The sequence below is a fragment of the Adlercreutzia sp. genome (assembly GCF_056795635.1).
Genome location: NZ_JBQIIT010000002.1, coordinates 169808 through 226687, shown reverse-complemented (window position 1 = coordinate 226687; position 56880 = coordinate 169808). Strand labels below are relative to the sequence as shown.

The 56880-nt window shown below is 59.5% G+C and carries 50 protein-coding genes and 2 pseudogenes (1 of these 52 running past the window's edge); 32 read left to right on the top strand and 20 right to left on the bottom strand.

Annotated elements, in window-relative coordinates:
• Both ACTOXK_RS02005 and ACTOXK_RS02000 read left to right on the top strand, forming a co-directional pair.
• Positions 1-165: the 3' portion of a Crp/Fnr family transcriptional regulator gene (locus tag ACTOXK_RS02005; RefSeq protein WP_482277894.1), read on the top strand. It extends 513 nt beyond the left edge of the window; only the last 165 of its 678 coding nucleotides appear in the window; the start codon falls outside the window, past its left edge; its stop codon occupies positions 163-165.
• A gap of 189 nt (positions 166-354) precedes the next feature.
• Positions 355-1548: an MFS transporter gene (locus ACTOXK_RS02000; RefSeq protein ID WP_482277893.1), complete on the top strand. Its 1194-nt coding sequence runs from the start codon at positions 355-357 to the stop codon at positions 1546-1548.
• Between the two features lie 117 nt (positions 1549-1665).
• On the opposite strand, the gene ACTOXK_RS01995 is transcribed toward ACTOXK_RS02000, so the two are convergent.
• The 4 genes from ACTOXK_RS01995 to ACTOXK_RS01980 all read right to left on the bottom strand — a co-directional run bounded on the left by ACTOXK_RS01995 (position 1666) and on the right by ACTOXK_RS01980 (position 5878).
• On the bottom strand, positions 1666-2916 hold the full coding sequence (locus ACTOXK_RS01995; RefSeq protein ID WP_482277892.1) for a baeRF8 domain-containing protein: 1251 nt from the start codon (positions 2914-2916) through the stop codon (positions 1666-1668).
• Positions 2917-3102: 186 nt separating this feature from the next.
• Positions 3103-5088 (bottom strand): heavy metal translocating P-type ATPase, encoded by a 1986-nt coding sequence (locus ACTOXK_RS01990; RefSeq protein ID WP_482277891.1) that lies wholly within the window; start codon positions 5086-5088, stop codon positions 3103-3105.
• A 207-nt stretch (positions 5089-5295) separates the two neighbouring features.
• On the bottom strand, positions 5296-5523 hold the full coding sequence (locus ACTOXK_RS01985) for a cation transporter (protein ID WP_482277890.1): 228 nt from the start codon (positions 5521-5523) through the stop codon (positions 5296-5298).
• A gap of 70 nt (positions 5524-5593) precedes the next feature.
• Positions 5594-5878: an ArsR/SmtB family transcription factor gene (locus ACTOXK_RS01980; RefSeq protein ID WP_482277951.1), complete on the bottom strand. Its 285-nt coding sequence runs from the start codon at positions 5876-5878 to the stop codon at positions 5594-5596.
• 626 nt (positions 5879-6504) lie between these two features.
• On the opposite strand from ACTOXK_RS01980, the gene ACTOXK_RS01975 reads away from it, so the two are divergent.
• The 5 genes from ACTOXK_RS01975 to ACTOXK_RS01955 all read left to right on the top strand — a co-directional run bounded on the left by ACTOXK_RS01975 (position 6505) and on the right by ACTOXK_RS01955 (position 12414).
• Positions 6505-6882 (top strand): sulfurtransferase, encoded by a 378-nt coding sequence (locus ACTOXK_RS01975; protein WP_482277889.1) that lies wholly within the window; start codon positions 6505-6507, stop codon positions 6880-6882.
• Positions 6883-6900: 18 nt separating this feature from the next.
• Positions 6901-8247, top strand: coding sequence for a dicarboxylate/amino acid:cation symporter (locus tag ACTOXK_RS01970; protein WP_482277888.1), 1347 nt, complete (start codon positions 6901-6903; stop codon positions 8245-8247).
• Positions 8248-8369: 122 nt separating this feature from the next.
• Positions 8370-9212: a tyrosine-protein phosphatase gene (locus ACTOXK_RS01965; protein WP_482277887.1), complete on the top strand. Its 843-nt coding sequence runs from the start codon at positions 8370-8372 to the stop codon at positions 9210-9212.
• A 110-nt stretch (positions 9213-9322) separates the two neighbouring features.
• The gene (gene guaA, locus ACTOXK_RS01960; protein WP_482277886.1) at positions 9323-10927 is read left to right on the top strand and encodes a glutamine-hydrolyzing GMP synthase; all 1605 of its coding nucleotides are present in this window, start codon (positions 9323-9325) and stop codon (positions 10925-10927) included.
• 53 nt (positions 10928-10980) lie between these two features.
• Positions 10981-12414 carry a hypothetical protein gene (locus ACTOXK_RS01955; protein WP_482279236.1) on the top strand — a complete coding sequence of 478 codons (1434 nt, stop codon included), beginning with the start codon at positions 10981-10983 and terminating at the stop codon, positions 12412-12414.
• Positions 12415-12545: 131 nt separating this feature from the next.
• Here ACTOXK_RS01955 and ACTOXK_RS01950 read toward each other — a convergent pair whose 3' ends face one another.
• Complete coding sequence (locus ACTOXK_RS01950) at positions 12546-13133, bottom strand: HNH endonuclease (RefSeq protein WP_482278339.1); 588 nt, start codon at positions 13131-13133, stop codon at positions 12546-12548.
• Positions 13134-13146: 13 nt separating this feature from the next.
• Positions 13147-14154 (bottom strand): hypothetical protein, encoded by a 1008-nt coding sequence (locus ACTOXK_RS01945; RefSeq protein WP_482278338.1) that lies wholly within the window; start codon positions 14152-14154, stop codon positions 13147-13149.
• Positions 14155-14272: 118 nt separating this feature from the next.
• Between ACTOXK_RS01945 and ACTOXK_RS01940 the strand changes: the two genes are divergently transcribed.
• Complete coding sequence (locus ACTOXK_RS01940; RefSeq protein ID WP_482278343.1) at positions 14273-15574, top strand: HNH endonuclease signature motif containing protein; 1302 nt, start codon at positions 14273-14275, stop codon at positions 15572-15574.
• A gap of 436 nt (positions 15575-16010) precedes the next feature.
• On the opposite strand, the gene ACTOXK_RS01935 is transcribed toward ACTOXK_RS01940, so the two are convergent.
• The 3 genes and pseudogenes from ACTOXK_RS01935 to ACTOXK_RS01925 all read right to left on the bottom strand — a co-directional run bounded on the left by ACTOXK_RS01935 (position 16011) and on the right by ACTOXK_RS01925 (position 17751).
• Positions 16011-16166, bottom strand: a complete 156-nt coding sequence (locus tag ACTOXK_RS01935) for a hypothetical protein (RefSeq protein ID WP_482278344.1) — start codon at positions 16164-16166, stop codon at positions 16011-16013.
• A gap of 53 nt (positions 16167-16219) precedes the next feature.
• Positions 16220-16480 (bottom strand): annotated as a pseudogene (locus ACTOXK_RS01930) (peptide-methionine (S)-S-oxide reductase); the annotation flags it as partial.
• Between the two features lie 308 nt (positions 16481-16788).
• Complete coding sequence (locus tag ACTOXK_RS01925) at positions 16789-17751, bottom strand: DUF5692 family protein (protein WP_482278337.1); 963 nt, start codon at positions 17749-17751, stop codon at positions 16789-16791.
• A 183-nt stretch (positions 17752-17934) separates the two neighbouring features.
• Here ACTOXK_RS01925 and ACTOXK_RS01920 point away from each other — a divergent pair, with 183 nt between their 5' ends.
• From ACTOXK_RS01920 to ACTOXK_RS01905, 4 genes are all read left to right on the top strand, one after another.
• Complete coding sequence (locus ACTOXK_RS01920; protein ID WP_482279237.1) at positions 17935-18639, top strand: TetR/AcrR family transcriptional regulator; 705 nt, start codon at positions 17935-17937, stop codon at positions 18637-18639.
• A 1113-nt stretch (positions 18640-19752) separates the two neighbouring features.
• On the top strand, positions 19753-20070 hold the full coding sequence (locus ACTOXK_RS01915; RefSeq protein ID WP_482279238.1) for a hypothetical protein: 318 nt from the start codon (positions 19753-19755) through the stop codon (positions 20068-20070).
• Positions 20051-21289, top strand: a complete 1239-nt coding sequence (locus ACTOXK_RS01910) for an McrB family protein (protein WP_482278334.1) — start codon at positions 20051-20053, stop codon at positions 21287-21289. The genes ACTOXK_RS01915 and ACTOXK_RS01910 overlap by 20 nt, the downstream gene beginning before the upstream one ends.
• Positions 21290-21296: 7 nt before the next feature.
• Entirely contained in the window at positions 21297-22637 is a 1341-nt protein-coding gene (locus ACTOXK_RS01905) for a 5-methylcytosine restriction system specificity protein McrC (protein ID WP_482278333.1), read from the top strand.
• On the opposite strand, the gene ACTOXK_RS01900 is transcribed toward ACTOXK_RS01905, so the two are convergent.
• Complete coding sequence (locus tag ACTOXK_RS01900) at positions 22623-23702, bottom strand: DNA-methyltransferase (protein ID WP_482278332.1); 1080 nt, start codon at positions 23700-23702, stop codon at positions 22623-22625. The genes ACTOXK_RS01905 and ACTOXK_RS01900 overlap by 15 nt on opposite strands.
• Positions 23703-23890: 188 nt before the next feature.
• On the opposite strand from ACTOXK_RS01900, the gene ACTOXK_RS01895 reads away from it, so the two are divergent.
• A complete protein-coding gene (locus ACTOXK_RS01895) occupies positions 23891-26806 on the top strand; it encodes a DEAD/DEAH box helicase (protein ID WP_482278331.1) in 2916 nt (971 codons plus the stop codon).
• A gap of 15 nt (positions 26807-26821) precedes the next feature.
• Here ACTOXK_RS01895 and ACTOXK_RS01890 read toward each other — a convergent pair whose 3' ends face one another.
• Positions 26822-27211 (bottom strand): (deoxy)nucleoside triphosphate pyrophosphohydrolase, encoded by a 390-nt coding sequence (locus ACTOXK_RS01890; protein ID WP_482278330.1) that lies wholly within the window; start codon positions 27209-27211, stop codon positions 26822-26824.
• A gap of 176 nt (positions 27212-27387) precedes the next feature.
• Positions 27388-29400 carry a hypothetical protein gene (locus ACTOXK_RS01885; protein WP_482278329.1) on the bottom strand — a complete coding sequence of 671 codons (2013 nt, stop codon included), beginning with the start codon at positions 29398-29400 and terminating at the stop codon, positions 27388-27390.
• Between the two features lie 294 nt (positions 29401-29694).
• On the opposite strand from ACTOXK_RS01885, the gene ACTOXK_RS01880 reads away from it, so the two are divergent.
• The 4 genes from ACTOXK_RS01880 (at position 29695) to ACTOXK_RS01865 (ending at position 33091) form a co-directional block, all read left to right on the top strand.
• Positions 29695-30201 (top strand): hypothetical protein, encoded by a 507-nt coding sequence (locus ACTOXK_RS01880; RefSeq protein ID WP_482278328.1) that lies wholly within the window; start codon positions 29695-29697, stop codon positions 30199-30201.
• Between the two features lie 485 nt (positions 30202-30686).
• A complete protein-coding gene (locus ACTOXK_RS01875; protein WP_482278327.1) occupies positions 30687-31802 on the top strand; it encodes an ATP-binding protein in 1116 nt (371 codons plus the stop codon).
• Positions 31803-31982: 180 nt separating this feature from the next.
• A complete protein-coding gene (locus ACTOXK_RS01870; RefSeq protein WP_482278326.1) occupies positions 31983-32489 on the top strand; it encodes a VanZ family protein in 507 nt (168 codons plus the stop codon).
• Positions 32486-33091 (top strand): hypothetical protein, encoded by a 606-nt coding sequence (locus tag ACTOXK_RS01865; protein WP_482278325.1) that lies wholly within the window; start codon positions 32486-32488, stop codon positions 33089-33091. Before ACTOXK_RS01870 ends, ACTOXK_RS01865 begins: the two co-directional genes overlap by 4 nt.
• On the opposite strand, the gene amrS is transcribed toward ACTOXK_RS01865, so the two are convergent.
• Entirely contained in the window at positions 33088-33957 is an 870-nt protein-coding gene (gene amrS / locus ACTOXK_RS01860) for an AmmeMemoRadiSam system radical SAM enzyme (RefSeq protein ID WP_482278324.1), read from the bottom strand. The genes ACTOXK_RS01865 and amrS overlap by 4 nt on opposite strands.
• A 226-nt stretch (positions 33958-34183) precedes the next feature.
• Here amrS and ACTOXK_RS01855 point away from each other — a divergent pair, with 226 nt between their 5' ends.
• Both ACTOXK_RS01855 and ACTOXK_RS01850 read left to right on the top strand, forming a co-directional pair.
• Positions 34184-34447 carry a DUF4160 domain-containing protein gene (locus tag ACTOXK_RS01855; RefSeq protein WP_338210379.1) on the top strand — a complete coding sequence of 88 codons (264 nt, stop codon included), beginning with the start codon at positions 34184-34186 and terminating at the stop codon, positions 34445-34447.
• 11 nt (positions 34448-34458) lie between these two features.
• Positions 34459-34767: a DUF2442 domain-containing protein gene (locus tag ACTOXK_RS01850; protein WP_482278342.1), complete on the top strand. Its 309-nt coding sequence runs from the start codon at positions 34459-34461 to the stop codon at positions 34765-34767.
• A 164-nt stretch (positions 34768-34931) separates the two neighbouring features.
• Here ACTOXK_RS01850 and ACTOXK_RS01845 read toward each other — a convergent pair whose 3' ends face one another.
• Complete coding sequence (locus ACTOXK_RS01845) at positions 34932-35891, bottom strand: hypothetical protein (RefSeq protein WP_482278323.1); 960 nt, start codon at positions 35889-35891, stop codon at positions 34932-34934.
• Positions 35892-36236: 345 nt separating this feature from the next.
• Between ACTOXK_RS01845 and ACTOXK_RS01840 the strand changes: the two genes are divergently transcribed.
• On the top strand, positions 36237-37937 hold the full coding sequence (locus ACTOXK_RS01840) for a SulP family inorganic anion transporter (RefSeq protein WP_482279831.1): 1701 nt from the start codon (positions 36237-36239) through the stop codon (positions 37935-37937).
• 61 nt (positions 37938-37998) lie between these two features.
• On the opposite strand, the gene ACTOXK_RS01835 is transcribed toward ACTOXK_RS01840, so the two are convergent.
• Together ACTOXK_RS01835 and ACTOXK_RS01830 are read right to left on the bottom strand one after the other, a co-directional pair.
• Positions 37999-38616, bottom strand: coding sequence for a Fic/DOC family protein (locus ACTOXK_RS01835; protein ID WP_482278321.1), 618 nt, complete (start codon positions 38614-38616; stop codon positions 37999-38001).
• Positions 38609-38794 (bottom strand): hypothetical protein, encoded by a 186-nt coding sequence (locus tag ACTOXK_RS01830; RefSeq protein ID WP_482279239.1) that lies wholly within the window; start codon positions 38792-38794, stop codon positions 38609-38611. The genes ACTOXK_RS01835 and ACTOXK_RS01830 overlap by 8 nt, the downstream gene beginning before the upstream one ends.
• 213 nt (positions 38795-39007) lie before the next feature.
• On the opposite strand from ACTOXK_RS01830, the gene ACTOXK_RS01825 reads away from it, so the two are divergent.
• Positions 39008-39697: a hypothetical protein gene (locus ACTOXK_RS01825; protein WP_482278319.1), complete on the top strand. Its 690-nt coding sequence runs from the start codon at positions 39008-39010 to the stop codon at positions 39695-39697.
• Between the two features lie 59 nt (positions 39698-39756).
• Here the strand turns inward: ACTOXK_RS01825 and ACTOXK_RS01820 are convergent, their stop codons facing one another.
• Entirely contained in the window at positions 39757-40689 is a 933-nt protein-coding gene (locus tag ACTOXK_RS01820) for a radical SAM protein (RefSeq protein ID WP_482278318.1), read from the bottom strand.
• 121 nt (positions 40690-40810) lie between these two features.
• Between ACTOXK_RS01820 and ACTOXK_RS01815 the strand changes: the two genes are divergently transcribed.
• The 5 genes from ACTOXK_RS01815 to ACTOXK_RS01795 all read left to right on the top strand — a co-directional run bounded on the left by ACTOXK_RS01815 (position 40811) and on the right by ACTOXK_RS01795 (position 45586).
• Complete coding sequence (locus ACTOXK_RS01815) at positions 40811-41248, top strand: winged helix-turn-helix transcriptional regulator (protein WP_482278317.1); 438 nt, start codon at positions 40811-40813, stop codon at positions 41246-41248.
• The gene (locus ACTOXK_RS01810) at positions 41248-41547 is read left to right on the top strand and encodes a DUF1294 domain-containing protein (protein WP_482278341.1); all 300 of its coding nucleotides are present in this window, start codon (positions 41248-41250) and stop codon (positions 41545-41547) included. The genes ACTOXK_RS01815 and ACTOXK_RS01810 overlap by 1 nt, the downstream gene beginning before the upstream one ends.
• Positions 41548-41769: 222 nt before the next feature.
• On the top strand, positions 41770-41979 hold the full coding sequence (locus ACTOXK_RS01805; protein WP_482278316.1) for a hypothetical protein: 210 nt from the start codon (positions 41770-41772) through the stop codon (positions 41977-41979).
• 297 nt (positions 41980-42276) lie between these two features.
• Positions 42277-43749: a helix-turn-helix transcriptional regulator gene (locus ACTOXK_RS01800; RefSeq protein ID WP_482278315.1), complete on the top strand. Its 1473-nt coding sequence runs from the start codon at positions 42277-42279 to the stop codon at positions 43747-43749.
• A 127-nt stretch (positions 43750-43876) separates the two neighbouring features.
• A complete protein-coding gene (locus ACTOXK_RS01795) occupies positions 43877-45586 on the top strand; it encodes an FAD-dependent oxidoreductase (protein WP_482278314.1) in 1710 nt (569 codons plus the stop codon).
• A 133-nt stretch (positions 45587-45719) separates the two neighbouring features.
• On the opposite strand, the gene ACTOXK_RS01790 is transcribed toward ACTOXK_RS01795, so the two are convergent.
• Positions 45720-46784: a DUF8451 domain-containing protein gene (locus tag ACTOXK_RS01790; RefSeq protein WP_482278313.1), complete on the bottom strand. Its 1065-nt coding sequence runs from the start codon at positions 46782-46784 to the stop codon at positions 45720-45722.
• Between the two features lie 335 nt (positions 46785-47119).
• Here ACTOXK_RS01790 and ACTOXK_RS01785 point away from each other — a divergent pair, with 335 nt between their 5' ends.
• The 5 genes from ACTOXK_RS01785 (at position 47120) to ACTOXK_RS01765 (ending at position 52009) form a co-directional block, all read left to right on the top strand.
• Entirely contained in the window at positions 47120-48538 is a 1419-nt protein-coding gene (locus ACTOXK_RS01785) for an MFS transporter (RefSeq protein ID WP_482278312.1), read from the top strand.
• A gap of 188 nt (positions 48539-48726) precedes the next feature.
• Positions 48727-49401, top strand: a complete 675-nt coding sequence (locus ACTOXK_RS01780) for a GyrI-like domain-containing protein (protein WP_482278311.1) — start codon at positions 48727-48729, stop codon at positions 49399-49401.
• 19 nt (positions 49402-49420) lie between these two features.
• Positions 49421-49741, top strand: coding sequence for a rhodanese-like domain-containing protein (locus tag ACTOXK_RS01775; protein WP_482278310.1), 321 nt, complete (start codon positions 49421-49423; stop codon positions 49739-49741).
• Positions 49742-51430, top strand: coding sequence for an FAD-dependent oxidoreductase (locus ACTOXK_RS01770; protein ID WP_482279322.1), 1689 nt, complete (start codon positions 49742-49744; stop codon positions 51428-51430).
• 138 nt (positions 51431-51568) lie between these two features.
• A complete protein-coding gene (locus ACTOXK_RS01765) occupies positions 51569-52009 on the top strand; it encodes a GNAT family N-acetyltransferase (protein ID WP_482278308.1) in 441 nt (146 codons plus the stop codon).
• On the opposite strand, the gene ACTOXK_RS01760 is transcribed toward ACTOXK_RS01765, so the two are convergent.
• Entirely contained in the window at positions 52006-53748 is a 1743-nt protein-coding gene (locus ACTOXK_RS01760; RefSeq protein WP_482279323.1) for a bifunctional aspartate transaminase/aspartate 4-decarboxylase, read from the bottom strand. The genes ACTOXK_RS01765 and ACTOXK_RS01760 overlap by 4 nt on opposite strands.
• Positions 53749-53951: 203 nt before the next feature.
• On the opposite strand from ACTOXK_RS01760, the pseudogene ACTOXK_RS01755 reads away from it, so the two are divergent.
• Positions 53952-55313 (top strand): annotated as a pseudogene (locus ACTOXK_RS01755) (MFS transporter); the annotation flags it as partial.
• Positions 55314-55399: 86 nt separating this feature from the next.
• Here ACTOXK_RS01755 and ACTOXK_RS01750 read toward each other — a convergent pair.
• Complete coding sequence (locus ACTOXK_RS01750) at positions 55400-56137, bottom strand: helix-turn-helix transcriptional regulator (RefSeq protein WP_482277253.1); 738 nt, start codon at positions 56135-56137, stop codon at positions 55400-55402.
• Positions 56138-56880 lie beyond the last annotated feature (743 nt).

Below are 56880 nucleotides of genomic sequence, written 5' to 3'. Positions count from 1 at the left end.
TACTCCATCGACGAGTTGGCCGAGATCATCGGCTCCCATCGCAACACCGTGAGCAACGCCCTGTCCCACCTGCGCAAACTGGGGCTCGTGGAGAAAGATCCTCGTCCTCTGCGAGTGCGCGACTCGGAAGGGCTGCGGCAGTTCGCCGAGATGGGGGAGGGGTAGGCGACGCGCCGGCCCGAGCAGCGCTCTGCGACCGCACCGTGGGCAATGGGTTGCGAAGGGGAGTGCGGGCGGCGTGGCGGTCTCTTCTATCCTTGAAGTAGGACAATCGAATACCCAATGCTGTGCGGAACCCGACTGGCGGTTTTTGCTAGCATGGGCCCGGTAAACGACGGCCAGAGGGGAGGGGCCATGGGGAAGAGGGGCACGGCGACGCTGGCCCTGCTGTTCGCGGCGGGGTTCTGTGCCTACAGCTGCAATCACGGGAGCATGATCTACGTGCCCCTGGCCGTGGTGGGCTTCGGGGGCGATTTGTTCCAGGCGGGGCTTCAGGCCACGGTGTTTCTGGCGGTGGCGGTTGCCTTGCGTTTTTGGTTCGGCCCCTTGGCCGACCGCCGCGGGCCAAAGCCGCTCATGTTGGCGGGCATGGCCGCCTATACGGTCGCCACGCCGCTTCTGGGTTTGTGCGACACCTTCCCCTTGGTGCTCGCCGTGCGCTGTGTGCAAGCCGTGGGCATGGCGGCGTTCTTTCCGTGTGCCCTGTCTGCCGTGAGCGAGGCGGCCTTCCAGCGAAGCTCGGGCCTGACGCTGGGCCTGTATCGGCTCGTGTCCTCTGTGGCGCTCATGGTGTCGGCTGCGGCGCTGTTTCCCCTGGTGCAGGCCGTGGGCTACAAAGGTACCTTCGCGACCTTGGGGGCAGTGGCGGCCGTGGGCTTCCTCTGCGTGCTGGCGGCTCCCGTGACGCGGCCCCGCACAGAGGCCGAGGGCTCTGCGGCAGAAGGGAAGGCCTCGGGCGCGGGTCTGCTCGCCTCGTTGCGGCGCATGCTGGTGGCGCACTCTCACCTGGCCGTCGGCGTGCTCGGCGCCACGTTTGTGGCGGCCTTGGGCTACGGGCTCATTTCCAGCTTCGCCACGCCCTTTGTGGAGCAGGCCGCTCCCGCGGCCAATGCCGGCCTGCTCATGGCGCTCGTGGGCGCGGGCGGCTTGGCGGCCAATCCCGTGGCCGGCTGGCTCGTGGATCGGTATCCCTCGCTGGGGGTGCTCGTCGGCTTCGGGGTCTGCCTGGGTGTGGGCACCGGGCTGCTGGCCCTCGTTCCCGGCGTGTCGGCGCTTCTTCCCGTGGCCGGTCTCGTGCTCGGCATCGGCTATTTCGGAACGGTGACGAGCGCCGTGGCCCTGATCGCCAAGTCCGTGGCTCCGGCGGGTCGCTCGTCGTTCATCGCCATGCAGCAGAATTGCATCGATGCCGGAGCGGGGCTCTCGGGCGTCTTCTTCGGCGCGTTGTTCTCGCTGATCAATCCTGCCCTGGTGTTCGCCCTGTGGGGTGTGGTCACCACGGGGGCGGCCCTCGGTCTCGCCGTGGGGAACGGGCGACGGCGGGAGTAGCCTCGCGCGGGGAACGGGCGACGGTTCCCTCGGTCTTGCCGTGGGGAACGGGCGACGGTACAGGAAAGGGAGCCCCGCAGGGCTCCCTCCATGGGTAGTGCTTGGGGTTCTTGCGGGCTACTCGGCGTAGCGGAACAGGGCGGCCACCGGAGAGGCGGTGGGCATCTGGTCCTGGTCCACGATGTAGATGTGGGCGTCCTGGGCCAGAGCCGCCTGGGCGAAGGCGTCGGTGATGTCCGGGGCGGCCGGGTCGATGTAGCCGTCGTCGACCGGGTTCGGATTGCCGTCGAAGGTGACGGTGCCGGTGTTGATGTCGAAGCCGCCGGGCAGGATCTTCCCCTTCACCATGAACAGCGCGCCCACGCGGCGCTCGGCCAGGGCCATGCCGATGGCGTCGAAGTCGTCAGAGGCCTTGCCGTGGGCCGCATCGCCGCCGAACTGCTCGGCGGCCTGCTTGAGGTTCGCGTCGCGGATGCCGTCCATCACGGTGAGGGCTGCATCCAGCAGCGCCTTGCCGTCCAGGCCGGCCGGATCCTTCTTGATGCCCTCGGGCAGCAGGTGGCGCAGGGTGCAGATCTTGCGGAAGGCGTGCTCGTACTCCTCGTCGCAGCACAGGATGATGGGCGTGGCATCGTCGCGCACCAGATAGTCGTTCACGGCTTTGTTCACGTAGCGGAACCAGGGCAGGGCGTCGTCTTTCTTCACCTCGTTGCGGGACTGGTGGTCGTGGTACTGGCCCATGTGGCCTTCCAGGGTGATGTAGTCCAGCGCGCCCAGCTCGCCCTTCTTCATGTCGGCGGCGGTGTCGTCGCTGTTGGCGAACAGCTCGCTGAAATAGTCGTGTACTTCCTGGGGCAGCTGCTGGCGCGCCACATGGGTGCGGTCGCCCTTCACCCAGCTGAAGCGGTCGTTGCCCAGCTCCAGGATGTAGTACTCGGTGCCGTACTGGAAGTTGCGCAGCAGCGGCTTCACGAAGTAGGTGTCGCCGGCGGCCACCATGGGATCGGGGGCGAAGAACAGGTTGTACACGTACACGTCGGTGTTGCTCATGAGGAAGCCGAGGCCCTCGCCGGCGTGCAGCCACAGCGGCATATCAGGATGGGCCAGCAGGTAGTCGGCCTTCTCCAGGATGCCCTTATAGGCGTCCTTGTCGTAGGTCTCGGCCAGGGTGCGCTCGGCGTCCTTCATCAGGTCCTTGAACATGTCGCCGTCCCACCGGTCGCGGCGCTCCTCGCGCTCGCTGTGGTGTACCGGAATGTAGAGCGACACGACCGGCGCGGTCACGTTGGCGAGGATGGCGGGATCGAAGCTCTCCATCACGTGAATGCTGTCATCGGTCTTGCGCAGGGTCTCCTTCTCGTCTTTCATGACGAACCTCCATAATAGTCGGGAACTGCTGGGTCGCGCAGCCTTGGGGGCCAGCGTCCCGGAGCGATCCTGCGGGATCGCGCGGAGCGGATGGGAAGGCGTCGCGCAGTGAAAAGCATAGCCCCCGACCGGAGAAATCGGGGGCTATGGGCGGGTCTGTGAACTTCTGGTTGCCGAAATGCTGATTTAGTTTCTCACGTTCATGGCGCGCATGGCGTTCAGGATGGCGATGACGGCCACGCCCACGTCGGCGAAGACGGCCATCCACATGTTGGCGATGCCGAAGGCGGCCAGCACGAGCACGGCGAACTTGATGCCGAGGGCGAACACGATGTTCTGCCACACGATGCGCATGGTGCGGCGGGCCAGGTCGATGGCGCGGGCGATGTCGTCGGGGTTGTCGTTCATGAGCACCACGTCGGCGGCCTCGATGGCGGCGTCCGATCCCATGGCCCCCATGGCGATGCCGATATCGGCGCGGGTGAGTACCGGCGCGTCGTTGATGCCGTCGCCGACGAAGGCGAGCTTGCCCTTGCCGTGGCTTGTGCGCTCGGTCTCGGCCAGTAGGGCCTCCACCTCGGCCACCTTGTCCTGGGGCAGCAGCTCGCTGTGCACCTCGTCGATGCCGAGCCGGGCGGCCACGGAGGCGGCCACATCGGCGCGGTCGCCGGTGAGCATGACGGTCTTCTTCACGCCGGCCGCTCGCAAGTCGGCGATGGCCTGGGCCGCCGTGGGCTTGATGGTGTCGGCGATGACGATGGTGCCGAGGAAGGCGCCGTCGGCGGCCACGTACAGCACCGTGCCGGCGGCATCGGTCGCTTGGAAGGGTACGGCGTGGGCAGCCATGAGCTTGCCGTTGCCCACGAGCACCGCGCGGCCGTCCACGGTGGCCTCCACGCCCTGGCCGCTCACCTCGCGCACATCGCGAACGCGATCGGCCAGCGGGGCGGCGTCGGTGGCGGGCCGTCCCCCGTTCGTTGCGGGGGCGCCACCCGGCCGCTCCCCGTTCGCCATGGCTTCGCCGTAGGCTCGCACCGACTGGGCGATGGGGTGGGTGGAGAAGGCCTCGGCCGCGGCGGCGGTGGCCACGAGCTCGGCCTCGGTCACGCCGGGAGCGCACATCAGCTCGGTCACGGCGAAGGTGCCGTCGGTCAGGGTGCCGGTCTTGTCGAACACGACGGTTTCCGTGGAGCCCAGGGCCTCCAGGTAGTTCGACCCCTTCACCAGAATGCCCAGGCGTGATGCGCCGCCGATGCCGCCGAAGAACGACAGGGGTACCGAGATCACCAGCGCGCAGGGGCACGACACCACGAGGAAGGTGAGGCCGCGCAGGACCCAGTCGGCCCAATCCTGGCCGAACAGCAGCGGGGGCACGATGGCGAGTACGGCCGCCACGCCCACAACGATGGGGGTGTACACCCGGGCGAAGCGGGTGATGAAGTTCTCGGTGCGGGCCTTCTTCTCGGCGGCGTTCTCCACCAGTTCCAGGATGCGGCTCACCGTGGAATCTTCGAAGGGCTTCGTGGCGCGCACCACGAGCTTGCCCGTGAGGTTCACGCAGCCGGATATAACTTCGTCGCCGGGCTGCGCCGTGCGGGGCACCGATTCGCCGGTGAGCGCGGCGGTGTCGATCTGGCTCTCGCCGGTGAGGATGACGCCATCCAGCGGGATACGCTCGCCGGGCATGACGATGAACTCGTCGTCGGGGGCCAGCTCGAAGGGGTCCACCTGCTTGAGCTTCCCCTCTTCCATCACGTTGGCGAATTCCGGGGCGATGTCCATCATATCGGCGATGGATTTTCGCGACTTGTCCACCGCGTAGCTTTGGAACAACTCGCCCACCTGGAAGAACAGCATGACGGCGGCGCCCTCGGCCATATGCGGTTCGGTGTGGGGGAAGGCCACGAGCGAGAACGCGCCGAAGGTGGCCACGGTCATGAGGAAGTCCTCGTCCAGGGCGTGGCCGCGCACGAGGCCGCGGAAGGCGCCAGCGATGACGTCGTAGCCGGCGATGAGGTAGGGGATGAGGAAAAGCGCGAACTCGGCGTACACGTCGCCGGGGCTGCCGAAGGTAGCGCGCAGCACGCCGGTCTCTTCCAGCGCGATGACGGCGAAGAAGATGACGAGGGCAACGACGATGCGGGTGAGGAGGCGTTTTTGCTTGGGGCTCATGGTGGGGTCCTTCTGGTCCGCCTCTGGCCAGGGGGCAATACTCGATGCTCAGACAGTCCTCGCTCGGCGGAAATGTCCACTGGACATTTCCGTTCGCTGCGGAACTGCGCGTCGAGCATCGCCCCCTGGCCAGAGGCTGCTCTTACAGGTTGGGCGGTCGGGCGTTCGTCGTAGGGCAAGGGCCGCGCCCTTGCCGCCCGGGGGCGGTTACCGCTTGATGATGCAGTCTTTCTCGTAGCTGGCGCATACCTGCTGGGCGGCGTCGACGATGGCGGCGAAGGCCTCGGCATCGTCGGTGTCGGCGTCGATCATGAGCTTGCTCGTCATGAAGGAGATGGTGGCTTTGCTCACACCGGGCAATTCGCTGATGCCGGCTTCCATTTTGGCGGCGCAGTTGGCGCAGTCGAGGTTCTCGAGCTTGAAGGACTTGCGCATGGGGGCTCCTTTCGAGAGGGGTTGGCAGGCGGTTGATTGGTGGTCGGTCGATGGGTCGATGGTGCGGTGGTTACTCGCAGATGTGGGTGATGCCCTGGGCGAGGATGGTGTAGACGTGATCGTCGGACAGGGCGTAGATGATGTTCTTGCCGTCGCGGGTGGCGCGCACGAGCCGCGCCTGCTTCAAGTTCCGCAGCTGGTGGCTCACGGCGCTTTGGGTGCAGCCCACGGCTTCGGTGATCTCGGTGACGGACAGGTCGCCGCCCATGAGCGCGAACAGGATCTTGATGCGCGTGGTGTCCGAGAAGGCCTTGAACAGGTCGGCCACATCGAAGAGCAGCTCCTCGTCGGGCATTTCCTCGAAGAGGCAGGCCGTATCGGCTCGGTTGCAGCCACACGAGCAGGGGGCCGTGGTCTCGCGCCCGTCGGCCAGGACCATTACGCCGTACTCGGTTGTTTTCTTGCCCTCTTCCATGGGCGGCTCCTCGCATGCTCGTTCGGACGGTTCTCTCTGCGTTGCTCGTACATTGCGCTTCGTTGCTTGCGCATTGCGCTTTCGTGCTCTGTGCCCTGTGTTCCTACGATTCCCGCCTTCTTCCGTTGCCCTCGCTTCGGCGGCCTAACTCGTAGGTGCATATTCTCGTATTCACATAACAACACATGAACAACTATTCATAAGTATAGCCGCCGTCGCCCATCTGTCAAGGGGTGGTTGGGGAGCGTGCTTCTTCTCGCCCAATGGCAAACAAAGTGTAACGGGGTCGTTGTTGGTCTTCCGGCGGCGCGCGCTACCATAAAAGGCAAGGCGCAGAGGGGCGAACGGCCTTCTGCGGGAGTATTTTCCCAATGAAGGCCATCGATGACCAAACTCGTGACCTGTGGAAAATCCGCAGGTCAGCGGGATGGCATTGATGGTGATAGCCGTTTCGCCCATTCAATATCGGAGCGCCCGGAAGGTGCGGTTAAGCGAAAGGTGATGCTATGAGAGCTTACGAGGTTGTCGATGCCGATTACGTGAAGCGCGAGATTGGACGCATTCCGCTGGTAGACGTGCGGCCGCCGTTGCTTTACGATGCGGGCCACATTCCCACGGCGCTGAACGTGCGCCTCGATGTGGCGGCGGCGTCGGATGACCCGGCCGGCACGCTGGCCGAGATGTTTCAGGCCCAGGGGATATTTCCCGATGACAGCGTCATCGTGTACTGCCAGTCGGGCATCCATGCGAAGATTGCCTGCGACTATCTGGCGAGCGTGGGCTATACCGGGCTGCGGCTGTACGCTGGCAGCATGAATGACTGGACGAGCGATCCGGCGCGCCCGGTGGAGCGTACCGAGGTACCGTTCGCGCGCGCCTCGTAACGGGATAAGGAGAGAGCGATGGAGACGACGAAGCGCGGTGGCGCGGCCATTCTCAAGCAGGTGGTCACGAGCCTGCCGTTCATATTGCTGGTGGCCGTGGCGGCCGGTCTGGGGATCGGCTCGGTGGCTTCCGAGGGCGTTATCGCCGTGGTGGCCACCATCGGCGACGTGCTGCGGCAGGTCATCGTGTTCTGCGTGCCGCTCATCATCGTCGGCTTCATCGCTCCCTCCATCGCCAAGCTGGGCGAGAACGTGTCGCGCATTCTGGGTGTGGCGTTGCTCGTGGCCTATCTGTCCACCCTGGGAGCGGCCCTTCTGTCCATGGGAGCCGGGTTCGGAATCATTCCGCACCTCACCCTGGCCGATGGCGCCGAGGCCCTGCGCGAGATTCCCAGCCTGGAGTTCCCCTTGGAGATTCCCGCGCTCATGCCCGTGACGAGCGCCCTGGCTCTGGCGCTCATGGTGGGCCTGGCGGCGGTGTGGGCGAAGGCATCGCGGTTCACGGCCCTGTTGGTGGAGTTCCAGCGCATGGTGCTGACCATCGTGGTGAAGATCGTCATCCCCATCCTGCCGTTCTTCATCGTGTGCACCTTCGCCGGCCTGGCCTGGGAAGGGGCGCTCACGAGCCAGCTGCCAGTGTTCCTTGTGGTCATCGCCATCGTGCTCGTGGGGCACTTCGTGTGGCTCGGCGTGCTCTACGGCGCGGCCGGGGCCTATTCGCGCACGAATCCCTGGGAAGTGCTGCGCCATTACGGCTCGGCCTACCTGACGGCCGTGGGCACCATGTCGTCGGCGGCCACCCTGGGCGTGGCGCTGGAATGCGCCGGCCAGGCGAAGACCCTGCGGCGCGACATGGTGAGCTTCGGTATTCCGCTGTTCGCCAACATCCACCTGTGCGGCTCGGTGCTCACCGAGGTGTTCTTCTGCATGGTGGTGTCCCAGATTCTCTACGGGGCGCTGCCGAGCCTGCCGACCATGCTTTTGTTCTGCGTGCTGCTGGGCGTGTTCGCCATCGGGGCGCCCGGGGTGCCGGGCGGCACGGTCATGGCCTCGCTCGGCCTGGTCACGGGCCTGCTCGGCTTCGACGGAGCCGGCACGGCCCTCGTGCTCACGGTGTTCGCGTTGCAGGATAGCTTCGGCACCGCCTGCAACGTGACCGGCGACGGCGCGCTCACCCTGATACTGTCCGGCTACGCGAATCGCCACGAGGTGGCCGACGCCATGGCCCCCGCCGACGAGGCCTTCTTCAACGGGGAAGTGGCCGAAGCCGCCGGCGCGGGTCGGGGCAAGCCTGCCGCCGAGGGCGCAACGAGCTTGACGGGCGCCGAGTCTGTTGCGGAAACCATGGAAGGGAAGCGTCTCTAGGGGCGCCTGTCTCTCTTCCGCCCTACGAACCCGTGACAGGTGCGGGATGCCTGCCGCGCTCGGGGCTGCGGTCGCCTACCATGGGGGCAACAATCCCCGCAATGGCGAGAGGCGGTTTCCCCATGGCCAGCACCCTGACGATACCTGAGGCAATCCCCGCGTTTCCCGATTTCGGTCACATTCCCTTTGAGGGACTGCACAATACGCGCGACCTGGGCGGCCTGCCCGCGGCCGATGGGCGCACGGTGAAGCCGGCGCTGCTGCTGCGCTCCGGGGCGCTCCATAAGGCGACCGAGAACGACATCGTGCGACTGCTGGACGACTATCATCTGGAAAGCGTCGTGGATTTCCGCACCGAGGTGGAGCGCGACAAGGAGCCCGATCCCCAGGCGCTGCTGGAAGGGGTCGTGTTCTATGAGTTCCCGGCCCTTAGCGGCGAGACTCTGGGCATTACCCATGGCGGCGGTCTGGCGGCCGACGTGAAGCTCTTGGAGGGCCTGACGGCGAAGGCCCACGAGATGGTGCGGGCTATGTACCCGAAGATCCTGCTGGGCGACGCCGGGGTGGCGGCCTATCGCGGCTTCCTCAACGTGCTGCTGGAATCCGACGGCGGCGCGGTGCTGTGGCATTGCACCGAGGGCAAGGACCGCGCGGGCCTGGCGGCGGTCATCGTGGAGCGGGCCCTCGGTGTGTCTGAGGCCGACACGCGGGCCGATTACCTGGCTACGAACCTGTTCGCCCGCACCCGCGCCGAGGGGCTGCTGGACGCCTTGGCTGAGAAGCTGCCCATGCTGCGTGGGATCGACGCCGATATCGATTCGTTCTTCTACGCCTATCCCGACTACTACGATGCCGCCATGGCCGCCGTGGACAAGCGCTACGGTTCCTTCGACGGCTACCTGACCAAAGCCCTCGATTTCGGCCCCGAGAAGCAAGCGGCCCTGCGCGAGAAGTACCTGCACTGATCTTCCCCGCCCCCATTCCGCAGTTTGTTGATATTTCCCCTACTGGAAATAGAGGGGCGGGCGGCGAGGTGTAAAATCGCCCTCGAACATTTTGCGACCAAGGAGGCACCGTGGCTGAGACCGCAACCCCGAACCAGTTGGTTATCGTCGTCGATTTCGGCGCCCAGTACGGGCAGCTCATCGCCCGCCGGGTGCGCGATCTGCATGTGTATTCCGAGATCGTGCCCTGCGACATCACGGCCGACGAGGTGCGCGCCCTGGCGCCGGCGGCCATCATTCTGTCCGGCGGTCCCGCGTCGGTGTACGCGGAAGATGCCCCCTCCATCGACCCCGAGATTCTGGCCCTTGGCATTCCCGTGCTCGGCTTCTGCTACGGTCAGCAGGCCATGGCTGTGGCTTTGGGCGGCGAAGTGGGCCACACCGAGAAGGGCGAGTACGGGCCGGCGCTCATCACGCGGGCGAGCGAGTCGGCGCTGTTCGAGGGCACGCCCGGCGAGCAGACCGTGTGGATGAGCCACCGCGACGCCGTGAGCCGCGTGCCCGAGGGCTTCACCGTCACGTCGCGCACCGAGGTGTGCCCCGTGGCGTCCATGGAGTACCCCGAGCGCAGCCTGTACGCCACGCAGTTCCACCCGGAGGTGCGCCACACCGAGTTCGGCCAGACCATGTTGCGGAACTTCCTGTTCGGCGTATGCGCGCTTGAGCCGGATTGGACCATGGACTCCATCATCGAGGACTCCGTGGAGGCCATCCGTGCCGAGGTAGGGGAGGACCGCGTGATCCTGGGCCTTTCGGGCGGCGTGGACTCGTCGGTGGTGGCGGCCCTGTGCGCTCGCGCCATCGGCAAGCAGCTGACCTGCGTGTTCGTGAACCACGGGCTGCTGCGCAAGGGCGAGCCCGAGGAAGTGGAAGAGGTGTTCACGAAGCAGTTCGACGTGGACTTCATCCACGTGCACGCCGAGGAGCGCTACCTGGAGCTGCTGGCCGGCGTGACCGATCCGGAGGAGAAGCGCCGCATCATCGGCACCCAGTTCTGGAAGGAGTTCTTCGCTGTGGCGGAGGACCTGGCCCAGGACGGGCGTCCGGTGAAGTACCTGGCCCAGGGCACCATTTACCCGGATATCATCGAGAGCGGCGCCCGCAAGACCGGCGGGAAGGCGAGCACCATCAAGAGCCACCACAACCTTATCCCGTTCCCCGAGGGCGTGCATTTCGACCTGATCGAGCCCTTGGACCACTTCTTCAAGGACGAGGTGCGCGCGCTCGGCACGGCGCTGGGCCTGCCCGATTACATCGTGCATCGCCAGCCCTTCCCGGGCCCGGGCCTGGCCATCCGTATCATCGGCGATGTGGATGCGGAGAAGCTGACGATTTTGAAGAACGCCGATGCCATCGTGCGCGAGGAGCTGGACGCTTACAACGAGCGCCTGTACGCCGAGACGGGCGAGCGTAACAGCGAGCACGCCGTGTGGCAGTACTTCGCCGTGCTGCCCGACATCAAGAGCGTCGGCGTCATGGGCGACGAACGCACCTACGCAAGACCGGTGATTCTGCGAGCCGTAGAGAGCAGCGATGCCATGACCGCCGACTGGGCGCGCCTCCCCTACGACGTCCTGGCCCGCATTTCGGGTCGCATCGTAGCCGAGGTTCCCGGCGTGAACCGAGTGGTCTACGATATCACCAGCAAGCCCCCCGCGACTATCGAGTGGGAATAGGCCTGGACGTATCGTTGTGAGAACGAGGGGTCAAGAAAGAAGATAATCAGTCTGTGGACGGGACTTTTCAAGATTTGCAACCCTATATTGAAAAGGTTGTAGATGTCGTTTTGCCATTGTTGGGCGACGCTTGCAATGGGTTGGCATGGTTTTTCCAAACAGTGTTGTCGCAGGTGACCAATCGTGAGATCGCGACAGTAATTCTGCTCCTGGGCATTCTATTGTTTGCGACCGTTAAGATAGGTGCTGTTAAAACTACAAGAGGTTTGTGGGATGTTATTGTTGCAGCGCTGTCGCCCAAGATACTTATTCCAGGTTTGCTGCTGGTTCTGTATTCGGTGATGATCTTCCTAGGTGCATATCGCATCGGAATTTGGTCATCAAAGATTTTATTAGACACCATATTGGAAATATCTTTCATTGGGCTGCCGTCTTTGGCGATAGCGGTGAAGGCGAATTCGGTTGTATCGATATATCGGCAGTTTGTCATACCCGAAATTGGATTTGGCGCAATTGTCGCTTTTTATATAGGGATAGAGAGTTTCTCTCTTCCTGTTGAAGTTGGGTTGCAATTTGTCATCTGCGCTTTCACCGTTCTCCAAGTTGTCGGCAAGTACGAACCCGCAGGGGAGAATGTTGCAAAGTTCTCTAGCTGCCTTCTTACCGTTATCGGACTGGGAATTATAGTGGCGGCTTCATGGGGGATAGCGCATACTTGGAACGCGATAGACTGGGGTGTCGAAATCGAGGCTCTCGGCATGGCACTCTATTATCCGATCCTCATGGTGCCGGCGATCGTCGCGTTAGGATATTATGCTGTTTACGAAACATTGGGTATTCGCATAAAGATATGCTCAAAAGGAATGAGGTTTCTTACTAGGGCGTATCTTTACGGCCTACTGTTTCCCTCCCTTGTGGCCGTAAAACACTTCAATGGATCTGAGATAACGAATTACACAAAGTGCGGTAGCTGGAAAGAGCGGAACCAATATATAAAAAACTACAAAAGGATTCTCGCCGAAACTGCAGCGAAAGAGAATGCGAAGCTGAAGCGCATGGAGTCCGGTTTGGGCAAAAGGGGTTTTGATGAGGATGGAATTTGGCTCGACTGGGAGAATCTTGAAGAGATAAAAACCAGTCTTCGAAGTGTTGCGAGTATTCAGGATCGAAGATGGAGGGAAGACCACGCCTACGCCGCAAATATGCAGGGGGCATTTGTGGACGTTTTTACTCCCAGAGGCTGCATTAGTGGATCTTACGTTTCAAGCGATGGGAGAGCGTATATTTGTTGGATGAGCAATGGGACGGGATTTACTTTTGGTGTAGGAGCTTGCGAAGGGTCTTCTCCGTCTCAAAGGTATGAGGGGCTAACGCCACCTGCGACTGACTCTGAGAGTGCATTGTTAGCGCAATTTGTCGACGAGGAGGACCAGATAGCACTTCCTCATTGGTTTATGGATTTTCGCGTCGATGATACTTACAAGTGATGAATAGGCATCGCACATTGCTCTCGCCTTTCATGCTGTAACGCTCAAAATCGTATATTTTTCCTCATGAGGTGAATGGCGAAAAGTTAGCGTGAGCAGCTGAGGGTTTGCCGTGTTTCAGTTTCTCGGGGTCATGTCAAATACTCTTTAGGGGTGAGCATTCTTGCTCGTGCCTCGGGCAGCCTCACCCCACACTCATCTGCGTATTGCAGGAGAGCCATACGAACGGTTCCGGCGATTGTTGCTTTATTGGGAGTGTACTGACCCCAGTGGGTGGTGGACCTTGATATGGCGGCTTTGAGAATTTCCTGAAACCTGTCCAGGTCTTGCAGGGGGCTCTGCTCTGCGATGTGGCTAAGCTCTTCGTCAACCGAGCGCTTATAAATGAATTCATATTCGCGCCAGCCCTCTTCTATAAAATACGTTTTATAGAAAGTCGCCTTGTGCGCGATAAGCCAGTCCCACATAATGCGTGGATCGTCAACGTTAGGGGCTTCTTCATGGCATTTTCGGCATAGCAGGACGTAATTGCTGGGAATATCTTGGCCTCCAAGAGAGCGAGCGACAATGTGGCATCGCGTCAGATCCTTAGGGGTCCCGCAGTTCCAGCAGTACTCCTCGGCTTCTGACCAGTCGACGCTAAGATCGCACTCGTCAATTCGTGGAGCCCAATAGTCGACGATCTGGCTGATTGGAGTCTTGTTTTGATTCGATGACATGATAGAAAGCCCCTTAGTTTGTGTGCAAACAGCTATCTGCGTATTTGACTATAGATTCATTGATAAATAGTAAGAAATTATTTTTCAAAGACAATTTCTCGAGAGTTTCAATGAAAAGATTTTCTCCGCAATTGTCTCGCGCTATTGTTTTTAGAACACTCTTTGTTTCTTCCGGAAGATCCAGCTCAGCAACAAAATTTAAGATATCCTCTTCTTTAACGATGAGAAATGGGTTTTGATCGAAGCCTGGAATCACCTTTTCATCGATGACTTCAACGAATGTGTTTTCGAAAAGAACATCTTGAGAGCGAATCAGGGCATCCTCCAAGGTGTTTAACTCTTCGCTGCTTATCTGCCCATGTTCGATAAGTCGGCCATTTGAGTCAAAAGACATGAAGTCGAGCAGACCGTCCTGCCTTTCATCTTGAAAAGCAGTAAAGGTTTGCGTGCCTTCGCGTAGAGAAGAGACCGAGCTCAAATCTCCGTTTTCTCCAATGAAGAAATAGCTACCGCTTTGAGACTCTTCGGAAGGGAATCCCTGAGTTTCCATAACATGCCAGCCGGATGGTCTTTTCTCGGCGCACTTGATCTTTCGATGCTTTATCCAGTTGATAGCTACCTTGGTGTCAATTGAAAACCGTTGAGCGAATTCTTCTATTGAAAGAAGGCGTGCGTTTATACATATAATTGGCTCATATGTTGACGACTCCGCTGATTCGATCTCGTCGCTTTCATCAAGGGAGATCTTTGTATACTCTACGGAGTTGAGATTGATATCAATATTCGTAATAACTATTTCGTAGGATGCAAAAGGTTTTTCCAAATATGCCAAGTCGCAGTTGCAGACTTTCTTCGTGAAGTGGTTGATCAGCTCGATTAGCGCTGGTCTATAGAAAATAGCATCCGAAGAGTGCTCTTCGTCATGCATGAGGCGAAGTGAGTAATCACTCAGTGCCTCTAGAACTTCTCTTTTTGATTTAATTGCCTTTCTTTGAAAGAGCTTTAATGTGTGTGCATCCATTTAAACCTCTGTGTTGAGTAGTTGGTAAGTCAATATATCATGGCTTAATGAACGTGCAAATTAGTGGATGGATTCGCCTCCATATGATAAATCGAGTAGAGAGGGGTACGATGTGAGCATGGTGCTGAATGGTCGAAGACTGATTTGCGGAATTAATCCTAAGCTTGCAAAAAAGATCTGCGAGATGTGTCGTGATTATCCACGATCTACGGAAGAAATAGCACGCATGCTATCAATTAGCGAGATTACTGCGGAAAGTTGGCTTGTTTCTCTTGCTGAGGCAGACTACTTGAATGTAGAGATAGAAAGCGAAAGAATCTTTTGGCTGTGCACCCCAAAAGGATATACCTCGCTTGTAGCCGCTCGGTTCGGTAAGCCGTTGTCAGGAGAAGAGTTTGCTAATCTACTTTTTTCGATTATGCAGCGAGCGAGGGAATACAACGCAAATGAAACCTTTCCGCTTCGTATAGACAAGATCTATGCATTTGGTTCCGTATTCACTCAGCCGTGGCAAATCGAGGATCCCAATTTAGCTATAACTGTTAGCGAAAGACCTTGGGCTAGTAGGGATTCCAATTGGAGGTTGGATTATTATGCTCAGCGATCTGCCAGTCAGCATCTGTCAATTGTCGAGCAGTTGTATTTTGCTGAGGAGGAGCTGGGCCGTTTTCTTAAAAGGAAAAAGGAGCATTTTTCGATCTACCATCAGGATGCTTCGGAAGTATCTGATGAGAAAAGATTGCTATTTATCGGTGAACACATAGATCCTTCCGGTATCGATGGCGTTCTGATGACGATTTCAGAGATACGAGATTTGGGAGAAAAGATCACAAGACATAGAAGTGCGATTCCTAAAAGCAGACGGTCTAAAATAGCACGAGTTCGGAATGAGGATATTGTAAATTACTGGAGAAATTCAGCCTGGTTTATTGAGTTGAACATTTTGCCTGAACATGCAGCGAACTGTTGCTGGCGATGTGGAAGCAGGCAAGATATTCAGCGCTGTCATATCGTTCCCGATGCTCTTGGCGGCGGATTTGAGGAGTCAAATCTTGTATTGCTGTGCGCACGTTGCCATGCGGAGGGCCCGAACCTGCAGGACAAGAACATCATGCTTGATTGGATTAAGTCGTATAGAAAAAAGTGGCCGGATGACTTCTGGATCAATGCGGCAATGAATGAATACGAACGCATTTACAATAAAGATATTCGAGCTGAAGTCGAGGAAATACTTTGCAGAGAAGGGGCTTCACTAGAGCTCGATGCGGCGATTGCCGAGTTGGAGCTTCTTGCTAACGAGGCGGCGACTGCTGCAACATTTCACTTTGGCCAAACATGGCTAAACAATGCAAGTTTGGCAGGCTGCTTTCGAATAGCTCTTGAGGAGCTGCCAAATCAGCTTCGCAGATTGTGCGTATAGCAAAGGCGATTAAAGTGTTTCTGAAAATGTTGAAGAGATCAGGGCTTCTTAGAGGCTGACATTCACCCGTATTCCCAAATGTCGGTTTAGCTATTGGCAAATACGCAAGTGAACCCAACAGCCAAAGAGCCGCATGACCCAGTGGATCTTCAAATTGTCGCGCGACATCGTTCTGCGGGCTCCGCGCTTCTGCGGTCAACTCGTGAAAGGCTGTTCGCGTATAGGAAGATGTAGCCATGGGCTGCGCGTGTTGTTATCAACGAATGCTGGGACACGATGTGTTCGGAAGTCGCGGAAGGTCTGAACGTACCACGGTCGGCGTCCGATATGTCGCCCAACGGGCTAATTGGATCATCGATGAAATGTTGGCATACAATTAAATCAAAGACTAGCGCGTCCATGTCGTGCATGCCGCAACAATTTGATGAAATGAGATCTAATCCACTTCCAGGAGGTACTTAGTCATGAGCGCCCTGGGGATGTGGCAGTAGTCGTTGGGGAACTTGTCCAGGTGGTCTGGGTGCTTCTCGGCACTCGGGATGTAGCGGACAAGCCGCAGCACCTTGACGCGGATCCTGTTGCGGTTGGGCATCGCCCGGATGTAGGCCTCCGCCTCTCGCAGGCGGGGGGGGGATTCTCGCTGTAGACGCCAGTGCGATACTTCTCGCCAGTGTCAGCGCCCTGTCTGTTTACGCTTTCGGGGTCGGTGATCTCGAAGAAGTAGCCCATCAGCTCGGTCACGGTCACGCGGCGCTCGTCGAACGTCGTCTTGACGCACTTGGCGTCCTCGAGGTTCTCGCCGGCCTCGCTCACTCGTCCGGCTTCGGTGGTGATGAGACCGAGCATCATCTTGACGAACGCTTGCGCGTCCCACGGGCACCTGCCGGCAAAGTAAATCGTCTGCATGTGCTGTCCTCCTGAAATGCACGAGCGCATCAGCTTGCTAACGACAGGAATGCGTCGTTAGCTCCACCGCTCGCTCTCTAACGACTAGCTATCGCCGTAAAGTATCGTTAGACCGTCGGTGAAGCTTGCGACGACGGTAAAGTGTCCTGCTTCTCCTGCTGACCGATAGCCGTTTTCCAGGATTGCCCTACGTGGTGCCTGGAACGCATCTTCCAGAGAGAATTGCGAAGGGCACGACCCGACACCATGCGAGATGGCGTGGGTCGTGCCCTTGGGGAACGCGACGGCTTGAGTGCCTCCGCCTCCTCCTACCGGTTCTCTTCCACGATGCGCTGGTAGGTCTTCGTGTCGGCGTAGATCTGGTCCTTCAGCGGGTTGAGCTTCAGCTTGCGGATGCGATAGAACTGGTAGGCCGCCAGCGCCACGTTCGATGCCAGGGCGAGCAGGCTCACCACGAAGAACGCCGTGGGGTTGTGTGTGGTCGGGATGGGGGCTAGCACGTCTGCGAACTGGGGCACCGTCATCACGAACATGATCCAGAGCGCCAGCGTCTGGGCACGGTGCTGCAGCCATGCGCCGCGCTTGATGAAGAACGTCGGGATGGTGCATGCCAAAAGCAGTGCCAGGCCGCAATAGGCGGAGTGGTCCGAGATGCAGTTGTAGGTGTAGGCGAAGTTCCAAAGATCGTAGGCGATGACCCAGGCCCAGATCATATCCGGCCAGATCATGTCCTTCGACGGGTCCTTCGAGATGAAGATGCCGAACCAGCCGCAGATCGTGAGGATGTTCAGGATGCCCGCGATGCCGTTCATGATGTTCCACGGGCCCGAAATGGTCCAGAGGTTTTCGACGACGCCGCCCTCCCACAGCGCGAAGCCGAACACTTGGAAGTCGCGGATGACCGCCTCGGCGATGTTGATTGCCAGGATGAGCGGCGGGAAGCACAGCGCCCACCGCTTCTCGTACAAGTAGTGGATCCTGCCGTCCGCGCCGCGCCATTTCACGAAGCGCAGGGCGATGAACCCGAGGCATCCGGCCAGCGCGGAATAGGTCTTCACCCAGTTGAACCAGGTGCCCGTGCCGTACTCGTTGCCGGGCGCGGCGGTTTCGGGCCACACGAACAAAGTGAGCGCAATCGGCACGAGGGCGAACAGGACCAGCCCGCACCACAGCTTGACGCGGCCCAGTTCGTTGAAGGCCATCAAGGCGAAGAGGACGAAGAGCCAGATGACCCAGTAGATGGGGTCGGCTGCCTGGTAGAGGATGCCCACGGGGTCTCCTTTCGACGGCATGAACCCGCTTTTTGCGAGCGGGAATGCAGCTTGCGGCGCGCCTTTGCGCTGACTGATTTGTTTGCAGTCTAGCAAATGCTCGTATCGCAATATTTCACAAAAGGCTATGATTTGTGAAGGACATTTTGCAGGGGAGGATGGAACGTTCCAGGGGGTGCGAGGATGCGCGATTATGGGAAGATGACGCCGCTGCAGGCGGCCAGCTGCGTGCGGAAGGGCCGTCGCGATCTGAGGGAATCGCGGCGCCTGACTGACACGCCGGGCGTGATTGTGGCCACGGCGCGCAAGCTCTTCGAGACGCGAGGGGTGCGGGCGACCTCCATTGCGGCCATCGCGCGGGAGGCGAACGTCACTCGCGAGCTCGTCTACTACCACTTCGCGAATCGCAACGGCCTCATTGAGGCGGTCATCGACGACTACGTGGAAGACCTCGTGGAAAGTGTGATCGTGTGGAACGAGGCGCGGATTTTCGGCGACACGCCCGGGTCGCTGAGAAAGTGCATCCAGACGTTCCGATACTCGCTCTACGACGGAGCGGGCCGTCCGCGCCCGATGATAGTCGTGTTGGAGGAGCTGGGCGTGCGGGATGCCTTCGACGTGCGCGCCACACGCGAGACAGCGGACTGCTTGGCGAATCACATCGCGAAGGAGTACGCGGCCTACCACCGAATCGAGATCGAGCTGGTGCACGAGATGTTCTGCGTTGCGATATTCGGCCTAGTAGGTCTCGTGAAGATGAACCCTCAGATAGAAGACAACGTACTCATGAAGGTGATCGAGCAGACCCTGCGCCTCGACATGGCTCCGATTGAGACGGGAAGGGGTGAGCTACCGCTTCTGGAAGGTGCTTTCTCGCGGGCTTGCTGAGAATGTGGGAGTAGTTACCCTGGTCTGCACACGCTGCAGGTCCGATGATCTTGAAGAAGTAGCTTATAAGCTCGGTCCGGAGTTCACGGCTCTCGTTGAACTTTGTCTTCGTGCGCTCGGTATATTCGTCGCGTTGCTCCTCGAGGCTGAGGGTGGCCCCATTCGCTCCTCCCGTCTCGGTAGCGATGATGCCGACCAGCGTCTTGCGAACTCCTGCACGCCCCGCAGGTACCCGCCGGCAAAGTAAATTGCCTGCATGCGTCGTCCTCCTGAAGCGATCAAGTGAGTCGGTTGTCCACTCGGTTTTGTTGTATGCGCTGCGCACAGCTCAGAAGGTTTTACTATCGGCAAATGGCAGGTTGCGGGATGCGGCCCTGTCGCACCATTTGCATTGGTCGAACGGCCACCTCTCTGTACCCCTTCAGTTCGTGAAGAAGAAGGCAGCAAGTTCAGGTCTTATGGCGAGACAATATCGAAAATGGTATCGTTCCGTTACGGCCTTGAACTCGGACGAGCGGGCGCGGGTCATCGGCGCTGGCAACAGGCTGCGCGTGAGTCGCGGAGCGCTCGCAGCGGAATGGCATCGAGTGGCGGTAGCGACGCTTGTTACACATGTGCGTCAGCTGCGGAGGCTGGTGCAGCCGTCCCCGGGTGCCGGGTCGACCTCGCCCCTCCCCCGGACGCCCGCATGTGGGTGTGGCTGTACTTGACCTCGTCGGCAACACTGAACTGGCGTCTTCCCATGGCCCGGCTCTTATCGAGCTCCCGTCGGGCCCCTGTCTTCTCTCAGGCGTCGGAGTCTCCTTCCGCTCGCGCGACGCCCCAATCGGCGTCTCTGCCAGGAGAAACGCTTCGAACTCAGTCGCACGTGTAAAGCCGGGTCTTAAGAAAAGCAAATGTACGGATCGGCTTGCGAATCAACTTCTACGCTCTGATACATGATAGAGGCAAATTTAGTTGGTGAAAGGCTTGATTGGGCATAACCACTACGTTATTCTGATATTTAAATGATGATGTAGTATTGAATACTTTTCCGATGAATTGTTTGAACCAAGCTGCTTGGCTTCATGGTTTAGCATGCAAGATGATAGAGCGGGACTTGATTGAGGAATCATGATGAAAGCTACGTTAAGCGTTCCCACCGTCGAAGTTGCTATAAAGAGGCTTCAGGAATCAAAAGCGCATGAACAATCGGTGTTTTATCTATCGCTTCTTAAGCTGTCGACTGAGCACGACGATTTAAGTGAGTGTTTGGCCTCAGCGTATCAACAAATTATATCGAAATGGCTCGATGTTCCGGGCGGTTCTTCGCCTTACTATCGTCCGTTTGCGTCGAGAGGCGAGAACTATTGGATGAACCCCAATTTAGCTGGCAGTTTTGCACCCAGCTCTTTGCGTGACGAAAAAAAAGGTGCTGTTTTACACATCTGAAGGGAAGCTGCGTTTGCCGTCAGTCACCGAGATTTCTTCTAAGTTGATTGGCGGCCACCTTATCCCAGCATGGGCTTTGGCTGCTTTTCTTTTTCGTAATTGCTTGCTTGTTTCTCCGTCGGAGTATATTACAGATAGGGAATTAGTAGAATTACTCAGTCGCTATTTCGCGCTTGACGACTTGGAGTTTTACTCGAGTATTTTTGACTTCTCGACTCCTGGAGAAAAATGGCCACTTGATCGCGTGGACGATCTTGATGAGGGCAGTACTGATCAGGTCGAAGTTCTAGATGTCGTGTCTTACGACTACCGACGGCTAACTGCGGTGCAGTTAGGCTTAGAGAGAATCGAGGGTGGCTTAGGCGTTCCGTCAGACAGTTCCGAAGCCATTTTGCCAGAAGCTACCAAGAATGCAGATCTTGACGAAAACATCAAGGAGATACTGCAAGTATTAGAAGATTACTTAGGCGTTATTTTGTCTGGTGCCCCCGGAACGTCGAAATCCTACTATGCTCGATTGGTGGCCGAATTTATTGCCGATGGCGATGATGGCCGAATGGCATTTGTGCAGTTCCACGCTTCATACCAATTCGAAGATTTCATGGAGGGGTACAGGCCTGACACGACGACGGGTGGCTTCGCGAAGGCGGACGGAATATTTCTTCAGCTATGCAAGAAGGCGCTGTCTGACAAAGCACATTCATATTGCATTGTCATAGATGAGCTTAGTCGAGGAGACTCTCAGCGCATATTTGGTGAGGCCCTTACGTATATAGAGAGAAGTAAGAGGGGGCTACCCTTTTTACTTCCAAGTGGCGAAGAGGTTGTTATACCTGAAAACGTCTATATTGTTGCTACGATGAATCCCGTGGATAGAGGTGCAGATGAAGTTGATTTAGCGTTTGGGCGCCGATTCGGCATCATTGAAATGAATCCTCGTGCAGAGCTTCTCAGAGGGCGTTTAATTGCATCCGGGATGGATGATGCTGTGGCTGGGAAAATTGTGGAGTGGTTCAATCGTTGCAATGCGGCATGTTCTAGTAGATCTCTTCCCGAGTTGGGCCACGCATTCTTTTGGTCAGTGAAAGATTATTCGACATTGAGCAGAGTGTGGCTGTACCAGGTGAGGCCGCATTTAAAGAAGGTTTTTCGCTTCGATGCGATTGAATGCGATAAACTTATGAAGAATTTTGAAGAGCTGCTGGATTCCCTTCAATAAATCAATTATGCCATTGTTTAACGTTTCAGAATATGACCAAATATCTATACAAGAAATAGAAGACTATCTGTCGGAAGAAAAAGGTTATCCGTATCGACTTTCGATCTATCCAGATGTAATTGCAAGCGGTCTCATTCAGATTCAATGTCGTCCCAAAAAAGATAGTCAGGATGGTCTTGTCAATTTTCTGCGGCCATCAAAGCACATCGGTCTTGTTCCTCTTGCTCCGGAAGTGTCTTTATGGGTGAACCCGAAAGTACCGATTGCTAACATAGATCAAATGGCCAAGCGCTACGGAGGCATTGTTTCTAAAGATATTAATGAGCTACGCAGCTATGTCTCGACCGACGATACCGCCATGGAGCTGAGGAAACAGTTTGCTTTGTCGCTTGTCCGTTTGGCTGACTCGATAGTCGGAGTTGGGTTACTCCATGAGTACGTTAGAGAAGAAAGTAGCAATGGTTCTATTGCAGGGAACATTGATTTTTCTCAAACGATGAAGCGCTATATTTCGAGAGGAATTGGCTATCAAGTAGTAAGTAATTCATTTAAAAAGAGTATAGATATTAATATAAATAGACTGATTAGGACTGCACTTTTTCAAATTGCGGAAAATAGTCGCTATGAGTCTGGACTTCGCGCAAAAGCAGATCGGATCTCTCGTTGCATGTCTGATGTCGCTGTTATTAGTTCTGTCCACCAACTTGCTATTGCGATGCGGGAGATTCCGCTTCCGTCGAGTCGAGATGATTATGCGCAGGCTATTCCTCTCTCTAAGGTGTTGCTGGTTGATGACGGCATTGATCTGCTGTCAAGAGATGGGGCCTTGCTGATGGAGCCACTATTTGTAGATATGAGCGAAGTATTTGAGAGATATATTTTGCGAATTCTGCAAGATTCCCTTGTGGGGTTTCGCGTTGTATCGGGAAATGATGCAGTAAATTCTGTCCCGTTGTTTGAGGATAGATACAACGGTCTTCTTGAAAATGGCTATGAGGTCGCCCGCAATGCTTTTGGTACCAATAAAAAGCACTCTGCGTGTCCTGACATTCTGATTTTTCGAAATGCGACGCTTAAGTTGGTCGCGGATGTAAAATATAAGCCTTTGCAAAATTCAATAGCCGCCAAGAGAGAAGATGTCGAGCAAGTTGTTACCTATGCCGAGCGTTTCGGCAAGAAGATCGCCCTTTCGATACATCCTTGCTTAACAAGCCAAGAAGCTGGCTTGTATTATTCTGGAAATGTTGGCGAAATATCAGTTTTATGCTACCAGATCAACTTAGGATCAGAAAACTTATCTATCGAAGAAGAAAAGATTGCTAGCGCCATTCGCTCACTGATTATATAGGGTTACTCTTTGCCTGAGGCTATCGTTGAGAATCGGCTTTAGGTCGGTACCGATGGCATTTCGACCCATTTCCAGCGCAACACTTAAAGTAGTTCCGGTTCCCGCAAACGGATCTAGTACGACCCCTCGGGTCATGCTTTCGTGCTCACACCCCTGCCAGCCCACTGTTGTGCGTTTAGCGAAGGTAAACTCACGGAAGTACCCGCCTAATGCCTCTTTTGCTTCTAGGGCTAGTTTCGTTACATGGTCAGAGTTTCTTCCTGTGCCATTTTGGAATCGAGTTGCCTTGCCGACGTCGGAAATGCCGAAGGATTGGATGGCTTCAATATGGGCCTGGGTGAGCCCCTTTTCTTTCGCCAATGCGAGGGCGCGTTTTGCTTGCGGGCGCTCGAGGTTTAACTGTGCCGTACGTTTTTCGACACGAGTAACGGGAGTGCCGCACTTTGAGCATATGGCGTAGGGGCAAGCGAGAAGAATGGCTCGTTTAACAAGCTCTTTTGGAAATGGTGCAAGATGCGAAGACATTGAACGATCAGGCGCAAATGTCCAGACATCGCCGGGAGTTGCATCTACGCCTAAATAGTCACAATACCCACGCGTGTCATAATAATAATTACTGGACTGTGGCGTGAGATGAATAATATATTCGTATCTGTTCGCCAATCGGTCTTTGGCTGGTTCGGGCATTCCGGTTGGCTTGGACCAAATGATGCGATTTCTGCAAGTCCAGCCCTCGTTTTTGGCGGCGTTTTCAAACATGCCGGGTATGTTAAGTAGGGTTTTTTTATAGTAACTATCGCCAATGTTTATGAAGAGCGATCCTGCTGGTTTTAAGACTCGACGCCATTCGCGAAGACACTTTAACATTGCTTCGATGTACAACTCGGGTGTTGCCTCGTTTCCTATCTGTCCTGCGACACCGTAATCCCGTTTATTCCAATAGGGCGGCGATGTAACAATAAGGTCGACTGAGTTGTTGCTTGCAGGTATGCTATCAGCTGAAGCGATATAGAGATCGGCTTTTGCTCCATGGTCAAAAACCACATCATTCAGTGACTTGAACATTTGGTTCCTCTCAGGTTCGAAAGTTCATTATACGTGCTTTCATTCAGATCGTCGAGATGTATTTGGGTGGGTTCCGCGGTTGGTGCGTTAATCCGTTTGGGGTTGATGGGGTAGCGTGCGATGGTGTCGAGTTGTCATGAGCTGTAAAATGAGCTGTTGCTAGCCTGATTCATCTAACAAGGAGCCTCATGCGTCTATCTGATGATTCTCGATTCGAATACAGTGTCGTTGCCTTTGAAGATACGCTGCGGGCTAGCTTTATCGGGTCCGAGAAGCCCTCTGATGATCGGTACGCCCCCAAAATCGTTATGAACGACAAAGAGAGTGCGACTGATGTGCTCTCGATAATTAAGAACGAGCTCGCGGATTGCACATCGTTTGATTTCTCGGTTGCTTTTGTAACCGCCGGTGGTATTCAGGTTCTTGTTGAGGCCTTGAAACTTCTGGAAAAGCGAGGGGCGACGGGGCGCATTCTGACTTCCACCTACCTGAACTTCAATGATCCGGAAGCGCTGTCGAAACTGTTGGAGTTCCCGGCTATAGATGTTCGCGTCTACCAAGGGGACTTGCACGCGAAAGGATATTTCTTCAATCGCGAAACGCTCTCGACGTTCATTATCGGAAGTTCGAATCTGACGCAGACAGCTCTCACCTGCAACAAGGAGTGGAACGTTCTCTTTCGGTCGTTCGAAGGCGGGGAAATGCTCGCTTCTGCGAGGGCCGAGTTCGAGCGCCTTTGGAAAGACGAGAAGTCGATCGAGCTTAACCAGGAGTGGATTCGGGGCTACAAGCGCTATCTCGAAGAGGGTTCTTCCGATGCGGCAAAGCACGCAAAGCGGCTTAAGGCCTTCGCCGCAAAGACGAATAAGCCGGGTGCCGCTTCCTGTGCGCCGTACGAAATCGTGCCGAACGCCATGCAGGAGAGAGCTCTTGAGGCCTTGAAGGTTCAGCATAAATTGGGCGAGCCTCGCGCGCTGCTCGTATCTGCAACAGGTACGGGAAAGACTTACCTTTCCGCACTCGATGTTCGCCAGACCAAGCCTGCCAAGGTTCTCTTTGTGGCGCACCGTAAGCGGATCTTGAAGGCCTCCGCCGAGAGCTATCGGCGTGTTCTGGGGGATAGTTTCACGTATGGCATTTACGGGGAAGATCCGGCTTTCCGGTCCAAAACGTGCGGGTTCGCAATGGTTGGGGCTCTTTCTAAGTATCGGCAAGAATTTGATCCTCGCGAGTACGATTACATTGTGATCGATGAGGCCCACCGAACGGGAGCGCGCAGCTATCGCGACATTCTTGAGTACTTTCAGCCCAGATTCTTCTTGGGTATGACGGCGACTCCGACGCGTACCGACGGATACGATGTCTATCGCCTGTTCAATCACGTCATTGCCTATCGAATCACCCTCCAAGATGCTCTGAAGGAAAACATGCTTGTGCCGTTCCACTATTTCGGTATCGCCGACCTGGCCATAGATGATGAGGAGACGGACGACTTCGTCTTGTTCGGCCAGCTGACGTCGGAGGAACGCGTCCGGCATGTCACTGAAAAGATCGAGGAATATTCCGTCAACAAAGAGGATCGAAGGGGGCTTGTCTTCTGCTCCCGGAACGACGAGGCGCGGACGTTGTCGCATCTTTTCAACGAACGGGGTTATCGCACGGTTGCGATTTCGGGCGAAACGCCTGACTGGGAGCGCGACAAGGCAATCGAGCGTCTTGAGCGTGGGGAGCTGCAATACATTTTCTCGGTAGACATCTTGAACGAAGGAATCGATATTCCTTCTCTGAACCAGATTATTATGCTGCGGCGCACGGAATCGACCGTGGTGTTCATGCAACAGTTGGGGCGCGGTCTGCGTAAATACGACTCGAAGGAATTTACCCTCGTTCTTGACTTCATCGGTAACTACCAGCAGAACTTTCTCATTCCCATGGCGCTCTCTGGAGACCGAACCTACAACAAGGACAATCTTCGCCGCGTGGTGAAGGAGGGGAGCGCCGCTATTCCGGGTTGCTCCACCATTTCTTTCGACAGCATTTCCGAGAAACGAATCTTTCGTGCTTTGGAAGAAGGCAGGTTTGCGGAGGCAAAGCTCATTCGGAGCGAGTTCGAGCATTTGAAACAGGTGTTGGGAAGGACGCCAAGGCTTGTTGATTTCGATGCGAACGAGGCCATGGACCCATTGCTGATTATTCGGAAATATGGCTCATATCCTGCATTCCTACAGCAATACGACAAGGACTGCACGACTCATTTCGGCGAAAAAGAGCTCGCTATGCTAAAGGCGATTTCCACGAAGCTGGGCAACGGAAAGCGTGCGGTGGACCTCGAGATCATTCGAAGCTTTGCCGAGGGCGACATAACGATCGAGAAAGAAGGTCTTTACGCTCGTGGCGTAAAGGAGGAGGCACTTCGCTCGGCTTCTCGTGTTTTAACGGGCGAGTATTCAAAGGATGGTCCGGCTGTTGCGGTAGATGAGGGAGGGAGGTTTGTGGCCTCTTCTGAGTTTGTGGCCTTGCTGATGGACGATCGGTTCCGCGATGCGGTTTTGGATTTGGTGGAGTTTGCGCTTGCGAGGAACACGCGGGATTATGCCAACACTTACAAGGACACCGATCTTGTGCTCAACCGAAAGTACACGCGCGAAGAAGTGTGCCGACTGCTGAGATGGAAGAAACAGCCAAACTTCCAGAATGTCGGCGGATATTTCCACGACAAGGACACCAACACCTTCCCGGTCTTCATCAACTATGAGAAGGATCCCGACATTAGCATCACCACCCAATATGAAGATCGCTTCCTCTCGGATAATCGAATCATTGCTATTTCCAAGAGCAAGCGCTCTCTTACGTCTCCGGAAATTCAAATGCTGGGGAATGCACGCCTTAACGGAGTTCGCTGCTATCTGTTTGTGCGCAAGAACCTCAAAGACAAGGACGACGGCACGGAATTCTACTTCCTGGGTGAGGTTCATCCTACGGGCGAGTTCAAAGAAATAACCATGGCTGATGGAGTTACCAGTGCGGTGGAGATTGCCTATGAATTGGAAAACCCTGTCAAGGGAGATATATACGAGTTCTTGACCAGTCGGCTTGACGATTAACGGCAGCCTCAACGGCTAGAGCACTTCCTCCTTCAGGGCATCCACCACGGAGATATCTGCCGGAAGCCAGGCAACGGAATCGATGGTCTCGCGATCGAGCCATCGGGCCTGGGCGTGCTCGAGGAGATCGATGTGGTCCTCCGCAAGGGCGCAAAGATAGCAGCCCATGTGAAGACGGAATGCCTCGTAGTCGTAATCCACTGTGCAAAGGTGTCGGTTTACGATGATTTCGGCGTTAAGCTCTTCGTGGATTTCCCGGATAAGCGCTTGCTCCTCCGTTTCGCCCGGTTCGACCTTGCCGCCGGGAAACTCCCAGCCACCTTCGAACTCGCCGTAGCCTCGCTGCGTCGCCAGAACGCGTCCTTCTCGTTCGATGATGGCTGCTACTACGTGAATGGTTTTCATGGTGTGACTTCCTAGGGTTTGTTTCGTTTGATGTCAACTTATCATATCGAGGCAAATCGTTTTGGAGCGCGAGAAATTTGCTCGAAAAGTGAGCATTGCTGGACTTCGGTTTTCAGGACGGGCAAGGCTCAAGTGATCCTTCCTGCATCTGCCTTTGCTGATTGCTGGTAAAAGCGTCAATGCCTGCTCTCGTCTGCTAGCTCCTTAGCAAGATGGAAGACGCTTTCGTCGTAGAAGGGCCAATCGACGAGATTTTCCAATCCGCCCTTCTTTGTTGCGATCATAAGCTCCTCATTAATTTTGAGGGTAATACAGATGAGCAAGCTCAGCATGCGATAGTAGTCGGTTCTGATTTCCTCTGCGTTGGGGTCAGTGATTGCGGCGTGCGCATGATCGTATCGGTTTCTGAGGGCTAGAGAGTTTGGGAAGGAGGCGTCGTTGAACATGTAGTCAAGATACGCGGCCTCTGTTGGCGTGAATAAGGTGTCGCAATATGCGAGAATATCGCGATCCACCAGTTCTTGCACAAGTTTTAGCTCGGCATTTTCCAAAAATCGTAAAACCAAGGCGTCGTTATCCCAGACGCATTTAAGGCAAACGGCGGCCAAGGATGGTTTGAACCCTTCTGCTTCTTTGGCAATAAAGCCATTGTCTTCCAGTTGGCCAATGCTAGAGTGGAGATATTCAGGGTAATCGTTTTGGGTGATGTTGTGTCGCAGCATGGCATCGTAAAAGCAGGACTCGCTCTCGTTTGAATCGGCTAGGTACGACAGCATGCATTGGTCTGAAAAGAGGGTAAAGCCCCACTGTTCAAAACCGGATCCGGCAATGACGTATTTAGGCTTTATTAGTGCTGGTATCGATGAAAAAGTCTTCATGCTCTCGAACGGAAAATAGTCGTTGTCGATTTCTCCGCGCTTGGCGTAAATAGAGTAAGCCTTTACCGCTCGCTCGACCTCAGGACCAATAGCTTTGCATTTGTCTAGCCAGGTTGTTTCCTTTGTAGGCAGTGCAAGAGAAAAACCTTTGATGTCGAACTCATCTGCGAAATATTCGTTGTAAACCCATTCTAGCGCGGTTTCTAATCGGGCATCATTGCTCTCTAGGAATTCCGAGTAAGCCGCCGTTTCGATTAAAGCGAGACTATCGCGTATATGAGAATCCATAAACGAACGGTATTCTCCGATTGCGTGCAGGCCAAGAAGTCCCATGATGCCGCGTGCTTCATGCTTGCGTGCTGGCATAGTCATTAGGCCGCTTGGATCTAAGTAATCGAAGATGTAAATTAGATTATTCATAATCGTTGCGGGATCCGTGAACTTCTTTAGCCAAGGTCCGCTGAAAGAGTGGATGACCACGAGATCTTCGCGGGCCATTCCCTTGCAGGCGATTTGCGACATGTTGATGTTAACTCCTGCGCCATAGCGTAATCCTGTCCCATTTTTAAACATAGCTTGAACGGACTCTTCGTGTTTACGCTTTGCTCCAACACGAATTTCTGCTGAGGGCGTATATCTGTTTACCATTCCGGATGGCCAGTTGCGTAGCACCCATAGATAGTTTGGATTGGCTTTCTCGTCGTTGATATAGCTCAACATTATTGAGTTGATATCCTCATTATGAAGTTGTGAGGGTAGAAATAATTTCGTGTTGTGGGTTGAGTCGGATGCAAGACGGTTGATTATCGTTTCTGCGGAAAGAATCGGATTTCTTCGCATTGCGTCGGCGATCTCGCTGTCAAATTGATTTACGAACTTCTTTCTTTCCAGAGCGGAAACAATGCATTCGGGATGAGTCTCCAGCAGTTCCGCGAAATCGGCCGAGCTAATCATTTTGTGAGCACCGCACACGCCCATTAGTTGCCAAAATGGTTCGTGGTACTGAAGTTCGATCTGCTCGTACATGGACGCAATGCTGTCATATGAAAGAGCTTTGCTGACATATGCGCATGCATGTGCGAAGAACTGTCGGGAGGCTTGGCTTGTGTTGATGGAATCCTCTTCTTCGAAAATCTCTGGGATCCCCTCAACAGTAAGCCTGCATTGATGCGCCTCTATGGCATCGTTGATCGACTCGATCTGCCTCTTCTCGCTGTCTCGTAAAAGTTCCAGGCACCTATCTCGATAGTGGCCTGCAGCCAAATCGTTGCGCCCAAAATATCGTACTCGGTTCTCGTCGTAATCTCTCATCTCAGCCCATCTAATTGCGGGTACGCGTTCTTTTTATCAGAATTACACAAAGAATGAAATACGTTAACCCCATTCAAGGTAACTGGACTTCGAATGCAACGACTGCTCTCTTCTTTCGGAATGTGGCCTTTGCGCGGAGTCTGCGGCGTGTATTGTGCTGAGATGGGCTAGGGGTGTGATAGCGGAGCAAAAAGTATCAATCTCAAATCGGACTAGTGGGACTGTTGAATGCGGCTGCTGTCGCCTGGTATGGTGGAGGCCATCGAATGGTCGGCGCGTGGAAGAGGTGGTTGCGTGGAATTCACATCGGCTAGTGCTAACAAGTACCTGCGGAGGCTGCAGGACGAGAAGGATCGGCTCCTGCGGAGCGAGCAGGAGGTGAGTACCTATGTGCTCGCCGAGGGGGAGGCGGCCGAGCCTCCTGCTTACGACTACGGGGCCGTGCGTGAGAAGGTCGCGCAGATCGACGGGCAGGCGCGGGCCATTCGCCATGCCCTGCACCGGTTTAACATGCAGACGGTTCTGCCCGAGCGGGGCATCACCATCGACGAGGCGCTTATCCTGCTCGCGCAGCTGTCGGGGCGCAAGGATCGCCTGAACTCGCTCGCTTCGCGCCAGCCCCAGGAGCGGCTGGGCAATCGGTACTTCGGCAGCGGCAACGGGCCCATCGAGTACCGCTACGCGAACTACGACGTTGCCCGGGCGGAGGCGGACTACCGCGCCGTCGCGGATGAGATCGCCGCGCTGCAGCTTGAGTTGGACCTGGTCAACCAGACGGAGGTCTTCTCGGTCGAGCTGTAAGGGCTCGCCTGTTTTCCGGATCTGTGGCTTTCCCCGCAAAGGATACTTTGGAACGTTGCGGTTTCGCGTTGGAGTTGTCGGGTAGTTCGTTGTCGGCAGTGCCGTGCGGTTTGAGCGTTGGCGCCTTGCCGGAAGATCTGGCTTCCACCCATTTCCGCCGCAGATCGAAAGCTTCGGGCGCCTCCCCGCGAGGTCGCCCGCGATGCCGAAGCGCGGTCATAGGCATCACCCTCCTTGACGCACCATTTTGCCGCTGCGATTGCGTCGGTGCGACCAACTGGCGAGGTCTTAGCCAAATTCGGTGCAATGATCTGCGAGAGCGCTTGTTGTCCACCAATCTTTGTTCTATTGCTGGTCTCGCCTGCGCTCAAATCGCGCAAGGACGCTAAAACAAATCAAGGACGCTAAAAGAAATCAAGATTGCTAAAAGAAATCAAGGATGCTACGATCTCCCTGTTGCAGCGGTCGAATGGCGGGAGATTGTCGTGGCAGATAAAACCGAGGGCATCCAGCGGGGGACGTTCAACCCGTTTACCCCTGAATTTGGAAAAGTGCCTGCCTATTTCGCCGGTCGAGAGCAGGTGCTCTCGGATGTCCTGAGCGCCTTCGAAGAGCAAGCGACAAACCTCTGCGCCCTGTTCGTCGGTCCGCGCGGCTGCGGTAAAACGGCTCTTCTCACATATCTCGGCAACGAAGCGTCTCGGCTTGGGTGGGTGATAGCCAATGTTTCGGCAACACCGGGCATGCTTGAGGATATCGTCCAGCGCACCGAGGAGTCGGCCTCTCATCTCATTGAGACCTTGCCCGAAAAGTGTCTTACGGGTGTGAACATCGCGGGCCTTGGAGGGGCGACGTGGAACCCGAGAGGCGAATCGGAAGCGAATTGGCGCACGCGCATGAATGGCCTTTTAGACCGTTTAGGTGAAGCGGGCGTCGGCTTGCTGATTACCGTTGACGAGGTGGATGTGTCTCTCGACGAGATGAGCCACCTGGTTTCGACATACCAGCATTTCGTGCGCGAGAACCGCAAGGTCGCCCTCGTGATGGCGGGGTTACCGTTCCATATAAGCTCGCTTCTCAGCGGTAAGAACACGTCGTTTCTTCGCCGAGCCCAGCGCTTCGATCTGAGTTCCTTGGCACCTTACGAGGTGGAAGAGGCCTTTCGCCTGACGGTTGAAGAAGGCGGCAGGCTTATCAACGAAGGGGCATTGACCGAAGCGGTTGAGGCTATCAACGGATTTCCTTTCATGCTTCAGCTTCTGGGCTATCGAGCATGGCGCATGCATTCCGACGATGCTTTCCTGAGTATCGAAGACATTCGCGCCGGTGCGCAGAGGGCTCAGCGTGAACTGGAAGATCGCATCTTCGACGTCACCTATGCAGAGCTCTCCAAGGCAGATAGGGCGTTTCTCGCGGCCATGGTGCAAGACGAGAAGGTCACCAGTCGCGCTGATCTGATGGGGCGACTGGGAAAACCTTCGGGGCATATTTCCACGTACAAGAAACGACTTGTGCAGAGCGGCGTTATTGGTGAAACCCTCAACGGCGATTTTTATTTTGCGCTGCCCGGTTTCAGGGAGTACATCGCGGGCCGGGAGTAGCGTCTCGGTCGCCTTGGGCGCGAAAAGGGCGCAATACCCGCAGTGCCTTTCGCGGCCCCACAATGAAAATGAGCGGGCAGCCAGTGCTCCCGTAGGCGGCGTGCTGTTCTTGTGGTACCCTTTTCGATTATGGGATCGGTCATCAATGGGTACATAGCTACTTTCAGCGAAAGCTTCAATGTGGCCGTTCTGGTGTGGCCGTTGCTGTCGCTGCTGCTCAGCGTGCCGGTGCTGGTGGGGTTGTACCGGCGCGACGGATGGCTGCCGCTTACGACCGTGTTCGCTGTGTACGCGAGTATCCTCTATGCTGCCGGTCTTGTGTGCTTCACGTTGTACCCGCTGCCTACGGGCGATTCAGGACCGGGCATCACCTACGGCATCCCGCCCATTCTCGACCCGCTCAACTTCGTTCACGATATCGCCGAAGGCGGCGCTCGCGCAGTGCTGCAACTCTTGTTCAACATCGTGCTCTTCGTGCCGCTCGGCTTCATTGCGCGGACGCTCCTGAAGCTGAGGCTCCCGCTTGCCTTGGCGCTGTCCTTCGCCGCCACCTGCCTTATCGAAACGGCGCAGCTCACGGGGCTATTCGGGGTGTATCCCTTCTCATACCGCACCTTCGACGTGGACGACATTCTGTGCAACACGCTCGGCGGTGTGATCGGCTGGGGCTGGGGCATCTGGCTGTGAAGCTGACTCAGCGCGAAGCGGAGGTGCTGCCGCCCGTTACCCATCGTCCTGGCTTCGTCCGGCGCGCGGTGGCGCTGTGGACCGACGCTATGATCATCGACGTATGCTCGGTGGTGCCGCGCCTGATGGTCGTGATCGGCCTGAAGATGCTGATGGGCGATGCTTTCGACGAGGCCATGCTGAACCGGGCCAACGTCGTCGTCTGGGTGATCTGCTATGGGCTCGCCTTCGCGGTGGTGGAAGTGGTCGTGCCCTGGAGGCGCGACGGCGGCACGCCGGCGGGCCTGTTCTACCGCATGTCGTGCGAGACGCAGCAGCGCGCCGGCGCCATGCGCGTCGCCTTCTACGCGGCGCGGGCAATCGTGTTGCTGCTTGTGCTCGTGTACCCGCAGAACACGGCGCTCCCGCTTGCCGTGTTCTACCTGGTAGCCCGCAGGATGCCCTACGATTTCATTTCCGGAAGGGTTGCGGAGGGCGCCCGTGGAAATGCCATGCCGACGGCGCGAGGAGCGTCGGCCGCGTTGCTCGTGCGAGGCGCGGAAGGTTCGGAAGGCGCAGGGGCCGTAGAGGGCGTGGAAGATCGTGAGCCCTGCCTCTCCTAACAGCTCCCCACGTAGACGTGTTTCAGGTGGCGGCGGGCTACGGCGGCCAGCTGGTGCACGGTGGCGGGTGGTGTGGCGGGGCGGTCTTGCAGGCGGTGGCAGGGGAAGAAGCGCGTTATGTGGTAGGGAATGCCCGGATCAAGCGATGCGAGCCATGCAGCCGCGGCGTCAATCTCGTCTTCGCTATCATTCAGGCCGGGAATGATGAGCGTTGTCACCTCCAGGTGGCAACCGGGTTCGGCGGCCAGCGCTTCTATGGTGTGCTTCACGGTGTCCAGGTCGCCGCCGACGAAATCGTAGAAGCTCTGGGTGAAGCCTTTCAGGTCGATGTTCGCTGCATCGATGAGTGCGGCCACTTCGCGCAGCGGGCCGTCGTTCACGGAGCCGTTCGAGACGAGCACGTTGGCCAGGCCGCGCTCGCGCGATAGGCGGGCAGTATCGCGCACGAACTCGAACCCCACAAGCGGCTCGTTGTAAGTGAAGGCGATGCCGATGTTGCCCTCGGGCATGAGCGAGGCAGCCAGCTCGACCAGCTCCGCCAGCGCTATCTCGCGCCAGGGTACGTCGCGCTCGCAGGCGCAGGCGATGGAGGCGTTCTGGCAGAACGGGCAGCGCAGGTTGCAGCCGTAGGAGCCCACCGACAGCACCTTCGCGCCAGGCCGGAACCGCGCGAGCGGCTTCTTCTCGATGGGATCCAGTGCCAGCGACGTAATACGTCCGTAGTTGGCATCCGCCACGCGGCCGTCCCGGGCAACGCGCCCGTGGCAGAGGCCCGTCTGCCCCTCGGCCAGCCGGCATCCGTGCGGGCAGATGGTGCACGTGACACGTTGTCCGTGCAGGCCGGTTTTCGCAGCGGCATTGTCCATCGTTTTCGCTCCTTTTGCTTCAAGTGGTGCGGCCGTAAGACCGTTCGACTCAGTACGCTCTTTGGCGGCTTGCTTGCAGATGTGGTTTCCTTGGCTTGAAGAAATGCTGCTTCTTGCAAGTCTGTTGACGCTCTTCAGCCCAAGGCCAAGGGCGCGTCGGGTATTATATTCATGCGACCGTTTAAGGGCCGTAGTTTCGATTTCACCACCTACCAGAGGAGTGTCAATGCCCGAGCTTTCCCGCTTTGCTGGTATCGTGATTTACATGCTTTTCAAGGATACCAAGCATCACAACAAACCACACGTGCATGTTTATTACGGCGAATTCGAGGCCTCAGTGGGTGTCGATGGCGAGCTGCTGGCGGGTTCGTTGCCGCGTAAGCAGATGAAGATCGTTGTTGGCTGGCTCGCCCTTCACGAAGAGGAAGTATACGCTGCGTGGAACCGTGCGGTTCAGGGCGAGCACTTTGACAAAGTGGACCCCATGTAGGAGGGCGTGTGATGTACATAGTTGATGACATTTGCTACGCTGGCACTCCTTGCGATGAGGTGCGGGTGGTGCAAGCCACGCCCCTCAAGGGAGGGATGCTGCTGATCCTCTTTTCGTCTGGCGAAAAGAAACTGTTCGATGCTCTTTCGGTCGAGGGTTCTGCTTTTGAGCCTTTGAAAGATGAGTCGGTTTTTGCCTCGATTTCTGTTCAACATGGTTTTGTCTCGTGGGCTGACGGGACTATAGATTTGGCGCCAGAATACATATACGAAAACAGCGTGCCCTATAACGAATGCGACGATCTGCTCGAGTGCGCGTGAGGAGCGAAAAGAAGCTGATCGGGCGATAGAAAGACGGCATGATCCTTGGATCGGCTGCATCAAGCAATGGGATCCATCAACCTCAAATCGGACGTTTATAACGGTTCGATATGAGCGCCTCTCCTGCCTCTCCGGCGCCCCTCGTCCAGGCCGCCCATAACGGCCTAGCCCTTCTGCGCGGGGCGGCGCAGTGAGCTGGCGACGGCGCGGCCCTTGGTGCGGGCGGCGCCCATCACAGCGGTGGCGCCGCCGAAGTCGATCCCGGTGATGATCTTCACAAGCTGCAGGAACAGCATGAGCACGAGCAGGGGAATCAGGCAGCTCGTCACGATCATGACCGCCAGTGTGTCCACCATGGTGTTCAGTTGCTGCCCCAGGCTGTCCAGTGCCTGCTGGGCGCCTTGGGTCAGGTTGCTCCATCCGTCCTGCACGGCGCTGGCGATGCCGCCCAGCAGCCCCTGGTCTTCCTGGGGCTCGGTCGGGGTATTCTCCTCCAGCTGCTGGGTGGCCTCTTGGGCCGCGGCGTTGGAGGCGGCGAGCGTCTCATCGAAGGTGGCGTCCACATTGTCGGTGAGCCATACGCTCACGGGCACCACGAGCGCCAGCGCCAGGCCAAAGGCCGCGAGCTTCGCTCCCAGTCGCTGCAGGTTCGCCCGTGAAAGCGTTCCCTGCTGCAAGAACACCGCGAAGGCGAACAACGCGCAGGCGATGGGGATGAGAATGCCGAAACCGAGGAACCCCAATGTGGTCAGCAGAAACTTTTCCAGGTAGATAACGGCCAGGATGACCATGAAGTACGAGCTGAAGTCCACGAGCTTCTCTGCGATGGGCGTGCCCATGTCGTTGGGCAGCGCCGTGATGGCGGCCGAGGCAGCGGTCGTGGTGGTGGCGAGCATCATGACGTTGGCCTTTTTCTCGTCGAGAGTGTCGGTGATGCCGACATAGGTGGCGGGATTCGAGGCGATATTCGCCACCACCAGCAGCGACACGAGGGCGAGGGCGGCCAGAATACCTGCGATGATGGCTTTCTCCCTCATCGGGCGCTCCGGCGCGGGCTCGGGCTCTACCATGACCAGCTCGCGGGTCTCAACAGCGGTTTCGGTGCTCAGCGGCAGGGGGTTCACGGCGGCTCCTTCCCTCGGGGTCTTTCCGGTGAAAGTATAGCTGGCTTTTGGGGACGCCCCCTCGGGCTCGCGATTTGATTGCGTTTTGAAACCAGGCACCGCCGCTTCTGCAGCCAACCGCTCCTCCGACTGACGTGGGGTTCTGCCTTGCTCACCTTGGTGGAGAAGAGTAGAATGCGGCCTCGCGTTTTCTTGCTGACCCAACGACTTATATTCGCGTGAACCGCCCGGTATCTCGGGGCGGCTCGCGTCGTTGGCTCGGGAGGGGACGCCCCGGCGCTTCCGAGCCGCCGGTCAACCCGCAGCCCAACCCGCCTTCGACCCAAGGAACCGAGCCTTACACCCATGCAGCAGCGCGACAAGATCAAGCCGATTCTCTTCAGCATCATCAAGCATTCCAGCCCTCAGGAGCTTAAGGAGCAGATTCCCCGCGACATTGTGGCCGGCATCGTGGTGGCCATTGTGGCGCTGCCGCTGTCCATCGCATTGGGCATCGCCTCGGGGGTGTCGCCGGAGCAGGGCCTGTACACGGCCATCGTGGCGGGCTTCCTCATCGCGTTTCTCGGCGGCAGCCGCGTGCAGATCTCGGGCCCCACGGCGGCCTTCGCCACCATTGTGGCGGGCATCGTGGCCACCGACGGCATGGACGGCCTCATCGCGGCCACCATCATCGCCGGCATCCTGCTCATCCTCATGGGCCTGTTCAAGCTGGGCGCCGTCATCCGCTTCGTACCCTTCACCATCACCACGGGCTTCACGGCGGGCATTGCCGTGACGCTTGCCATCGGTCAGCTGAAGGACTTCCTCGGCCTGACCTATCCCGCCGGCACTGCGACGGTGGAGACCGTGGACAAGGTGGCGGCGCTGGCCGGCAACATTGCCACGGTAAACGCCCAGGCCTGCATCGTGGGCCTTGTCTGCCTGGCCGTGCTGTTCCTGTGGCCGCGTCTGGTCCCTCGCGTTCCCAGCTCGCTTATGGCGCTGTTCGCGGGCGTTGCGCTCGTGAGCGGTCTCGGCCTGGACGTGCTCACCATCGGTGACCTGTACGCCATCAACAGCGGTCTGCCCGAGTTCCACCTGCCCCAGCTCAGCTTCGCGCTGTTCCGCGACCAGCTGGCCAACGGCGCCACCATCGCCATCCTGGCCGCCATCGAGTCGCTGCTGTCCTGCGTGGTGGCCGACTCCATGATCAGCTCCCATCACCGTGCCAACGACGAGCTGGTGGCCCAGGGCATCGGCAACATCGCGTCGGTGCTCTTCGGCGGCATTCCGGCCACCGGCGCCATCGCCCGCACGGCCGCGAACGTGAAGGCCGGCGGCCGCACGCCCATCGCCGGCATGGTGCACGCGCTCGTGCTCGTGGCCGTGCTCGCCTTCCTCATGCCCTACGCGGCGCTCATTCCCATGCCCGCCATCGCGGCCATCCTGCTGCATGTGGCCTACAACATGTGCGGCTGGCGCAACTTCGCGCACCTGTGCCAGACGGCGTCGAAGGGGGCCGTGGCCACGCTGTTGCTCACCTTCGCGCTGACCATCGTCTTCGATCTGGTGATCGCCATTGCCGCGGGCATGCTCATCACCATGGTGCTGTTCATGAAGATGGTGAGCGAGGAGACCGAGGTGAAAGGCTGGAAGTACTACGTCGACGAGAACTCCGAGGTCACCCACTTGCGCGAGCTGCCGAAGAGCGTGCGCGTGTACGAGATCAACGGGCCGATGTTCTTCGGCATGACCGAGCGCATCGCCGACATCTCGGTGAAGGACTTCACCCGCTACCTGATCATCCGCATGCGCGGCGTGCCCTCGCTGGACGCCACGGGCATGAACGCCCTGGAGAACCTCTACGAGTACTGCAGTGCCCACGGCGTGAGCCTCATCTTCTCCCATGTGAACGAGCAGCCCATGAAGACCATGCGCCGCGCCGGCTTCGTCGACCTGGTGGGGGAGGAGCACTTCCGCACCTGCATCGACGACGCCATCGCCCACGCCCGCGACCTGCTGGAGCGGGACGGCGAGAGCAACAAGCCGGCTTCTCCGTCGGCTTGAGGTTCTGGTTGAGACGGTCGATCATCCAAGCGAGGCGGCTGGCGCGGCTGTCCTGGTTGTTTCAGCCCTCCAACGGACTTACGGTTTCTTGAAGAAGACCGATCAAGTCGTTCAAATCGGTCATTGAGGCAATATAGGCATCGCACAGCCTTTCGGGGCTGACCGTTTTGAAGTTGAGCTCCCAGCCCGCTTGCCGAGCCAGCTGGTTCGCGAATATGCGCTGTGTTCTGCCATTACCTTCGCGGAAGGGGTGGAGGGCGTTGATTTCCGCTATATAGAACGCCATCCGCTCGATAAAGTCGTCGCGTTCAAGATCGCGCAGGTAGTTCTCCGCCTTAAGAGCTCTGAAAAGGCTTTGGGAATAGGGGAGGATAAATTCTGCGCCGCAGAATAGGGAGTTTCCCTTCGAGATGAAGCCTTTCTTCCGAATCTCCCCGGCCCATGCATAGATTTCGCCGAAAAGAGCCCGATGAACTGCCTGGAGATGAGTAAGGTCGAAGAGGCCTTCGATCGGATGCGCTTCGAGCTCGGCCGCCGCAACACCGGTAATGGCGCGTTCCGCATTCCACAGTTCGTCAAAATCGACGAGGCCGAACTTGTTGACGAGAACCTTGGTGCCTGCATAGACGTAGGGGTCGTCGGCATCGTATTGGTAGTTATATGATCGACGGTCAGCCATGGGAGGCCGCCAGCCGCTTCGCGTCGGCAACGTATTGGGCGATCAGGTCGCGATAGGTCATCTCGCCGCGGCCGACTTTGCGCAAGTTGTCCTTTTCGGTTTCCGTCATGGTCATGTGCTCAACCGCCAGGCTGTGCTCAACTTCTTCGATTATGTGTTCCATTTCCAAGGATGTCATCGTCGCCCTTTCTGTTTCAAGGCCATTGTACTATCAGCGGCTTGGATCGGGGGTAATTGCTTGGATTGAACATCCGGCGAAGCGCGTCCCCAATGAAACGGTAACGGATGGCGGGCGGCATCGGTGCTGCTGTGGGCCCTTCTTATAATGGGCGTCATTGGGCCGCTCGCCCGTGTGGGCGGTGCGGGCAACCAGTTGAGAAGGAGCGGGGCCATGGAGCTTTCTCTTAAGGCGGCGGAAACGGAGGAGACCCTTCGCCACTGCCACCATGTTCAGCAGCGGGAGGCTTTGGCGCCCGCAGATTGGGTAACGCCTCCCGCCGGTTCCTACAACGTGTTTCTCCTGTTCAACTTGGAAGCAGCCTGGGACGAGGGCCACTGCATCCTGGCCCTGGGGCCTGTGGGCGGCCCGCTGCAGACCTATTCCTACTACCGCCACAGCAGCAAAGTGGAGGCGCCGGGCATCATGGCCTGCCTGCGCGACCCCATGACCTTCGCCGACCTGGAGAAGCACTCGGGCTGGATCGTGCACGGCCAGCCGGGGAACTGGTGGAACGAGCACGTGAACTGCGCCATCGCCCTGTGGTGCGACGCGGTGTCCTTCCGGGCCGTGCGGGCCTGCGCCGAGGACCGCCGCGCCCACACGGGCACCTACAACCTCGTCACCTACAACTGCCTCACGTTCTGCGACGAGGCCTTGGCGGCCGGCGGCATCCACCTGCTCACCCGCGACGGCCGCGAGCTGCACACCATCGTCCCCAAGGACGCCTTCAAGGCCGTTGTGCGCGTGGAAGGCGCCCATCCCTTCGAAGCCTGGAAGTACTGGTTCCCCCTCGGCGAGCCTCCCGAAAACGGTCTGCGCACTATTCGGGATGTCCCCGGTACGGACAAGCCGCTGGAATAGGGGCGCCCCAATAAGCTCGCGAGGGGGCGCCGCCATAGGCTCGCAACAGGCCGCCTCTTCTACAGGTGCCGTAAGTTAGTGCGGTAGGCGCGGAGGCGTTCTTCGCCGATGTCGGTGATGATGGTGTTCAGGGCATCGATGAGCTGTTCGCGCTGGTCGGGAAGCTGTCCCTGGAGCATCACGGGGTTCGAAGCGCCCAACATGGCGAAGGTGACGGGGATGGAAAGGCCGGCGACAAGCTCGCGAATCTCCTCGTACTTCTCCACTTCCGTCTCCTCCGTCCAGCGGCCGGCGCGTATCTCGCGGTACAGGGCCGAGGTGGGGTATACGGTGAGCATGTTCGCGCCGATCAGCCAGGGGTTTGTCTGGTTGCAGATGGCGGCCGTGGCCTGGGCGGCCGCCCGGCCGCGGCCCTTGCCCGAAATGCCCGCGAGGTAGAAGAACCCGTAGCGGATGCCCGCGTCGTCGAGCCGCCGGCATTGGGTCACGATGTCTTGGGCGCTATAGCCCTTGTCCATGAAAGCCAGCGCCTCGTCATCACCGGTCTCAATGCCCAGGGTGAGCCCGTCGAATCCCGCTGCGCTCAGGACGCGCAGCTCCTCGTCGCTCTTCGTCGTCACGTCGGTCACGCGGGCGAAGCAGCCCAGGCTTTCGCAGCCGGGAAAGTACTGATGCACGAGCTTCGCGATGCTCAGCAGATGCTTCGCCTTCAGCCCGAAGGGGTTCGCTCCGGCCAGAAATATGCGGTCGACCCGCGCGGGTTCTTGCTCGAAGAGGCGCTCCTCGGTCTTGCGCAACGGGTCGTGGTACCAGGTCTGCGCCTCCAGCAAGTCGGCCTCAATATCTTCTAAGGGCGAGGGGCGAAACGTGAAGGGAAGATCCTCGTACAGGGTGCAGAACTTGCAACGGTGGTGGGTGCAGCCCGCCGTGGCTTCGATGATGAGCGAGCCAGCCTCGTAGGGCGGCCGCCAGATGGTTCCCGTGTAGTGCATGGGGCTCCTTTCGCCGTAGTTTTCGCTCCTTAGGATGCCCGTGCGGTGCTTGGATTACTAGTACTGATGTTTTATGGGAGTAGTATCATTATCTGCACTATTGGGAATGACAAGGGAAGCCATGGCCGACAACAAGTTCACCGATGGGGCCGCTCTCGCGCGCTGCGAGTCCATGAGCCGCATGCAGGCCGTGCTCGGCGGCAAGTGGAAGATTCTCATCCTGTGGTACATCGCCACCTACGAGGTGCAGCGCTTCGGCGCGCTGATGCGCCGCATCGAGGGCATTTCGCAATCCACGCTGACCAAGCAGCTGCGCGAGCTGGAAGCCGATGGCCTCGTGCATCGCGAAATCTACCGCGAGATTCCGCCCCGCGTGGAATATTCGCTGACCGACGTGGGTGCGAGTTTCGTGCCCATTCTGAACGCCATGGTCCTTTGGAGCCAGCGCTGGCTGTGCGAAGGCGAACTGTGCGCCCGCGGTGGCGAAGCGCAGGGGGCAGCTCGGGAGGGATCCGCGCCCGCGGGCGATGCCGACGGGGAAGGAGGCGGCAGGCCGTGATGGGGAACCTGGTCGGGCAAGGTGGGCTGCTGGCGGTGGCGGTGTACCTGGCTGCTGTCAACGTCGTGACGTTCGTTGGCTTCTGCATAGACAAGCGCCGCGCCGTCCGAGGGGCCTATCGCATTCCCGAGAGAACCCTGATCGCGCTGTCCTTTGCCGGTGGCGCCCTCGGCGGCCTGGTGGCCATGCGCCTCGTTCGCCACAAAACCCGAAAATGGTACTTCGTCTGGGGTCTGCCCCTCTTCCTCCTCCTGCAAATAGCAGGCCTCGTCGGCCTCGGGGTTGCGGGCGTTATCTAGGTCGCTTGCTGCCCCCGTTGGCACTGCGGCGGTGCCCGAGTGGCCGCCTCGGTCACTGTTGCGGTGGCAACTCGGCAGATGATTGCGGGTGCTCCTATCGCGCCGCAGCGAGCTTTTCGAGGGATGATGGCACGCCGCGCGTCAAGGATGGGGCACTCTACGATGCGTAGGTTGTGGGGCCGCCCCGTCGCGCCTATCGTAGAAAGGGCGAAAGGAGTGCATATGAACGTAACCGTATTCAATGGAAGCCCGGCAGGGAAGGTGAGCGCCAACCCGCAGGCCGTGGCCCTCGTGAAGCCCTGGCTGGAAACGGTGGAGCGGGCCGGCCGGGAGCTCGTGGCCGAGGGCGCCGTTGCCGACGACACGGCGGAAGCCTTAGAGGCCCCGCTCATGGACACCGCCGACTACGTGGCCTTCTTAGGGATGGGGTAGAAGGGACGTCCCCGAAGCTCGCGCAGCTTCCTCGCTGCTTGGGCTGGTTTGGTTCCCCTGTATTCCGGGAGAGCAATCGGCCCTGGGCGCTCACCCCTGCAAGGCGGCTTTCTGTCGTGTATGATGGGGGCGTCTTGCATCGTGGGCATTGTCTGGAATTCCATGATTCGGGACGACTGTTTCGATAGAGTTAATCTGTCGTAGCGCAAGGTCGCGGCCGTTTACGACGGTGCTTTCTGGTCAAGCGGTTCGTCGGCACCTGTCTCGGGTGAGGGCTATGCATTATAAGGAGGGGTCATGGTTGATGGCAGTTCGGGCCTGTCAGCTTCCTATAAATTGGGAAACGGCTGGGATATCCTGCATTGGTGCGCCAACCTGACCATCATCCTCATGGGCTTTACCTTTATTCCCGCCCGCATTAACGCGCAACCTGACGGGCACATTTTTGTCGCATGGGCGGTTATTCAAGTTGCTGTACTCATTATTCTGGGCTTGGCCTCGCAGATTCGAATCATGCGCCCCTTCGCCATGGCCAACTGGGCTTCCCCTCTTCGCATGTGCGCCACCTTCCTGATCGGGGTGGCATGGTATTTCGCGGCCCATGCCGCCGTTGCTGCTTTGGGCGGATTGTGGCTCATCGAAATCGCTCCTTCCGCCGTGCTCCTGTCCGTGGCGTCGGCCATGGGATTTTTGTATGCAGTTGATTATTGTCGGGCTACGCCGGAGAACGATTTTTGGAAGCATGCGGTGCCCGGTTCTCTTATCGCGGCTTTTGTGGTGTTCTTTCCCATCGAACGGTTTCCCCTTGCCAGTTCAGCCCTCTGCTGCATTGTCGCCATTGTATGGTACGTTGCGCGTCGTCGTCTCTCGGAATCTCTGACGGAATACGAAACCGCACTGCCCCCGGCGGCTCAAGAGAGGCGGCGGCTTCCCATGGCGTTGGGGTCTACGGCAGCACTTCTATTTGCGGGAGGAATGATCTGTCCCATCGTGATGAACCCCACGAGCCTGGCGAGTGCGGGTTACACGACACTCTACGTGCTCTCGCTCGGTTCACTGACAATTATTTTGACGATTCTTCCAGCCCTTGGATGGCTGCGGGGAATTTACCCCTATGCAAAGATCTGCGCCGTGCTGTCGGCGCTGGCCTACGGTTTTCTGGCCTGTACGGGGAATGCGTTCGTGGGCATAGGCGCGGCTGTTCTGCTGGGAACATTTACCGTCAATGTGAGCATGCTGCTCTACGGGCTCAGTCAGTGCCTTGGCGACCCTCGTACGAGGTCGCTGCGCTTTTGGGGCGCCGCAACACTCGTCTTTCTGGCGTTCTTCACGGGCATGGCCCTTGCCTCCGTGGCCATTCATGCATCGGGAGATCGAGATGTCGATAGGTTCATAATACTCTCGTTGTGCTCGTACCTGTTTTTCGTGGTTCTCTTCCGCGAGCCGTGGCTCCTTCAAAAGCCGCAGGCGCTCGATGTGAAGCGTGTTGCCGTAACGCCGTTGCTGGCGAACTCCCTTGAAGAGGAACTCCATGGGCGTTGTCGGGCGATTGCCGATGCCCATCAGCTGACAGAGCGAGAGGCCGAGGTTCTTACCTGTTTGAGCGAGGGTTGGAGCATTCCTGCGGCCGCGCGTCGTCTCATGGTCTCGCAGGATACCGTGCGCACCCATGTGAAGCATATTTACGCCAAACTTGGCATTCACTCTCGAGATGATTTGGTTGAAGTGATTAAAATGCCTGATGAGAGCCTTCTACCCAAATCTGGGTGAGGCGTAGATTTCCCCTAGCGCAAGCGATGACGCACCAGATTCTCCCGCCTATGCTTCCGTCAGCCCGTTGAATCGGGAATGATCGAGCTGCCTGTGAGGGCGGACGAGAAGGAGCGGAGGAATCACCATGAGCGAAATACGTGCGAGCCATGTCGATCCGACGAATATGGAGCGACGGACGTTTCTGAAGGGGTCCATGACGGCTTGTGCCCTTTTGGGCGCGGCGGGCATGCTCGGTTGCGCGCCGAACGCGGCTAAGCAGGAGGAGGCCGGGGCGGTGGATATGCCCGATACGGGTAACGCCGATCCCGCCGCTGAGTACGAGTGCTGGCTTCCGCCCCAAGGAGAGGCGGCATTCGAGTCGGAGCCGGTAACTGATATCGCGCAGACGGAAGAGTGGGATGTGGTCATCATCGGCATGGGGGCAGCTGGCTCGGCTGCCGCCGCCTACGCATCCGCCCAGGGGCTTAAGACGTTGGTCGTGGAGAAAATGGGCGTCCCTGCGGCCAATCCCGGCGACATTTTTGTCATCAACTCGAAAGTGCAGGAGCAGTATCAGTTTCCATGCCCGACGTTCAAGGACTTTATGGAGGCCCTTATGACGTCGAGCGCCTATCGGGCCAATGCCTCAAAACTCGCGGCTCTCTATCATCATAGTGGAGAGGCGTTCGACTGGCTTTATGATCATGCCATTTTGCCGGCCGGCATTGAGGCTGAGCCGACGTTCCCTGCCTTCCCTGGCATCATGATGGAAGGATGGACGCGCTGCGTTAACGCCAATATTACATGGGTCGGAGGGCGCAATCAGAATCAGGCGGGCGTTCACCAGTCCATTGTCGACTTTGCAGTGGCCAATGGCGCTGAGGTGCGTTATGAAACGCCTGCCGTACAGTTGGTGCAAGGTGAAGACGGTGCGGTGACCGGTGTTGTCGTCAAGAACGCAGATGGGACGTACGCGCAGATCAACGCTGCTAAGGGGGTGATGCTTGCGACGGGCGGTTATGCGGCGAACATGGAGCGCATGAAGAAGTACATGCGTCCGCGCGATTACGCCACGATCGCAGCGGTTCAGTTTGCCGGCGTTGGGGTAACCGGCGACGGCCATGAGATGGGGCTTGCCGTGGGGGCGGCGGAGGACGACGCACCGCATTCGGCGCTGTTGAACAGCTATGGCATCGTCGATGCGCATATGATGGGCATCCCGGCCCTCTTTATTCCCTGGATTCGCGTGAACGAGCAGGGTCGTCGCTTCGTAAACGAGGAAGTGCCCGTCAGCATGCTGGGTGGAGCCATTATCAACCAAACCCATGGACGTTGCTGGACAGTTTTCGATGCTAAGTATCCCGAAGCGGCAGCGCAGCTCAAAACGGCTTATTTGTCCAACGATCCCACCATCGCCGATGGTTCGGTAGCGGTGATCGGGCAAATGATCGAGGAAGGCGCCGTGATTCAGGCCGACACCATTGAGGAGCTCGCGGAGAAGATGGGTGTTGACGCCGTTGCCCTCAAGGAGACTTTTGAGCGCACCACGCGCGATGCTAAAGCTGGTGCGGACACGTTGTTTGAGAAGGAGTTCCTGTATCCCCTCGATACGGCGCCGTTCTATGCTATCCATGAGGGCCCAACGCTGCTCAGCACATGCAGCGGGCTGCATACCGACGATATCGCACGGGTTGTTACCGCCGAGGGAAGCGTCATACCCGGTCTCTATGCGGCCGGCGAATGCGCTGGCGGCTTGTGGGCGGGTGGTATGTACACGCATCACGTCTATGGTGGCGATTGGGCTGCTGCCATTACCTTCGCTTATTTGGCTGTGCAGGACATGCTGAACGCCTAACCTTCTCGGCTCCATACCCTCCCCTCTGTGGCGCGGCTTTTGCTGCGCCACAGTTGTTCTTGGGGGGCAGAACGAGGGCAATGTCGCGAGTGGGTCGCTGATGTGGGCCGGAACGCGCGATCCGCTTCGGGGCCTACTCGCCTATGGCTTCGCTGCGCCAGCGCTTGAGGTGGGGGAGGACGGCGCCGAGCAGGGACACGGCCTCATCAAGAGTGGCAAACGAGCCGGACTCCACCATGTAGGGAGCGCAGCGCTCGATCATGTCCTCCATGGTCTCGCTCGGATTTACGATCTCGCCGTCTTCCTTGGTCGTCCGATCCGCCTGGTCGAATGAAGAAAGGGCAGGCCCCTCGTCAGGGATGGGGCTCCGCGACGGGTGGATCCTTTCGTTCGGGGAAAGCGCGGAGAGACGGCCCAGGTGAAGGGTTGCCTCGACCCTGTCAGGATTGTAGCTCTCCGTTATTACCGGGGGTAGCGCGTCTGCCATTGCAGCGGCGTTTTTCATCACATCGAATCCGCTGCCTGCTCGTTCGCAGGCGCTGATGAGGCCGAACATTCTCATCAGGGTGGGGTTTCGCGCGTCGGATACCCCGCCGGCCCGTACCACATCGAGCGCTACGCGGGAGCTTCCGGGGTTGGATACCTCGATGCGATCGGCGTGGCGCAGGACGACGATTCCCCTTCTGCCGTAGTAGTCTGCATGGACGAGGGCATTTACGAAGGCCTCGCGCAACGCCGCGTGCATATCGGTGTCTTCGATGCGTTGGAGATTGGCTCCCAACGCGAAGGGTCTCTTCAAGACCGCTGTCAGTCGTGGGAGCACCTCGCTCCAGAAGTCGAATACGTTGCCCGTCCACGTCCCGTCTTGTGAGGTAATGCGATCCGCCCAACGTGAGCCTTCGTCCATCTCGCGGTAATCGAGAAAATAATGGGCATACTCCTGCAAAATTTCGTTCTCAAAGCCGAACATGAGCAAGCCGGCCCGCGTCGGTCGCCAGGGGCCTTCGCCATCTACGCGCTTAATGGCATTGAGTTTTACGAGGAAGTCTTCGTTTTCCAGGTTGAGCCAGGGGTGATTGGGTCTGACTGATGTTACCGCCATTCGGTATCGGTCTACGGTGTCCCGGGAGAGCGCATCGAGCGTGAATTCTTTAAGAGGAGCGTCATCGAAAGGCTCGTTGCTTGCATCGCGCAGCATGGCGATGCTCCTTGTCGGCATGGCTCTCCTTGAACGAGACGGTATGATGCGAACATTATCGGTCGTTATCGGTCGTAAATCCTGAACCACACCGTCCCGCTCTCCGCAAAGCAATGGCCTATTGCGTTAGATGCGACGTGGCGGCGGGCGCGTTGGGTGGGGAGAGGAGAGCAGTCGACCCGGTAAGGGGACGCCCAAGTCGCCCCAAGTCGCCCCTTGCGGGTGCGTCATCGGCGGGTTCTTCTCGAATGGACAACGGTCCGGCGGTGCGGATCCGCGTATGCGGCAAGCTTCGTACAATGGGTTCTATCGAAGGCGGTGAAAGGGGATGTCCCATGGGCGCAGCAAAGGTGGTGGTTGGGTCGCAGCTCACGGCGCGGGAGCGGCGGGCTATCATCGGGCTTGTCGTGGTCACCATGATGTTCAACGGGTTCACCGTTACGCTCATGTCGGTGGCGCTGCCTACTGTGGCGCGCACCTGCCACGTGACAGTAGCCCAGGCGAACTGGATCGTCCTCGCCTTCGCCATCGTGGCCGCCACGGTCATCACCATGGGGGCGCGGTTCCTGCGCCGCTGGGGGCTCAAGCGGCTGATGGTTGTGGCCTGCGGATGCATGGCCGCCGGCGGCTTGGTGGGGTTTCTGGCGGCGAATTACATCAGCATCATGGTGGCGCGCCTGCTGCACGCCGTGGCGGCCGGCCTGCTGTACCCGACGGCCAGCACCGTCATCATGAAGGTGGCGTCGGCTGATCGGCGCACCTTCGCGCTCTCTCTGAAGACGGCCGCTGGTGGCATCGGCTTTGCGGCCAGCCCCTTCCTCTCGGGCCTCGCGCTCACCCACTTCGGCCTGGGCGCCATGTTCCTGCCCACGGCGGTCATGGGCGCGGCCTGCCTGGTGGGCACGGTGCTGTGGGTGCGCCCCATCGGCGAGCGCGAGGCCTCGCCGCGTCCCATCGACCTGCCGAGCGCCGGGCTCGCCTTCATCGGCCTCGGCTGCCTCATGTTCGGCATCTCGGAGATAAACCACGGGCTGCCCGTGGCGGCGGGGCTCATGGCCGTGGGCGCGGCGGCGCTCGGGCTGTTCGCGTGGCGGCAGCGGGGGCTGGCCGTGCCGCTGCTGAATCTGCGGCCCCTGGCCAGCCGTCCGTTTCTCGTAGGCGTGCTGCTCGTGATGTTCAGCTCATTCGCGGAGCACGCCCTGCGCCTCACGGTGCCGTTGTACTTGGAAGGGGCCGCGGGGTTCACCGCTTCGGCGGCGGGTCTGTTCATGCTGGCCCCGCAGCTGGCCTATGCGGGCAGCGCCCTCGTGACTGGCAAGATCGTGGACAAGCGCGGCATTTGGCCCGTGGTGCCCGTGGGGTTCGCCATCATCGTCGGGGGCCTCGGGGCGCTGTGGGCCCTGGCGGCGGGGAAGATGGTGCTGGCATTGCTGGCGGTGGTGCTCGTCATTCTGGCCGGCGTGGGCACCGAGACGGCGCCGAACCGCGAAGTGGCCCTGGCAAGCTTGGACGACGACCTGCTGGCCGCCGGCTCATCGCTGTCGTCGGTGTGCGTGCAGCTGGCTTCCGCGCTCTCGTCGGCCCTGCTCGTGGGCTTCTTCACCAACGAGGTGGCCGCCCAAACCCGCGTCGGCGTGGCCGAGGCGGTCGCCTACGAAAGTGGATTCGAGGCCACCATGCTCATGGCCCTGGCCATCGAGGCGGTCATGCTCGTAGTGGCCATCCTCTACGCCCGCAAGCACCGTCGCCGATAGGATATTCTTCCATAACGTGCGAGATCGCGGAAAGGAGCGTTCCATGAACCCCAAGACCTACGAGTTCACGGCAGTCGGCGAACCGCGCGGGAGCAGCGCGCCATCCTTCCAGCCGCCCACTTTGTGGGATAATGGGGCGAACGTTTCGCGCTGCATATCGCCGTGACGCATGGCTGGAAGGGGCTTTCATGGCGTTCGACTTCAAAAAGGAATACAAGGAGTTCTACCTGCCGAAGGGCAAGCCCGAGCTGGTCACGGTGCCGCCGATGACTTACGTGGCGGTGCGCGGGCAGGGCGATCCGAACGAGGAGGGCGGTGCCTACAAGGAAGCCATCGGCGTGCTGTACGCCATCGCCTACACCATCAAGATGTCGAAGATGGGCGATCATGCCATCGACGGCTACTTCGATTTCGTCGTGCCGCCCCTGGAAGGTTTCTGGTGGCAGCCCGGTGTGGCGGGGGTGGATTACGCCGACAAGGTGGCCTTCCAGTGGATATCCGCCATTCGCCTGCCCGATTTCGTGACGCCCGAGGAATTCGCCTGGGCCCAGGTGGAGGCGGCGCGGAAGAAGGGGCTCGATACGTCGGCGGCCGAACTGCTCACCATCGACGAAGGGCTCTGCGTGCAGATCATGCATCACGGTCCCTACGACGACGAGCCGGCCACGGTGGCCCTCATGGACGCCTTCATCGCCGAGGAGGGCTACGAGAACGATATGTCAGACACGGTGGCGGGGCGCCACCATCACGAGATCTACCTGTCCGATGCCCGGCGCGTGGCTCCCGAGAAGTGGAAGACGGTCATTCGCCATCCCGTGAGACCGCGTAGCGGTACAGCTCGCGCTGGCGAGGGAGAGAACTAAGGAATCTGAGGAGGAAACGATGGGTTTGTTTGGTTTTGGCGGGTCGGCCGATATCAACCAGGGGGTCGAGGCGTTCCGCGCAACGCCCGGCGCGGTGCTTGTGGACGTGCGCACTCCCGATGAGTTCGCCGGGGGTCACATCCCCGGGGCGGTGAACGTGCCGCTGCAGCAGATCAGTGCGGCGGAGACGGCCGTGCCCCAGAAGACGACGCCGCTGTTCGTGTACTGCCTGAGCGGTGCTCGCAGCGCCCAGGCCACGGCGGCCTTGAAGCGCATGGGCTACGACGACGTGCGCAATATCGGGGGCATCGGTCGTTGGCGCGGGGAGGTGGAGCGATAGATGAAGGTTGTCATTATCGGAGGCGTCGCCGGTGGCGCCAGCGCGGCGGCCCGTCTGCGCCGGTTGGACGAAGGGGCCGAGATCGTCATGCTGGAGCGCACGGGCTATGTGTCCTACGCGAATTGCGGGCTGCCCTACTACGTGGGCGGCGTCATCGCCGAGCGCAGCGCCCTGGCCCTGCAAACGCCCGAGAGCTTCCGCCGCCGCTTCAACATCGACGTGCGCGTGAACAGCGAGGTGACCGCCATCAACCGGGAGGCGAAGACGGTCACGGTGTGCGAAGTGGAAACGGGCCGCATCTACGAGGAGTCCTACGATCGGCTTATCCTGTCGCCCGGCGCCCAGCCCGTGGTGCCCGCGGGCGTATCCCTCGGCTCGCCGCGGGTGTTCACCCTGCGCACGGTGGAGGACGCCCTGGCCCTGCGCGCCTTCGTGGAAGAGCGCGCGCCGCGCCGGGCCTTGGTGGTGGGCGGTGGCTTCATAGGCATCGAGGCCGCCGAGAACCTGGTGGAGATGGGCGTGGAAACCACCCTGGTGCAGCGCCCCGCCCAGCTGCTGAAGCCCCTCGACCCCGACATGGCCGCCTTCGTGCACGCCGAGATGCGCTCCCACGGGGTGCGCCTCGTGCTGGGCGGTTCCCTGGAAGAAGTGACCGAAGAACCCCAGGGCCTGGCCGTGCGGCTGCGCGACGGCGAGGTGCTTAAGGCCGATTTGCTAGTACTCGCCATCGGCGTGGCGCCCGAAGTGTCCTTGGCCGCCGAGGCGGGGCTCGCCCTCGGCTCGCGCGGCGGCATTGCCACCGATGAGGCCATGCGCACCTCCGATCCGGACGTCTTCGCCGCGGGCGATGCGGTTGAGGTAACCCATGGCGTGACCGGCGGGAAGGCCCTCGTCGCCCTGGCCGGCCCCGCCAACAAGCAGGGGCGCATCGTTGCCGATGTCATCAGCGGTCGCGAGAGCCGCTACGGGGCCTCGTGGGGCTCGTCGGTCATCAAGGTGTTCGATCTCACCGTGGCGTCCACGGGCCTCAACGAGACGGCGGCTCGGGCCCAGGGCATCGACTGCGACACAGTCATCCTCTCGCCCGGCTCCCACGCCGGCTACTACCCCGGCGCGCGTCCCCTCACCATGAAGGTGGTGTTCGAGCGGGGCACGCTGCGGTTGCTCGGTGCCCAGATCGTCGGTGCGGAGGGCGTGGACAAGCGCATCGACGTGCTGGCCTGTGCCATGCAGCTGGGAGCCGACGGAGTGCGCTTGAAGGATCTGGACCTGGCCTATGCGCCGCCCTATTCTTCGGCCAAGGATCCCGTGAACATGGCCGGGTTCATGATCGAGAACGTGGCGACGGGCCTGCTGAAGCAGGCGAGTTACGACGAGATACCGGCCCTGCGCGCCGCCGGCGCCACGCTGCTCGACGTGCGCACCCCGGCCGAATGGGAGCGGGGCCATATCGACGGGTTCGTACACATTCCCGTGGACGAACTGCGCGACCGCTTGGGCGAGCTGCCGGCCGGGGCGTCGGTGTACGTGACGTGCCAGTCGGGCCTGCGCAGCTACGTGGCCTGCCGCATGCTGGCCCAGCACGGCTTCGATGCCTACAACTTCCGCGGCGGCTACGGCTTCTACCGCGTGGTGGCCGCCGACGGGGAACCGGTGCGCAGCGCCCACCCCTGCGGCGCCGAGCGCTAGGGCGACCGGCCTCCCGGCATCCGAGTTCGGATGCCGGGAGGCCGTCTTCGTGCGGTCCTTCCGCCCATCGCTCGCACCGGGCGGGTGCCGGGGTGAGGGCCGCCGCATCGTTCCGATACGACCCTTAAGGAGGCCCCTATGGCATTCACCATGAAGCGTTTCGACGAGTTGACCCTGAACGAGTACCACGAGCTGTTGAAACTGCGCTGTGCGGTGTTCGTAGTGGAGCAGCAGAGTCCCTACCAGGAGGTGGACGACGCCGACAAGGAGGCGCTGCACCTGTGGCTGCGCGACGATGCAGGGGCGCTGTCCGCCTATGCCCGGGTGCTGCCGGCGGGCGTCACCCATGAGACCGCTTCCATCGGTCGCGTCATCGCCGTCCAACGCGGCACGGGGGCGGGGCGCCGCATCATGGAGGAGGCCCTGCGCGTGGCCCAGGACGCGCTGGGCGCCGACGTCGTCACCATCGAGGCCCAGGTGCAGGCCCGGGGCTTCTACGAGAAGCTCGGGTTCGTGCAGACTTCCGACGAGTTCGACGACGGCGGCATCCCCCACATCGAGATGCGCTGGCGCTCCTAGGCTCTGGCGGCTTCCGTCTCCGCCTTCCAGGCGTCGGCGTACTCGGCGAGCATGGCGGCGATGCGCTGGCCGATGACGGCGTAGTCGGCGGTGTCCAGGTTCGCCAGCGACACGCGCACCGACCAATCGGGGGCGTCGAAGCCGTGGCCGTCCATGAGCACCACGCCCGTGTCGCGGGCCAGGCGCACCACGATGTCGAGGGAGTTGTAGCGCGCTTTCAGCCAGGCGAAGAAGTCGGCCCCGTAAAGGCGTGTGGCCCACAGCCCCAAGTCGATCACCGAGTAGTAGCCGGCCCGCAGCGGGTCGGGCTCTAAGGTCCAGCCGAGGTTCTTCCACAGCAGGGCCAGGCGGCTCTGCACCAGTTCCTGCATCTTCGCGCGGTAGGTGTTCTCGGTGTCCAGAAGGTCGTAGAGGGAGAACAGCGCCATCATCACCTGCTGGGGCGTGCCGAGGCCGGCGGTGCCGTTGAGGGCCACCAGGCGCGAATCGGCCACCATGCGGTCGGTGAACTTCACCTTCTCGATGGCATCGGTCAGACAGGCGTAGCGCGCGGCCAGGGCCTGCTTCTTATGGGCGGGCAGGGCGGCAATGCGGTCGTCGAAGACGTTTTGCTGGGCCGTGGCGATGACGGCGAGGCGCCAGCCCGTGGCCCCGAAGTACTTCGAGAACGAGTACACGCAGGCGGTGTTGTAGGGCAGGTCCACCAGAAGCGAGCGGTAGTGAGGCACGAAGGTGCCGTAGACGTCGTCGCTGATAATGATGAGGTTCGGGTTGTCGTGGCGCACGATGTCGATGAGCTTCGCCCGGGAGGCGTCGTCCATGGCCACCGACGGCGGGTTCGACGGGTTCACGAGGCACAAGAGCTTGATGGAGGGGTCGCGCAGCTTATCGAGCTCGCTGTCGGGGTACTGCCAGGTGTGCAGGCCGTCGCCACCGGTGGTGCTGGCCTGGATGTAGGTGACGTCCAGGTCGTAGTCGTTCAGCTCCGGGATGTTCAGGTAAGGCGTGAAGATGGGGGTCATGAGCGCGATGCGGTCGCCGGGGTTCACGAGGTAGTTGCACTTCAGGCAGTAGAACAGGTAGCACATGGCCGCCGTACCGCCCTCGGTGGCGAACAGGTCGTAGGGGGCCGCCGGTGCCTGGCCGTCCCCGACGGCTTTGGTCAGGTAGCGGTTCACGATTTCCTGCGTGTAAGGCAGGATGCGGTCGGGGTAGGGGTACAAATCTCCCGAGATGCCGCTCGTCCACTCGTGGACGAAGTCGTCGGCCGGAAGGCCCGCGTCCACGAGGTAGTCGTGGCAGCGGCGCAGGAAGGCGGCGGCCTTGTCGCCCGGGTGGGCGGCGAGGAAGGCGAGGAAGCGCTCGGCGCAACCCTCCTGGGCCGGCATGCCCGCCAGGTCGAAGGCGGCCAGCGACGAGGTGCGCTTGGCCTCCTCCATGGCGAACTGGCCCAGCAGGAAGAATCCCTCGCGGGGCAGCGTGTTGATCCAGTTGGGGTTGCCGCGCCCGGCGTTCAGCAGGGTGCGCGTGGTGCCCTCATCGCCCTCGCGGGCGAGCTTCACCAGGAGGTTCTTCACCTCGAAGGGTGACATGCTGCCCAGGGCCTCTTCCAGGCCGCGCTCGTCGTTGGCCAGGATGGCCCGCTCGGCGGGGGTGAGGGCGGCGTCGTTGTCGGCTGCGGCAGGGGAGGGGCCGGCAACGACTGCGGCGGTGTCGGCGGGGGGCTTCTCCTTGGTCATGGGGTATCCTTTCTCGGGTTCCCCTTCATTGTCGGGCGGCGCTCCCCGAGGTTTCGTCGGTGTGGCCAGATGTAACGCAAGTGAGAACCATTTGGAGCCGAGCCGAAGGGCGCGTGGGGTCCTGGCACCAACTTGAATACAGTGCGGCCAGAGTGCCTCCATCGTGGGCGCGGGGGTGCTAGGCTCGCGGCTTGGTACGATGTATGGTGGCGGAAAAGGAACGGTGGCCCATGAATAGGAAGCAGGCCTGTGCGACGGAGAGCGGCCCGATGGCGCAGGTGGCGCTCCCGCCGAGGAAAGAGGCGCCCTCGGCGCGCGGTGCCGCAACTGGGGCTTCCCCCTCGGTGCCGGCAGAGGCTTCTCCGGCGCTTTCGGGCAGTCCGCGGGCGCGACGTCTCATGATTGCGGTGCTGTTCGCCGGCAATGTGCTGGCCTCGCTCATGCAGTCCATCATGAACGTGGCCCTCGACTACGTGTGCGACGAGTTTCACGTAGGGCTCTCCGAGGCCAACCTGCTTGTGCTGTGCTACGCGGTGGTGGCCGGCACCGTCATCACCATGGCCGCCTCGCTGCTCCGCCGTTTCGGTCTGCGGCGCATTATCGGGTTCGGTCTGGTCATGGCCCTCGCAGGCTCGCTTTTGGGAGCCTTCGCGTGGAACTACCCGTCGCTTCTGGCGGCCCGGCTCGTGCAGGCCGTCACCACGGGCCTGTTCTTCCCAGTCATCAACGAGGCGCTGCTCGTGCTCTCGCCCAAAGGACGCGCCGGCGTGCTGCTGGCGCTGAACAGCGGCATCATCGGCGTGGGCCTGGCGCTGGCGCCGGTGGTGTCGGGCCTGGTCATCACCTATTGGGGCCTGCGGGTGCTGTTCCTCATTCCCGCCGTGCTGGCCGCGATGCTGCTCGTGGCGGCTGCGCGCATCTTGCGTGACGTCATGCCGCGCGAGCGCCGGCCCATCGACATGGCGAGCGTGGCGCTCAGCTTCATGGGGCTTGCCGCCTTCATGGTGGGCCTGAACGAGCTGACGCACTTCGGTGCGCCCATGGTGATCCTCATGCTCGGCGGTGTGGCCGTGTGCACCCTGTTCGTGTGGCGCCAGGGTCGCATTGTGCATCCGCTGCTGGATATGAGCCCCTTCCGCAATCCATTGTTCGCCTTGGGCGAATCGCTCGTGGTGCTCAGCTACATTGCGTCCATGTACCTCAACCTGCTCATTCCCCTGTATCTGGAGGGCGTGGCCGGCTACACGCCATTCGTCGCTGGCTGCCTGCTGGCCCCGGCTATTCTCTGCTACGCGGGCTTCTGCTTTATGAGCGGCCGCATTCTGGGGAGACGGGGGGTGTGGCCGCTTGTGCCGGCTGGCTTTATCGTTACCCTGGGGGCGTTCGGCGCCATGGCCGTGGCGGCCCGATTCGATGCGGCGCTCGCCATGGTGGCCTGCGTGGCCGTGGCCTACGGGAGCATCGGCATCGCGTACCCGGCCATCAAGAGCGTCGATTTGGAATCACTCACGCCCGAGCAGTCTTCCAGCGGATCATCCATCCACTCCACGCTGGTACAGATATCGGGCTCGGTCTCGTCAGCCCTGTTCGTGGGCCTTATGTCGGGCCGGGTGAGTGCGGCGCGGGCCGCAGGGGCCGCGAAGGGCGCGGCCTATGGCGACGGCATCGGCTTCACGCTGTGGATCGCCCTGGCCCTGCTGGCTGCCGCGAGTGTGCTGGCCGTGGTGTACGCCCGCACGGTGTTCTCCGAAACGAACAGCTTGCGAGCGATGTAGGTGTGATTGTACCCGCGGCCCAGATAGTACAGCACCTCCGTTTCCCGTGGGGAGATGCTGTGGGCAGCGGCAAGCTCATCACAGCGTCGGCGGATAAACGTTTCGGGTCGCAGCTCGTCGGAGGTGCGACCCTGCCGTTCGGTGCGCGTCTCCTGGGCAAGGAAAATGTTAAAGAGTACGAGGTAGGCCGTCAGCAGCACAAGGCACAGGTCGCGGCCCCCGGTGCCCACCACGTGAATAAGGGTGAGGCCTGCGCCATAGGAGGGGCAGGCAACTGCCAGTCCGCAGAACAGGATAGGTGCGTCGCAGGCGGGGGCGGTCTGACGGGTGAGCAAAAGCGATTGCCAGGTGAACAGGATGACCAGAGCGAAGCAGGCTTGGGGCACCCACCCTAGCAGATCGCTGGCGAGGCTGCCTGCGGGGACAACGGCAGGGTAGAGCAGCAGGATGCCCATGACAACGGGGAATCCCAAAATGGCGATACGCTTGCCTTGGGATTCCGTGACGGCGATTCGCAGGGCGACGATAACGGCGACGGCGGCGACGAGGCAGCCCAGGGGTAGCTCGATCCTTTGGAGATCGAGAGGTCCTGAGACGGCCGTCTGAGATACCACGGGATTCCAGACAAGGCGTGAATGAACCCCACGATACACGCGGCCGCCAAAGGAAGCCACAGCACGGGCGCGGCATCCTGGGCGGCCTGTCGCCATCCGGCCGGGTTTCCGGCACTCTCCGGCTCGGCGGCTTCTTCGGCCGGGAGAGAGGGGGTGATGCACCCGTAGGACCCCAAGCAACACGCGGCGAACACCAGCAGGATTGTTACCGCGTCGTGGCCAGCCATGATGAAGCGCACGATGCCCGCTGCGGCGATAGCGAGCCCGCCATGGGCCAGGGCGCTTCCCGCCCCGAGCCTCGCGTAGACGCGGAACCAGAGTAGTGCGCAGACAGCGATGCCGACGGCGAAGGCGGCCCCTGTCACGGCCATGCTACCCAATGACAAGGGCGCATCGAGGAGGGGCGCGCCCGTCACGTAGCATCCGGCGAGCAGCACTACAGTCGTGGCCGCAAGCCCTGTGGTCGCTCGGGAGGCCGTAGCTTCCCGAACCATGTGGGCGAGGCGAACGATGGGGCCGCCCTGGGATACGTCCGTTTTCCCGGATACGCCGACGGCCCATAGGGCAACCCATGCGATTGAGAGAATGGAGAGCGTTGCGGCCGTCCACTGGTTGAATGTCAGCGCAAGCGCGCCGTCCTCCTGGGCCCAGTTGATGCCAGGGGCCCGTAGCACTTCTAGGATCGCCCCCAGAAGCAAGCCCGCGCCTGCGAGGCGCGGTTGCAGGCGCACGGGCTGACCGCC

Bases quoted from the DNA above. Each gene is read 5' to 3' on its own strand.
- ACTOXK_RS02000 (WP_482277893.1), top strand. From the start codon at position 355: ATGGGGAAGAGGGGCACGGCGACGCTGGCCCTGCTGTTCGCGGCGGGG.
- ACTOXK_RS01995 (WP_482277892.1), bottom strand. From the start codon at position 2,916: ATGAAAGACGAGAAGGAGACCCTGCGCAAGACCGATGACAGCATTCAC.
- ACTOXK_RS01990 (WP_482277891.1), bottom strand. From the start codon at position 5,088: ATGAGCCCCAAGCAAAAACGCCTCCTCACCCGCATCGTCGTTGCCCTC.
- ACTOXK_RS01985 (WP_482277890.1), bottom strand. From the start codon at position 5,523: ATGCGCAAGTCCTTCAAGCTCGAGAACCTCGACTGCGCCAACTGCGCC.
- ACTOXK_RS01980 (WP_482277951.1), bottom strand. From the start codon at position 5,878: ATGCCCGACGAGGAGCTGCTCTTCGATGTGGCCGACCTGTTCAAGGCC.
- ACTOXK_RS01975 (WP_482277889.1), top strand. From the start codon at position 6,505: ATGAGAGCTTACGAGGTTGTCGATGCCGATTACGTGAAGCGCGAGATT.
- ACTOXK_RS01970 (WP_482277888.1), top strand. From the start codon at position 6,901: ATGGAGACGACGAAGCGCGGTGGCGCGGCCATTCTCAAGCAGGTGGTC.
- ACTOXK_RS01965 (WP_482277887.1), top strand. From the start codon at position 8,370: ATGGCCAGCACCCTGACGATACCTGAGGCAATCCCCGCGTTTCCCGAT.
- ACTOXK_RS01950 (WP_482278339.1), bottom strand. From the start codon at position 13,133: ATGTCATCGAATCAAAACAAGACTCCAATCAGCCAGATCGTCGACTAT.
- ACTOXK_RS01945 (WP_482278338.1), bottom strand. From the start codon at position 14,154: ATGGATGCACACACATTAAAGCTCTTTCAAAGAAAGGCAATTAAATCA.
- ACTOXK_RS01940 (WP_482278343.1), top strand. From the start codon at position 14,273: ATGGTGCTGAATGGTCGAAGACTGATTTGCGGAATTAATCCTAAGCTT.
- ACTOXK_RS01935 (WP_482278344.1), bottom strand. From the start codon at position 16,166: ATGCCCAACCGCAACAGGATCCGCGTCAAGGTGCTGCGGCTTGTCCGC.
- ACTOXK_RS01920 (WP_482279237.1), top strand. From the start codon at position 17,935: ATGCGCGATTATGGGAAGATGACGCCGCTGCAGGCGGCCAGCTGCGTG.
- ACTOXK_RS01915 (WP_482279238.1), top strand. From the start codon at position 19,753: ATGATGAAAGCTACGTTAAGCGTTCCCACCGTCGAAGTTGCTATAAAG.
- ACTOXK_RS01905 (WP_482278333.1), top strand. From the start codon at position 21,297: ATGCCATTGTTTAACGTTTCAGAATATGACCAAATATCTATACAAGAA.
- ACTOXK_RS01900 (WP_482278332.1), bottom strand. From the start codon at position 23,702: ATGTTCAAGTCACTGAATGATGTGGTTTTTGACCATGGAGCAAAAGCC.
- ACTOXK_RS01895 (WP_482278331.1), top strand. From the start codon at position 23,891: ATGCGTCTATCTGATGATTCTCGATTCGAATACAGTGTCGTTGCCTTT.
- ACTOXK_RS01890 (WP_482278330.1), bottom strand. From the start codon at position 27,211: ATGAAAACCATTCACGTAGTAGCAGCCATCATCGAACGAGAAGGACGC.
- ACTOXK_RS01885 (WP_482278329.1), bottom strand. From the start codon at position 29,400: ATGAGAGATTACGACGAGAACCGAGTACGATATTTTGGGCGCAACGAT.
- amrS (WP_482278324.1), bottom strand. From the start codon at position 33,957: ATGGACAATGCCGCTGCGAAAACCGGCCTGCACGGACAACGTGTCACG.
- ACTOXK_RS01855 (WP_338210379.1), top strand. From the start codon at position 34,184: ATGCCCGAGCTTTCCCGCTTTGCTGGTATCGTGATTTACATGCTTTTC.
- ACTOXK_RS01850 (WP_482278342.1), top strand. From the start codon at position 34,459: ATGTACATAGTTGATGACATTTGCTACGCTGGCACTCCTTGCGATGAG.
- ACTOXK_RS01840 (WP_482279831.1), top strand. From the start codon at position 36,237: ATGCAGCAGCGCGACAAGATCAAGCCGATTCTCTTCAGCATCATCAAG.
- ACTOXK_RS01835 (WP_482278321.1), bottom strand. From the start codon at position 38,616: ATGGCTGACCGTCGATCATATAACTACCAATACGATGCCGACGACCCC.
- ACTOXK_RS01830 (WP_482279239.1), bottom strand. From the start codon at position 38,794: ATGACATCCTTGGAAATGGAACACATAATCGAAGAAGTTGAGCACAGC.
- ACTOXK_RS01825 (WP_482278319.1), top strand. From the start codon at position 39,008: ATGGAGCTTTCTCTTAAGGCGGCGGAAACGGAGGAGACCCTTCGCCAC.
- ACTOXK_RS01820 (WP_482278318.1), bottom strand. From the start codon at position 40,689: ATGCACTACACGGGAACCATCTGGCGGCCGCCCTACGAGGCTGGCTCG.
- ACTOXK_RS01815 (WP_482278317.1), top strand. From the start codon at position 40,811: ATGGCCGACAACAAGTTCACCGATGGGGCCGCTCTCGCGCGCTGCGAG.
- ACTOXK_RS01810 (WP_482278341.1), top strand. From the start codon at position 41,248: ATGGGGAACCTGGTCGGGCAAGGTGGGCTGCTGGCGGTGGCGGTGTAC.
- ACTOXK_RS01805 (WP_482278316.1), top strand. From the start codon at position 41,770: ATGAACGTAACCGTATTCAATGGAAGCCCGGCAGGGAAGGTGAGCGCC.
- ACTOXK_RS01800 (WP_482278315.1), top strand. From the start codon at position 42,277: ATGGTTGATGGCAGTTCGGGCCTGTCAGCTTCCTATAAATTGGGAAAC.
- ACTOXK_RS01795 (WP_482278314.1), top strand. From the start codon at position 43,877: ATGAGCGAAATACGTGCGAGCCATGTCGATCCGACGAATATGGAGCGA.
- ACTOXK_RS01790 (WP_482278313.1), bottom strand. From the start codon at position 46,784: ATGCTGCGCGATGCAAGCAACGAGCCTTTCGATGACGCTCCTCTTAAA.
- ACTOXK_RS01785 (WP_482278312.1), top strand. From the start codon at position 47,120: ATGGGCGCAGCAAAGGTGGTGGTTGGGTCGCAGCTCACGGCGCGGGAG.
- ACTOXK_RS01780 (WP_482278311.1), top strand. From the start codon at position 48,727: ATGGCGTTCGACTTCAAAAAGGAATACAAGGAGTTCTACCTGCCGAAG.
- ACTOXK_RS01775 (WP_482278310.1), top strand. From the start codon at position 49,421: ATGGGTTTGTTTGGTTTTGGCGGGTCGGCCGATATCAACCAGGGGGTC.
- ACTOXK_RS01770 (WP_482279322.1), top strand. From the start codon at position 49,742: ATGAAGGTTGTCATTATCGGAGGCGTCGCCGGTGGCGCCAGCGCGGCG.
- ACTOXK_RS01765 (WP_482278308.1), top strand. From the start codon at position 51,569: ATGGCATTCACCATGAAGCGTTTCGACGAGTTGACCCTGAACGAGTAC.
- ACTOXK_RS01760 (WP_482279323.1), bottom strand. From the start codon at position 53,748: ATGACCAAGGAGAAGCCCCCCGCCGACACCGCCGCAGTCGTTGCCGGC.